This window comes from Campylobacterota bacterium (assembly GCA_040752835.1).
GTDB lineage: Bacteria > Campylobacterota > Campylobacteria > Campylobacterales > Sulfurimonadaceae > Sulfuricurvum.
Window position 1 is genome coordinate 227,548 of record JBFMGG010000007.1, and the last position, 57,671, is coordinate 285,218.

The following is a 57,671-nucleotide window of genomic DNA, read 5'->3' on the forward strand; positions in this document are numbered from 1 at the left end:
ACAAAGGGCAAAAACTTGCCGACGTCCATCTGGGTTCAAAAAAAGCGCAGGCGTCATGGGAATATTTCGGAAGCCGGGCTTTTACGAAAAATGCCAAGCACATCGAGGATTTTCTCGTCGAATACGCCGCCGACAGCGGTAACGTCCCCGCCTGTAACTAACCCCCTTTCGGGGCGGACCTTCTTTCAAACTTTCGTCTAAACCAAACTGCGCTAAAATATTCCCATTTATTACGATTCGGAGATACTATGAAAAAAATGTGGTCCGGACGCTTCGCACAGGATGCGTCAAAGCTTCTCGAACAGTTCAACGCCTCGATCATGTTCGACCGCAAGCTGTACCGCGAAGACATTGAAGGTTCCGTCGCACACGCGCAGATGCTCGCCCATCAGGGAATTCTGAGCCCGGAAGAGCTTGCCTCGATCGAAAAAGGGATGGCTCAGGTGCTCGAAGAGATCGAATCGGGCGTTTTCGAATGGAAAATCGCCGACGAAGATCTTCATATGGCGATAGAGAAGCGGTTGACCGAGATTATCGGAGAAGCGGGTAAAAAGCTTCACACCGCCCGCAGCCGTAACGACCAGGTTGCGCTTGATTTCCGCCGTTACGTCCTGAGAAAAAACGGCGAGATCGTCGAACAGATTAAAGAAGTGATGGGAGTCCTCGTCGACATCGCACGGAATCACACGTCGACCCTTCTGCCGGGGATGACCCATCTTCAGCACGCCCAGCCGATCAATTTCGCGTTCCATCTTCTGGCGTACGTTTCGATGTTCAAACGCGACTGTGAACGTTTCGAAAGTTCGGCGGAACGCAATAATATCTCTCCGATCGGATGTGCCGCACTTGCCGGAACGCCGCACAACATCAACCGCGAAATGACCGCGCAGAGCCTAGGATTTCATTCGGTCAGCATCAACTGCCTCGACACCGTCAGTGACCGCGATTTCGCCCTTGAAATCCTTTTCAACATTTCGACGCTGATGATGCACGTTTCACGTCTGGCCGAAGAGATCATTCTCTGGTCGAGTTACGAATTCCGTTTCGTTGAACTTTCCGATGAGTATTCGACCGGAAGCTCGATCATGCCGCAGAAGAAAAATCCCGACGTTCCCGAACTGCTGCGCGGCAAGACGGGGCGGGTCTATGGGAACCTGATGGGGCTTTTGACGGTCATGAAAGGGCTTCCGCTCGCCTACAACAAAGATACCCAGGAAGACAAAGAGGGGGTTTTCGACAGCGTCGAAACGATCGAAATTTCGCTTGAGATCCTTCGCGAGGCGCTCAGAACGATGACGGTCAAGCCTGAAAATATGGCTCGTGCCTGCAAACTCGGGCATCTTTCGGCGACCGATCTGGCCGACTACCTCGTCGAACACTGCGGGGTACCGTTTCGCGAAGCGCATCACATCACCGGACGGGCCGTCGCGCGCGCCGAACAACTGGGATGCGATTTGAGCGACATCCCCTACGCGGAACTCTACGCGATCGATGAGCGGATCAAAGAGGACGTCTGCGGTTACCTTTCGATCGAACATTCGATGAATGCCCGCACCTCGCAGGGAGGAACCGCCGAAGTGCGTACTCTCGAGCAAATCATGTTTTTCGACGAATACCTCAAGGCGAAGGGGTACGATTCCCTTCCAGACGTGTAAAAAGGAGATTGATTCATGAAGATTACCGTTTCCCACCAGGATGCGATGCGTTTCGAAGCGCAGACCGAAAAAGGGAGTTTTATCATCGACTGCCCGCAGATTTCCCCGATCGAATATTTTCTGAGCGGGATTATCGCCTGCAGTGCCACCGATGTCGTCATGCTCCCCCAAAAACAGGGGTATACGGTGAAAAACCTGGCCGTTAGCGGCGAAGTCGTCCGCAACGAGAGCGCACCCCGAAAGTTCAACACGCTGCATCTGGAGTACCGCTTCGATTCGGATGCGGACGATACGATGGCGGCCCGCTGGGTAATGGCGAGCCTTGAGACCTATTGCTCGACCATCAATACGATTCGCGACAGCGTGGCGATCACCTACACGATCGTCCACAACGGCAAAACGGTCCGAGAACATGAAAAAATGATCAGCGGCGGCGGAAGCACCGTCGATTTCGGTGCCCTGCAAGGGTGCAACGCCTAAGAAAAGGGCGGTCGTGGAACGGACGCAAACCGCATTGGTCACCGGTGCCGCACAGGGGATCGGGCGTGTTATCGCACGGTTGTTCGTCCAGCGCGGCTGGGAAGTGCTGGGGCTTGACTTCAACGCCGAAAGCCTTGCCTCCGCCGCTTCGGCCGAGGGATTCGTGCCGATCGTCTGCGATCTGGCCGATCCCGAAGCGGTCGAAAAAGCTGCCGAAGGAATCGTATCGCTTGATTTACTCGTAAACAACGCCGCCTACAGTGCGCAGGGCGATCCAAGGATACTTCCGTTGGCCGAATGGAACCGTGTCCTCGCGGTCAATCTGAGCGCCCCGTTTTTGCTCTCCCGTCTATTGGCCGATAAACTGACCCTGAAAAAAGGATCGATCGTCAACATCGCTTCCACGCGGGCATTGATGAGCGAACCGTTTACCGAAGCCTACAGCGCGAGCAAGGGGGGATTGCTCAGTCTCACCCATGCGCTCGCCATGAGTCTCTCCCCGGTTCGGGTGAATGCGATCAGCCCGGGCTGGATCGAACATGCCCACCCGGGTTCTCTTCGCCAGATCGATCACGATTTTCATCCCTCCGGGCGGGTCGGACGTGCGGAAGACATTGCCGAAATGGCCTGGTTTTTGGGAAATCAGCAATCGGGGTTTATTACGGGACAGAATTTCGTCGTAGATGGAGGGGTGACCAAAAAAATGGTCTACCCCGAGTGAGGGTCAGATAAAATCTTTGGGGTCGGCGTCGGCGAAATGGCCCCATTTGAGCTTGGCGCCGCCGAGGAGATGGAAATGGAGGTGTTTGACCTCCTGTCCGCCGTCCTCACCGATATTGCTGATAATACGGTAACCGCTTTCGTCGATTCCGAGGGTTTTGGCCGTTTCTTGCATAAACGTCCCCATTCTTCCCATAACGTCGCCGGGGATCTCTTTGAAACTGTCGTAATGGGCTTTGGGGATCACCAGGACATGGACGGGCGCTTTGGGATTGATATCGTGGAAGGCGTAAAATTCTTCGTTTTCGGCGACCGCGTTGGAGGGGATCTCTTTCGCGACGATTTTGCAAAAAATACACATGGCATAACCTCTTTTTTTCGTCCCATTGTAGCACAAGTTCGCGAGATGAATCCCCCCCTGAAGCTGTTTATAAAAGAGTTTAGAATAGAATATCCCAAAATATTGTCCGTTTTTGCGAAAACGGATACGATGAACCGTTTATGGAATTTAATTAGGATGGAGACACTGCTTTGCAAGAGTGGTACGACGCGATAAAATCGGCCGATACGATTGACAAAATCGAAGAGATTCGGATTGCCGTTTTCGGTAAAAAAGGGGTAATGAACGCCGAGTTCGCCCGAATGAAAGACCTTGACGATGCGGAAAAAGGCTCTTTTGCCAAAGAACTGAACGTCCATAAGGAAGCGTTGAATGCGCTGCTGCTGGACCGCAAACTCTTTTTGGCGATGGAACACCTCGAGGCGACGATGAAAGCCGAAGCGGTCGACGTCAGCCTCTATTCACCTTCCAGCGAGCGCGGTTCGCTCCATCCCGTCATGGAAACGATGGACCGGATCGTTGAATATTTTCTGGCGATGAATTTTTCGGTGCAGACCGGGCCGATGGTGGAAGACGACTTCCACAATTTCGAAGCCCTGAATCTTCCCAAATACCACCCCGCGCGCGACATGCAGGATACGTTTTACTTCAAGGATTCGATGCTGCTGCGTACCCATACCTCTCCGGTACAGATTCGGACGATGCTCTCGCAAAAACCGCCCATCCGGATGATTGCCCCGGGCGCCGTTTTCCGCCGCGACTACGATTTGACCCACACACCGATGTTCCACCAGGTCGAAGGGCTGGTCGTCGAGGAGGCGGGGAAAGTGTCGTTTGCGAACCTCAAATTCATCCTCGAAGACTTTCTCAAAACGATGTTCGGAGACGTCGAGGTCCGTTTCCGTCCGAGCTTTTTTCCGTTCACCGAGCCTTCCGCCGAAGTGGATATCAGCTGTATTTTCTGCGGCGGGGAAGGGTGCCGCGTCTGTTCGAAAACAGGATGGCTTGAAGTCCTCGGATGCGGTATCGTTGACCCGAATGTCTTTAAGGCGGTCGGTTACGAAAACGTCAGCGGATACGCCTTCGGCCTCGGGGTCGAGCGGTTCGCGATGCTGATCCACCGGATCGGCGATTTGCGGTCCCTTTTTGAAGGAGATACGAGACTATTGGAGCAGTTTAGATGATCGTTACGAAGAATTGGTTAAACGAATGGATTGATCTTGGGGGTATCAGTACCGAACACCTCCTCAAAACGTTCAATGCCATCGGGCTGGAAGTCGACCGCCACGAAACGATCCGCGTCCCTGACGGCGTCGTTATCGGATACGTCGAACAGTGCGAACGCCATCCCGATGCCGACAAACTGAGCGTTTGCCAGGTCAACATCGGCTCGGGCGTCCGGCAGATCGTCTGCGGTGCCTCGAACGTTCGTGCGGGAATCCATATCGCGCTCGCGACGGTCGGTTCCGAACTTCCCGGCGGACTGAAAATCAAAGCAGCCAAACTTCGCGGCGTCCCTTCGGACGGAATGATCTGTTCGAGTAAAGAGATCGGCCTCCCTTCGACCGGCGAGGGGATTATGATCCTTGATGGCAGTATCGGGGAACTGGTTCTGGGGAAAAATCTCAACGAGTACCCGCTTTTCAACGACGATCTGATCGAAATCGAGTTGACCGCCAACCGAGGCGACTGTCTGAGCATCCGGGGTATCGCCCGCGATCTGCGCGCCGCTTTGAACCGCCCGTTGCGCGAATGCGCCAAAAACGAGAGTCAGGAACGCCTGGGAATCGGCCGCATTTTGCAGCTCCATCACAACGAAACGTTTGATGCCGACTTGCTTTTCGGGGCCGTCGAGGTCAAAGAGTTCGATGTCCCTTTCATGATCGTGTTGCGTCTGGCACTGATCGAGGGGGAATATTCGACTCCGGTTGAAGCGGTGTTGCTCTATTCGACCCACAGCACGGGGGTAATCCTCAGAGCGTACCCGTTTGAAAAATTCGGCGACCACGATACGAAGGGAATCATCACCCTTGATACGGACGAAAACGGCTACACGGCGCTTTATGGCAAGGAAAAAGTCTCGGTGATCGGCGTTTCGCAGGAGAAAGAGGCCCGCTTCAGTGCCAAAGAGGGGCTGGCAATCATCGAAGCCAGCTATATCGCTCCCGATATCATCTCCAAAAAGATGGGGGAGAAGAAAGTCCCCAGCTGCGCGCACTATTACCGTACATCCCGGGGCAGCGAACCCAAAATCGACATGGGGATCGCGTATGCGATGCGTCTGTTCGAAAAATTTTCGTCGTCCCAGGTGTACGGCGGGAATATCGAGCTGCTCTCTTCGTACGAGCCGCGCATCGTCAGCATGAGCGAAGAAGAGATCGCCTCGTTCATCGGGATGCGCGTCGATAAAACGACGATTACCCAGATTTTCAAAAACCTGGGGATGGAGATCGGCAAGCCCAAAGGATCGACGTTTGCGATTTCGATTCCGCAGTTTCGCCACGACATCGTGAACAAGCAAGACATCGTCGAAGAGATCGTCCGCATCGTCGGCATCGACAACATCCCCTCCAAGCCGCTTTATTTCGCCGAAGCGAACCGTGCGGGCGATGACCTGAACGAATACCGCAAAACGCGGATGTATCGCCATCGCGCCGCGCAGAGCGGGTTTTACGAATCGGTCCATTTCGTTTTTAACGAACGCACACAGCTTGAAAAATACGGGTTCGTCTGCACCGACGAGTCCAAAGAACTGATCAACCCGATTACCGCCAATTTCGATACGCTTCGGCCGACCCTTCTGATGGGGCTTTTGAACTCCGCATCGGCGAACGTCAAAGTGAATCAGAAAAAAATTGCCCTGTTCGAAGCGGGGATGGTGTTCGATGCGGATCGTAAAGAATCCAAGCGTCTAGGGTTTATCGTTTCGGGTGCGGTGCAGGGTGAAAAAGTTGCCAATGCCGGCAAGCCCGCCTCCATCGATTTCGCGTCGTTCGTCCAGATGATATCGGACGTGGCGGGTTCGTTTGAACTCGTTTCGCACGTTCCCTCCCATTCCCTCGCACACCCTTACGTTTGTGCGAAAGTGATGATCGCCGGGGTCGAGGCGGGGGAACTTTTCCGCGTTCACCCCAGTGTGGAGGAAGCGTTCGACCTTCCGCAGACGTTTATGTGCGAGCTCAAAACCGATCTTCTCCCATACGGCTTGATCCAGGCGCAGCCGTACTCGAAGTACCAGGCGTCGTATCGCGATTTGAGCATCGTCGTTTCGAAAGAGACGGCGTACGAAACGATCAAAAATGTCATTGAAAAACACGTCTCCCCTCAGGTCCGTCGGTTCTATCCCGTCGACCGCTACGTCTCCGAAGCGCTGGGTGACCAGATGAGCCTGACGCTGCGGTTTGTTCTGCAGTCGGAGGAAAAGACGCTGGAAGAGGAAGATATCACCGCCGCGATGGAATGGGTGCTGGACGGTTTGAAAAACGAACTCGGGGTAAGCTTGCGATGACGAAAGCGAAAGTCCATCCGGTCCACTCCTTCGCGTTCAAGAGCAACGCGATCGCGCCCGACAAATCGATTTCGCACCGATGCGCCATGTTCGCCGTTCTGGCCGAAGGGGAGAGTAAGGTCCGCAATTTTCTCCGTGCCGAGGACACCCTCAATACCCTCAAAATCGTCGGTCATCTGGGGGCGGATATCCTGGATGAGGGAGAAACCATCACGATCCGCTCCAACGGGATAAAAGAGACGAGCGAAATCCTTGACTGCGGGAACTCCGGGACGGGGATGCGGCTGTTTTGCGGCCTCCTCTCTTCGGCGGAGGGGCATTTTGTCCTCACCGGTGACGAGTATCTCAAACGCCGCCCGATGAAACGGGTGACCCAGCCGCTGCGCTCCATCGGTGCGAAGCTCGACGGACGCAACAACGGTGACCTGGCTCCCCTTTCGATCCGGGGCGCGTCGCTCAAATCGTTCGATTATACATCTCCGGTCGCATCGGCGCAGGTCAAAAGCGCCATGATGCTCGCAGCGCTCCGTTCAGACGGTGTCTGCACATTCCGTGAGCCGGAACTGAGCCGTGACCACACCGAACGGATGTTGCGGGGGATGGGGGCACGCATCGAGGTAAACGGCCTTGAGACCAAAATATGGCCTTTGGAAAAACCGCTTTCGCCGCTGGATATCCGTGTGCCTGCCGATCCTTCCAGCGCTTTTTTCTTCGCCGTAGCGGCGGCGATCGTCCCCGGGGCATCGGCCCTGATCGAAGGGGTCACCCTCAACCCGACCCGTATCGAAGCGTTTAAAGTATTGGAAAAAATGGGGGCCAAGATCACCTATACCCTCACCGACGAGCGGTACGAGCCGATCGGCAACATTCGCGTCGAGTACGCCCCTCTTAAAACCGTTACCGTCGAGGAAAACATTGCGTGGCTCATCGACGAGCTCCCGGCTCTTTCTGTGGCCATGGCGTGCGCGGAAGGGAAAAGCGTCGTCAAAAATGCCGAAGAACTTCGGGTCAAAGAGTCCGACCGGATTAAAACGGTGGTTGATAACCTGAACCTCTGCGGCATCGAAACCGAAGAGTATCCCGACGGCTATGCGGTGATCGGCGGAGAGCTCAAATCCGCCACCGTGAACAGTTACGGCGACCATCGGATCGCCATGAGTTTCCTGATTGCGGGGCTGAGATGCGGGATGGAGGTCGAAGACGTCGAATGCATCAATACCTCCTTCCCTAACTTCTTTGAGCTCCTCGGCACTTTTGCGAAGGTAGAACGATGAAAATCGAGCTGGCCGAAAGTTACGGATTCTGTTTCGGTGTGAAACGGGCGATCAAAATTGCCGAAGAAAACCGCAACTCTTCCACCTATGGCCCGCTTATTCATAATGCCAACGAGATCGCGCGACTCAAAAACGATTTTAACGTCGCGTTGAGCGAAAATCTCGATACCTTCAAAGCCGGAGATACTGCCGTCATTCGAACCCACGGTATTCCCAAAGAAGAACTTGCCCTCCTGAACCGCCGCAACGTGAACGTCGTCGATGCGACGTGTCCTTACGTTACCAAGCCCCAGCAAATCGTCGAGGAGATGAGTACTCAGGGGTACGATATCGTCATTTTCGGAGACGAAGCCCACCCCGAGATCAAAGGGGTCAAAAGCTATGGTGTGGGCAACGTATTCGTCATCAACGCTCCCGAGGAGATCGATGCGCTTAAACTGCGCGAAAAAGTGGCCACCGTCGCACAGACGACCCGCAAGATCGAAGATTACCGACAAATCGTCGGAAAGCTGATGGAAACGCACAAGGAGGTGCGGGTATTCAACACGATCTGCAACGCGACGTTCGACAACCAGGATGCCGTACGCGCATTGGCCCAAAAAGCCGACGTGATGGTGATCATCGGCGGCAAAAACTCTTCGAACACCAAACAGCTCTACGCCATTTCCAAAGAATTCTGCCCTGACAGTTATCATATCGAGAGCAAAGACGATCTCGAGCCCGGCTGGTTCAGCGGAAAAGAGTTCTGCGGGATCAGCGCGGGAGCTTCGACACCTGATTGGATCATCGACGAAGTTGTCGAAGCGATCGAGCATCTTCGCCGATAGATTTCCGTTCCCCTCTTTTTCCTTCACGAGAAACGTATCCGTACTTTGTTGTCTGAGTGTCGATACACGTACCGCTGCAACGTCCGTACAACAAAACTGCAACACATTTGCAACTCTATCGTCGGATAATTCCACCACAGGGTAATACACCCGAATAATCATACAAGAGGATTCAATGATGAAGGGCAATCCGGATTAAAGTTCGCGTTTTCGTATTCTCAAAGGTGGAAAAATATCGCTTGTCGTGTCGGCATTGCTTGCAGGATCGAGCATCGCGTACGCCGCACCAAGCGGAGGCACCGTAACGACAGGCAGCGCAACCATCAGCCAAAACGGCAGCGTTACCACCATCAGCCAGTCTACCAACAAGGCCTCGATCAACTGGCAGGATTTCAGCATCGGCAAGAGTGAAACGGTCAACTTCGTACAGCCTTCCGCCGCCTCGGTTACGCTCAACCGTGTCATCGGGACCAACCGTTCTCTTATCGAAGGGGCAATGAACGCGAACGGACAGGTATTCCTCATCAACCCTAACGGGATTTTATTCGCCAACGGCGCACAAATCAATGTGGGGGGGATCGTAGCCTCTACGCTCAATATTACCGATGCGAACTTCCAATCAGGCAACTATGTCTTCGAAGGTAACAGCCAGAATTCGGTCCTCAACATGGGAACGATTACAGCTGGCAACGGCGGTTACGTGGCAATGATGGGTAAAACCGTAGCCAATGAAGGGACCATCGTTGCGACGATGGGGAACGTACAGATGGCGTCAGGCGAAAAGATCAGCCTCAATCTCAACGGCAACTCTCTCGTAAAGCTGACCATCGATCAGGGAACGATGGATGCCCTGGTAGAGAATAAAGGGCTTATCAAAGCCGACGGAGGTCAAGTCTACCTGACCACCCAGGCGCTCAACACCATCCTGGACGGAATGGTGAACAATACCGGGATCATCGAAGCGCAGACACTCGAAGACGTGACGGGCAAGGTCGTTCTTTTCGCTCACGGCGGGACGGCGGATATCGGCGGGACGATCAAAGCCGAAGGGGGATTCGTCGAAACGTCCGGGAAAGAGTTTACTATTGCCGACGGGACAACGGTGAAAGCCGGAGAATGGTTGATCGATCCGGTCAACATAACGATCGATTCAACACTTGCATCGGCCATTGAAACAGGCTTGGCCGGCGGTAATGTCAAAATTACGACCGATACGACAGATGGCACTCGCTTGGATACAACAAGCGGAGAAAGCGGTACGGATGGAAATATCAATGTTAATTCGGCCATTACATGGTCATCAAACAATACGTTGACCCTTTCGGCATACAACAACATCAATGTCAACGAAAATATCACCCATACGGGTACTTCGGCCGGCGGAATTATTTTTCTCTACGGGCAGGGAAGCAGTGATGGAGGCAGCAGTGCCTACAGCGTCGCGGGAGGCAAGACGGTTACCTCTCCGTCGATCCAATGGCGCAAGGGAAGTGACCTGGCCGGGACCCGTTATGCCGTTGTCAACGGAGATGTTTTTCTCGGTGGAAAATACATTGAAATCGGGATCAACCTGGCATCGGGAGGAAAATTCGGAACGACAAGCAAACCCAGCCTGTTCTTCGGGCGTCAAAGCGGTGCAGGCGTAGGGATGACGGGGGATGCTGACGGTTTCGGAACGGGGAGCGATCTTCGCATCGACTATTTTTTACCCGGTTCACCGTATGAAGCGTTTTCGGCACAGTACGAAATCGGCGGGACACCTACCACGGCAACAAATTTCGTATCGTCGGGCAATTCCGGAACGATCGTTTTGTCTCCTTTGGATTCAAGCGGTGTGATGGAAGCCGTTGTGACGACGACATTAGGCGGAAATCTCAAAACTGAACAAACGATTACTCTTGGAAAAGATAATAAGTATTTTAACAATGAGGTTAAATTGACGAACGTCGGAGCAACGGCCTTGGAAGACGTTACGTTCATCCGCAGTTTTGACCCTGACAATACTGTCGATATGGGCGGAAGTTATACCACGATCCAAAAAATAGATCAGAAAGTCTCGGCCGGCGATTCGGCTACGGTTGTCAGTGCGACAAGCCAGGCCGGCGATGCTTATGCGATTGCTTCCGGCGGCAATCAGTCCAAAATTATTTATTATACGACCGACAGTCGTGCCAACGTCGGTTACGGTTCCCCGTTTTTCGGCGGAACGGTAGCCAATATGCTGTCAACTGCGGCGACACAGTCCAAAGGGGATACCGCTACGGGCGACCGCGGTATCGGAATCATCCTTGAAGCAGGGAACCTTGCGACCGGGGGAAGCGCAACATTTAACTATCTGACGTCGCTCGATAACCGCGAAATGAGCACCATTCTCAGCGAACTGAATGTTGCCGGAGGAGCTTCGACTCCTACTCCGGCTCCGGTGCAGGAAACGACTACAAATTCTGCATCGGAAAAACAGGCTAAAAACGTTGTTACGACAATCGTAAATTCGACCGTTGCCCCTGCCGTGCCGGTCGTGCAATCTCCCGCAACGATGCCACAGCCGATTTCGGTACAGACACAGGCGCAAAACACCGCATTGCTTAAAACGATCATTCCGCAAAACGGTTCGGGTATCGGAAACTCTTTCGGTTTGGTCGGGACAAGCGAGGGGACGACTCCGGTTCAGACGGTAACGATGGAACAGCTTCAGACGGCCGCTACGGTACAGGGAACCGGCGATATCCGCGTACCGCTGGCCAACGACAGCCTGGTCGAATTGGTAAACGGGGGACTGAACCTTCCCAAAGGGGTCAGCCAGGAGTTTTACGTCGTTGCGGACAACGCTGTGAGCGGAAGCGGGAACAACGGAATGAACGTTGAGCCGAACAATGAAAATGAGAAAAGATAAGGATCTGCGATGATGAAACGAACCATTACCCTTTCCCTGCTGGCATCGGTCTCTTTGATGGCTGCCGCACCCACGACAGGAGACATCCTCCGCCAAGTGGAACAGCCGAAGCTTCCTGAGACACCCAAAGCGCTACCAAGTGTCGGAGCGGGGGAATACAAAGCGCCGCTTGAAGCCAAAGACACGGTAAAAGTCTTTGTAAAATCGTTCAAATTCAGCGGAAACACCGTTTTCGGATCGGACGTTCTGGCTGAACTGGTCAAACCCTACGAGGGGAAAGAACTGGGGATCAACGCTCTCAAAGAAGTCGCTTCGATCATCACCAAATACTACCGAGACCGGGGCTATTTCGTCGCCCGTGCCTACATCCCCGCGCAAAGCATGGAGAACGGCATCGTCGAGATTGCGATCATCGAAGGGACGTACGGATCGTTCGACATGAAAAACAGCTCTCTGGTCGATACCGCCGAAGTACAGGGATTCATGGACCATCTCAAGCAAGGTCAGATCGTCTCCACGATGAGCCTTGAGCGCCAGATGCTTCTCATCAACGATCTCTCGGGTGCGCAGGTGACCAACGCCGAAGTTTACCCGGGAGAGGCAGTCGGAACCAGCGACTTTCGCATCACCGTCTCCCCGACGCCCAAATACAACGGCTATGCCATAGTCGATAATTACGGAAGCCGCTACACCGGAGAGAACCGTCTGAGTGCGGGTGGTTACATCAACAGCCTCACCGGAATCGGCGATACCCTGAGTATAACCGGGCTCGTCTCCAACACCGCCGATCTCAAAAACATCCGCCTGGGGTACGATCGCCCGCTGGGATATTCGGGACTCAAAGGCGGGGTGAGCTTCAGCCTGACCGACTATACCCTCGATGAGATCGAGAACTACGACGCGTACGGACGGACCGACAGTTACAGCGCCTACGTCAGTTACCCGACAATCAAGACCCGCGCCCACACGCAAACCCTCGAAGCGTCGTACGATCATAAAGAGATGAAAGACAGCAGCGGAACTCCCGGAGCCCTCGACGAAGCGAAAAAACAGCTCGACGCCCTGACGCTCAAGGCAAGCGATAAACGTAATACCTCGCTCGCCGGCCTTCCCGGAAGCCTGTATGCTTCGGCGGGATACACGATCGGCCATCTGGGACTTAAAAACGGTACGGCCATCACCAACGATGCGGGGCTCAATTCGGGAGGCAACTACACCAAACTGGCCCTGAACGCATTGCACAGCCAGTACCTCAGGGACGGAATGACCCTCCAGAGCACTTGCAAAGCCCAAAAAAGCTTCGGTAACAACCTCGATTCTTCCGAAGATCTCTCGGTAGGCGGAACCAACGGCGTTCGGGCTTACGAAGACAGCGAACTCAGCGGCGACCAGGGGTATGCGATCAGCCTCGATTTGATCTACGCTCTCCCGTCGCTGCGGCAGATCAGCCATAGCACCAGCATCTTTTTGGACCATGCCAAAGTGTGGAAAAACGATACGACGTTTAACAGTGACGATAATATCCGCACGCTCAATGCCGTCGGGGTAGGGTATGCCATGAATTACGGCAATTTTGACCTTAAAGCAACCCTTGCGCACGGGTTCGGCGATGAACGCCGCCCCCAGAGCGAAGCGGAATTCCACACCAACTCCAACAAATTCCTCCTGCAGGGAATGATGCGGTTCTAATCCGGAGGGAAGAAGAAATTTTCTTCCCGTCCGCCTCTCCTTGCCTCCTCCTTTTCACCCCCTTTGATTTTTCCGTTTACGCGATATTTCATGCAAATAAAACCGAATCCAAGCATTTTTGCGCTATAATCAGCCAATTTTTAGTTACAAGGGATTAGGTATGGCTTTCGATAACGAAGCGTTCGAAGAAGAAAATTTTGCCGAGATGTTAGAGGCGTCTTTCAAAGAGCAAGAGTCTACTCGCATCACCGAAGGTGAAATCGTAGAAATCCAGGAGGGTGACAACCGCGCGTTGGTAGGCGTCGGCGAAAAACTCGAAGGGATCATTTCACTCGACGAGATCCGCGATGCGAGCGGCAAACTTCTTTTCAACGTCGGCGACAAAATTACGGTAATGATTACGGGACACTACAACGAGCGTCCGAAAATCTCGTATAAAAAAGTGCTGGAGCAGGAGAAAACGCTTGCGTTTATCAATGCGCACAAAGACGATTTCGAATCGGTCATCGTCGATGCGGTCGTGACCAAGAAAAACAAAGGGGGATACCTCCTCGAAGCGGACGACGTCCACTTCTTCCTCCCCCGTTCGCTCGCGGCGTTCAAAGAGAGCGACAACGTGATCGGCAAAACGGTTAAGGCCCAGGTCGTCAAAATCGATCCGGCCGAAGCTTCGATCGTCGTTTCGCGCCGCAAGCTCTTCAACGACGAGCGCAAGCGGAAAAAAGAGGTGATCGACGCCCTGATGGAAGAGGGGAAAATCATCCAGGGGACCGTCAAAAAGATCACCAGCTACGGTATGTTCGTAGACGTCGGCGGGATCGACGGTCTCGTTCACTACAACGAAATCAGCTACAAAGGGCCGGTCAACCCTTCCAAACTCTACAAAGAGGGGGATGAAGTAACGGTTAAAGCGATCGCGTACGATAAAGACAAACGCCATCTTTCACTCTCGATCAAAGCGGTTCAGCCCGATCCGTGGAAAGAGGTCGAAGAGGCTCTGGACGAGGGTGATACCATCACCGTTACCGTCAGCAACATCGAGCCTTACGGCGTATTCGTCGATCTTGGGAACGATATCGAAGGGTTCTTGCACATCTCCGAAATCACGTGGGACAAAAACATCAAGCACCCCAAAGATTACCTCACTGTCGGACAGGAAATCGACGTCGAAGTGATCGAAATCAATTCGAAAACGCATAAACTGCGCGTTTCGTACAAACGCCTTCAGCCCAAACCGTTCGAAGAGTTCATGAAAAAATGCAAAGAGGGCGACGTCGTCAAAGGGACGGTCACTTCTCTGACCGATTTCGGCGCATTCGTCAAAGTGGGCGGCGTCGAAGGGCTCCTGCACAACCAGGATCTCTCATGGGACAAAAACGTCAAATGCAAAGAGACGCTCAAAGTGGGTGACGAAATCGAGGTGAAAATCGCGAAAATCAACGCCGAAGACGAAAAAATCTCATTGAACCGCAAATCGCTCGAAGAGAGCCCGATCGATCAGTTCGCGGCAAACCATAAAATGAACGACGTCGTCAAAGCGACCGTACGCGACGTCAAAGATTTCGGCGTCTTCGTATCGCTCGAAGGGGGAGTCGACGCCCTGATCCGTAACGAAGACCTTTACCCCCTCGTCGCCGAAGAACTTCAGATCGGTCAGACGATCGAAGCGGCCATTCTCGTGATCGACGCCAAACGTGACCGTATCCGCCTCTCGGTCAAAAAGCTCGAGCGGATCAAAGATCAGGAAATGCTCAACGAAATCAACGACGATGAGTCGAACAGCCTGGGCGACCTGATCAAAGACCAACTGAAATAAGACCGATGCGACGGGTTGCCTACTGGCTGTTTCCTCTCATAGCAGCAGCGGTAGCCGCGTTCATCGTCATTTTCATGATCCAGATCAATCCCTCCGTTCCCCTTTCGGAACGTTTTTCGGGGGGCGGCGAAGAGACCTCCTCTTCCGCCGCTTCTGCCGAAGAAGAGAGCTGGCTGGAGCGTTTCTCCCGAAGCGAAGAAAAAGACTACCACTATCCCGTCAACGAGGTCCACATGGTTCTCGATGCGGGTGAGCATCCCGAAGTGCCGGCGTACCGGATGACGGTGCCGCTGAAAGACTCGTACGAACTTTTTTGCGTGAAACAGGAGCTTTACAACAAAGCGCTTCCGTATTTTCTGCAAAAAGAGGGTGACGCGATGACCCTCCTGGTCGATTCGAACGATGAGAAAACACTCGCATCTCTTGTAACAAAACTAAAAACCTACCAAATCACGGCGACGCTGTCGCCTTATACAGAGGAAAAGTAATGGAAAAATATAAAATTGTCGTATGTGACCATATCCATGAAGAGGGGCTGAACATTCTGCGCCGCGACGACCAGATCGAGATGGTTTTCGCCGCCGATATGGATAAAACGGCCCTTCTGGACGTCATCAAAGATGCGGATGTGGCCATTACCCGCAGTTCTACCGACGTAGACGACAAATTTATCAATGCCGTCAAAGGCAAACTCAAAGCGGTCGTACGTGCCGGTGTCGGTGTCGACAACGTCGATATCCCCGGATGTTCGAAAGAGGGGATCATCGTCATGAACGTCCCGACGGCCAACACGATCGCGGCGGTCGAGCTGACGATGACCCACATGCTCTCATGCATGCGGATGTTCCCGTATTCCCACGACCACCTCAAAAACCAGCGCGTCTGGAAACGGGAAAAATGGTACGGTTACGAGCTCAAAGGGAAAAAACTGGGGATTATCGGTTTCGGTAACATCGGAAGCCGCGTGGGTATCCGCTCCAAAGCGTTCGAGATGGACGTCATCGCGTACGACCCTTACATCCATCCTTCCAAAGCGACCGATGTCGGCGTCAAATACACGACCAATTTCGAGGATATCCTTGCCTGCGACATCATCACGATCCATACCCCCAAAAATAAAGAGACGGTCGGCATGATCGGTGCGGATGAAATCGCCAAAATGAAAGACGGCGTCGTCCTCATCAACTGCGCGCGCGGCGGGCTCTACGACGAAGACGCCCTCTATGACGGCCTCAAATCGGGCAAAATCCGTTTCGCGGGTATCGACGTGTTCAACAAAGAACCGGCAACCGACCATAAATTGCTCGACCTGGATAACGTCACCGTCTCTCCGCACCTGGGGGCTAATACATTCGAATCCCAGTACAACATTGCGGTCGAAGCGGCACAGCAGGCGATCGAAGCGGCCAAAGGGATCGCGTATCCCCACGCCCTGAACCTCCCGATTGATGAGACGAAGATCCCTCCGTTCGTCAAACCGTTCCTCGAAATGGTACAAAAAATCGGGTTCCTCAGCGCCCAGATCAACAAAGCCCCCATCGTATCGATCAAGGTGAGCGGCCGCGGCGAGATCGCCGAATACGGTTCATCACTGGCGACCTTTGCAACGGTCGGTGCGCTGGCAGATATGTCAGGGGAGACGATCAACTATGTCAACGCCGATTTCGTTGCCAAAGAGCGCGGGATCAAAGTCGAGTCCGAATCGCTTCCGGCGAGCACCGTCTATAAAAATCTCGTCACGGTGAAACTGACGACGGACAAAGACGTCATCGAGATCAGCGCGACGATGTTCGGCGACGACGTACAGCGTATCGTCGACATCAACGGCTTCGGCGTCGACGTCGAACCGACGGGGAATCTGATCCTCTTCAAAAACACCGACGTCCCCGGCGTCATTGGCCAAGTTGGGACCCTGCTGGGCGCCCACAACGTCAACATCGCCGACTTCCGCCTCGGGCGCAACAAAAGCGGCGAAGCGCTCGCCGTCATCATCGTCGATTCGGCCGTCAGCGACAAAACCCTCAAAGAGCTCGCAGCGCTCAACGCCTGCATCAGCGTCAGCTACGCACGCATCTGATCTTCCCCTCCCGGGGGAGAGCCTTTTCCTCAGCGATTTTTCGATTCTTTTTCCGCTCATAGCCTCGTTTTAGTCCCTCTGAGTTATAATAAAATACTTTTAAAATCGTGTGGAGTTTGAATGAGTACGGAAGAGATCGGGGCGATACTAAACGATAAAAAAAAGCTCCTCTCCGAAATCTATTTCGACCTTCAGGCGGCGTGTGAAGCCAAATACGGTCCCGATACCCTCGTCATTATCGAAGTGGGATCGTTTTTTGAAGTCTACGAGGTCAACAACGAGGAGATGAAGATCGGCAAGGCCAAAGAGGTCGCCGAGTTCCTCAACATCCAGCTCACCCGCAAAAACAAGACGATCCTCGAAAACAGCATCCAGAACCCGCTGCTGGCGGGGGTGCCTACGGTCTCGATCGAACGCTATCTTGCGCGGCTGGTGCAGTCGAAAAAATACACGATCGTCCTTGTGCGCCAGCAGGGCGAACCGCCGCATATCCGCCGCTATATCTCCAACATCATCTCTCCGGGTACGAACTTCGATTACATCGCCGAAGCGAGCGAAAACTACATCGCCTCGCTCCTGATCGATCAAAACCACGGCGTCTATTCGGTCGGGTACGCCGCGATCGACGTCGGGACGGGAAAAACCCTCATCAACGAGATACACGGCACCCGCGAAGACAAAACATATGCCTTGGACGAAGTGTTTACCCTCCTGCAAAGCTACCAGACCTCCGAAGTCGTCGTGACGTATTGCGACGATGCGATCGACGCCGAGGAGGTGTCACGCTATCTGGAGATCAATGCGCATCACCGCGCGAGCCTCAATGACAAACGGCTTCGGGTCGATTACCAGAACGAGCTCTTCGGACGTATCTACCAGATCCGCTCCCTGCTCAGCCCCATCGAGTATCTGGACCTGGAGCGTTTCCCGTACGCCTCCGAATCGCTGGGGGTGCTGATCAACGTGATTATCGATCACGATCACGCGATCATCGAAAAGATGAACCGTCCGACCTTTCTGGGAACGTCGCGCTACATGTATCTGGGGAACAACGCGGCCGAACAGCTGGGGATCATTTCGCGTGACGCGGACGAGATGACGCTGCTCAAACTGATCGACAAGACCTCTACGGCGATGGGAAAACGGCTGCTGCGCGAGCGGTTACTCAATCCGATCTGCGATCCGAAGCTCCTTGAAGAACGCTACGACCTGATCGAAAAAATGCAGCGCCATATCGCGCCGCTGGAGACAAAGCTCAAAGAGGTGTACGATCTTGAGCGGATACTGCGGCGGCTGAAGCTGGGAAAACTCCATCCCTACGAGCTGGCCTATTTTCATGCGTCGCTCACTGCGGCGGAGGCGTTGTTCGACGAGGCGAAAAAACTAGGCATCGCGTATGACAAATCAAGCGCTCAGGAGTGCGTACAGTGCGGCATCGAACTGCGCCGTGTCTTTGCCATCGAAACGTGTGCGAAGTTTCGGCGCGATCAGGTTGACGAGAACCTCTTCAACGAAGGGATCGATCCCGCCATCGATGCCCTCGAAGCGCTGCAGCGTGCCAACGAGGCAAAACTGCACGGCATCATCGAGCACATCGGTACTTTTTTCGAAGGAGAAGGGGGGCCGTATGCTTCCGTCGGATGGCTCGAGAGCGAGGGGTATCATCTGCTGATGACGCGCAACCGCTACGTGAGTGTGGAGGAGCAGCTCTATAACAGTTTTTTCACGCTGGAAGGGGAACACTACTTTTTCCGCGATTTTCAGGTTCGCAAGCTCAAAACGTCGGTGAAGCTCTCTTCGGCGCTGCTGGACGAACTCTCGATCGAGAACGCGGGAGCCAAATCGCGGATGCTCGCACAGGTACGCGAGCGCTACACCGAACAGCTGGAGCAGATCGAGCGGCGTTTTTCGCACGCGATAGAGCATCTGATCGGGTTTTTGGCGGTGCTGGACGTTGCTCTCAGCAGTGCGAAATGTGCCGCGCAGTACCGCTACGTCCGCCCCGAAATCGTCACCGATGGCAAAGAGGCCTTCATCGAGGCGGTGGGGCTGCGTCATCCTCTGATCGAATCGCGCGAGGAGAACGGGATATTCGTCCCCAACGACCTCTTTTTGGGCAAAGCGGGGAGCCAGTATTTCGATGAGCACACGACCATCGAGGCCAGCGGAGGCGAGGACGTCAAAGGGGTGTTGCTCTATGGGATCAACTCCAGCGGGAAGTCTTCGCTGATGAAAAGCATCGGCCTGGCCGTCGTGATGGCGCAGGCGGGGTTCTTCGTCCCGTGTGCGCAGCTGCGGTTCGCTCCCGTCGACAAGCTCCTCACCCGTATCGTCTCCAAAGACAACCTCTACAAAGGGCTCTCGACGTTTGCGGTGGAGATGCTGGAGTTGCGCAACATCTTCAACCGTGCGACCCCCAATACCCTGATCCTCGGCGATGAGATCAGCCACGGCACCGAAACCGAATCGGCGCTGGCCATCGTCGCCAGCGCGATCCTCAAACTCCGCGAGATCGGGAGCCTCTTCATCTTCGCAACGCATCTGCACCAGCTCTCAAGCTTGAACGAGATCCAGAAGGCCAAGGGGATCGTACTGCTGCACCTGGGGGTCTATTACGATGAAGCGGCCGACCGTCTCGTCTATGACCGCAAGCTCAAAAGCGGGAGCGGTTCGACGCTGTACGGTCTGGAGTTCGCCAAATCGCTTCATATGGACGAGACTTTCCTGAAAAAAGCGTACGAAATCCGCGGCCGGATCACCGACAAGACCCACGAGGCCTCGATGCTCAAACGGGAGAAAAAGAGCCGCTACAATACGAAGCTCTACCTCACCAAATGCGCATTGTGCGACGAGGCGGTTGACGAGGTACACCATATCATTCCGCAGGCGAACGCCGACGACGGCGGCGGGGTGGGGCATTTTGGCGTTAACCATCGCTACAACCTGATCCCGCTGTGTGCCAAGCATCACCGCCTCGTGCATGAGGGGAAAATCGCCGTTCACGGGTTTGTCATGAGCGAGGAGGGGCTGCGCCTGAGCTACAGCGAAAACACGTTAAAGGATGATCTATGAGCGTATTACTCGAATTCGCGATGTTTCCCACGAGCGACGAATGCCGCAAAGGTGCTTCGGTGTCCCATCAGGTGGCCAGGATTATCGATATGATCGACCGCTCCGGGCTGGCGTATCAGCTCACGCCGATGGGGACGATCGTCGAGTGCGCGAGCGTCAAAGAGGCGCTGGGAATCGTCGAAAAGGCGTACGAACGGCTCGAGGAGTGCGAGAGGGTTTATTCGACGATCAAGCTCGATATCCGCAAGGGGGAGCTCGGACGGCTGAAGGGGAAAATCGCATCGGTCGAAGAGAAGATCGGCCGCGAGGTGCGGCACTGATCAGGCCATTACGCGGCTGAGCGGACGGGAGTAGGGCTGTACGAGCTGAGCGTAGATTTTGGGAACGTCGATGATCGAGATCATCTCGTTGCCGAAATCCTCGGCGCGGTCGGGGATGATGACCGCTTTGGTCAGCGAGTTTTCGTTTTTGAGGACGTTGCTGTAATGGCTGATCGATCGCAGCGGTATTTCGGGGCTGCTGAAAATCGCATCGACGGCGAGCCCCAGATGGAGGAGCTGGCCGTCGATATCGGCTTTGACGACGATGATCGTATCGTGTTCCTTGTCGTATTTTTTCTCCATTCCCATCAATTTGGCGAGCGAAATGACGCTGACCATCCGTTTATCGAAACCGATCACGCCGAGGTTGTATTCGCTCGCGTGGAGGATCGGGGTCAGTTCCTGGTGCATGAGCGAGCAGACCACCTCTTTGGACTCGACCGCAAAGAGGGTGTTCCCGATAAAGAACGTCGAAATTTCGCACGTCTCCTCCAGCCCGCTGGGTTTGGGATAGACGTAAACGCGGCGCTGCGGCGTTTCTTCGTAGGCGAGGGCGCATTCGCCGATCGGGCGGAACAAGACGGCGATGACGTCGTTGCGGTATCCGTCGGTGTGTTTGTATTCGCGGTAACCGCTCGAACACGTCGCGCCTACCGCATAATACAACCCGTTATAGGCGATCATCTGGGCATGGCTTCGGCCGCAGGGAAGGTTGAGCAGCGATTCACCCAGTGCGATCGTGCTTCCCACCTCGATCGATGCGTCGGTGGAGGAAAGGACGCGCCCGCGCCGATCGACGAAGAGGGCGAACATTCCCTCTTTGATTTCCCCTTCTTCGTTTTTGGGAAGGATGTCGTCGAGCATGGCCTGAAATTGCGGTCTCGAATCGAAAACGATTCCGATGCCTCCGATACTCTCGCCGTTAAAATCGCGGATGCAGGCGTTGTAGACGTAAGTGTGGTCGTTGTCGTAAAACGGACTCGGTTCGAAATCCGAGACGATATACTCCTGCGTCGTCTGCAGGCGCAGGGCGTCGGATGCCCACGAGTGCCCCACTTTTCTCCCGACGTAATGTTCGTGCGCGCCGTTGGAAACGGCCTGGATCGTTCCGTCGCGGTCGTACACGAACATCGTCGCGTAGACCGTGTAGAGGGAGTTGATGTACTCTAGGATCGATCCCATTTTCGAACGCTCTTCGGACGAGAGGTCGCGTTGTGCCAAAGATTCGCGGAACGTCGTCGTCAGCGCCCACCAGCGGCAGTCGTTGGCCCGTTCGTAAAGGTTGCGGTCCATAATGTCGATTGCCAGGGAGGACTGGAACCGGAGGTCTTCGAGATAGCGCTCCAGCATCGCGGTGTTAAGGTTGGTGACGGTTTGCTCGAATACTTTTTTGGTCTCCTCGCCTGTTTTGGAGATTTCGCCCAGCAGCGCTTTGGTAAACGGGTTCTCCTTGTTCGACGCATTGGCGATCTGGACGTTGCCGTTCCACACGGTAATGTCGAGTTCGGTCTGGATCTTTTTGGCTTTGTCGAGGATCTCTTTGAGCTCCTGCGGGAAGTATTCGGTCGTATTGGCGACCTTTTCGAACATCGGGTCGTTCGAGAGGGACGAGTGCGACGACGAACGGAACGCAAGGTGCATCGGGACCATCGCGTGGCCGATCCAGCCGGGTCCCGTGTATCCCTGGTATCCGGTCGTCAAGACCGCTTTGTAAAGGTATTCGAACCCCGCGTAATAGGTCTGGTGGGTCGGCGAATTCTGCGCTTCGAGGTGTGATCCGACGGGAACGTGATAGGGTGAGGACGATGCGATGACGCTGCCGTTTTGATCGAGCAGCTCCAGGGCGATGTAGGGGTTTTCGCGCGTCAGTTTATGAAAAATGCTCCGCAGTTCGTCCTCGAACCGGAAAACGAGGCACAAGACCCCCAGCGCTTCGTCGGTGTCGGGATCGCTGACGCGGTACGAATAGATCAGCGAAGGGCGGTTATGGGTCAGGTCGCTGGGGCGGAAGGTCTCGACGTATCCCTGATGGGTCTGCAGCGATTCGTGCAGCAGGGGGTCTTTGGTCGCGCCGATGGGGTTGTCGTGATCCAGCTGCACCAGCACGCGCCCTTTGGTATCGAGCAGGATGATGTTCTCGTAGACGCTGTATTTGGCGACGTATTCGGCGAAACGCTGCGTAAGGGCCTCTTTTTTCTCCATTTTCAGCTGGCGCAGTTCATCGGAGATCGAAAGCTCGGCCATTTTCAGGAACTGCAGGTAATGGCGGATATCGTCGTCGGTACAGAGAAAACCGATATCGGCGGTTCGCTCAAACAGGTTGCGGATCAGGATGTCGATCGCCGACTGCGCTTTGGACGAGAGCTCGTCAAGGCTCTTGTTAAACGTCTCCTGGATCAATCGGACCAGCGGCTCGTCAAGCAGGTCTTCGAACGCTTTGCGCGTTTCGCTGGTGTCCATTCCGATGTTGGACATGCTTCCCAGCAGGGTCAGCAGGTCCCATTTGTCGGAAAGGGAACTCATATTTTTTTCAAAATTCTGGACATCGGACATGTAGCCGATGAGGTGGTCGCGGTGCATCAAAACTCCTCGTTATTTTGCTGCGACAGTATAAAAGGCAATCAGGATGAATAAGCCGCCGTATTGATTAATTATTAGACAGTTTTGTGATTATTACACTGCGGTTACGGTCAAAACGGTTGTGTTGGATGCGTCGCATCGGTGGGGTCGCGGGTTTTCGCGCAAAGCAAAACCCGCCTGATGAGAAAATAACCAGTCGTGAAGGACGATTACGACGAACAGCTCAGTTTGAGGTTTGTCAGGGGATGGGGGGTAGGGTGCGCGTAACGTTCGAAGCGGGGGTGTTCGCCATACGGGTCGCGCGCGAGGACCAGCAGGTCGTCGACGAGCGAAAAATCTTCTTTGCGGGCTTGGTCGATCGCTTCTTGGAGGATGTGGTTTTTCAGAACGTATTTAGGATTGGTGCGGAGCATCTCCTGATGCCGTTGCGCCGTCGTTTTGCGGTTGTCGGCGAGTCTGGCCTCGTAGACATCGAGCCACTCTTCCAGCACCTCTGGAGTGAGGCTGAGGGCAAGTAACGCCTCGCGCTCCCCGTCAAAACGGCTGAGGGTACGGAAAAACGGGGTCATGTCAACCCGACCGCTCTCGAGTACGCGAAACAGAGACCTGAAGAGCTCGGGATCGTCTTCACGGGGTTCTTCGAGCCCCAGCTTGGCACGCAGGAGCTCCGTTAACTTGGCGCTGAACCATCCGGCGTAGCGCTGCAGCTGTTCTTCGAGTTTCGCCTGCGGTATCAGGGGAGAGAGGGCGAGGGCGAGGCGCTGGAGATTCCACAAGCCGATTCCGGGCTGGCTGTCGTAGCTGTATCGCCCGTAGGTATCGGTATGATTGCAGACGTAGCCGCTTTCGAACGTATCCATAAACGCGAAGGGGCCGTAATCGATCGTGATCCCCGCCGCCGACATGTTGTCGGTATTCATGACGCCGTGGTTGAATCCGACCGATTGCCACCGTGCGATCAGTTCGGCGGTGCGTCGGACGATTTCGCCGAACATCGCAACGTAGGGCTCCGGGCCGTGTGCGAGTTCGGGGAACGATTCGTTCAGCAAAAAATCGGCAAGTTTTTCAAGCTCGGCATGGCGGTTCGAGTGAAAAAAATACTCGAAGCTCCCGAACCGTATCCACGAAGGGGCCATTCTCATCACGATGGCCCCTGTCTCCCACCGCTCCCTGGCTACCGGCTCATCAGAGGTGATTATGGCCAGGGCGCGGGACGTGGGAATCCCCAGACCCGCCATTGCTTCGCTCATGAGGTATTCCCGGATGGAAGAGCGCAAAACGGCCCTTCCGTCCCCCTGACGGGAATAGAGGGTTTGCCCCGAACCTTTGAGCTGAAGGTTCCATCCCCCGGTTTTACCCAGGTTGATCGCGCGGCCGTCGCCCAGTCGCGGAACGTAGTGGCCGAACTGGTGCCCGGCGTAACACATTGCGTAATATCGGCCGCCCTTGGGGAGTAACCGGCCGTTGAGGAGCGATACGAGTTCTGCCGCTTCCAGGGTATCGGGCGAGAGCCCCAGCAGGCGCGCCGAATCGGGATTATAGCTGAGGAGCCTCGCGTTTTTGAGCGGGGAAGGGGTTGTCTCATGGTAAAAAATCGGACCGAGATCCAGATACGGGGCGGTCAAAACGAGATCGGATAATTTCATGCAAGAGTTTTACCCCAAAAAGATAAAACTACGAGCCGCTTTTGAAACGAGATGAACCGTTTTAGGATTCAATGAAGAGTTGCTTTTCGTCCCCTTCGAGCCGCAAACGGATGTGCGTCGCTTTGCCCTGCGGGGTTAGGGCGTATTCCTCGGAAGTTTTGGAATCGATGAAACTTACCCGTGTATGGCCGTCGTAGACTCCGTGGTGGGTGATGGTCGCATGCAGGTCCGCCTCGTAGAGTTTATCGAGCTCCGCGCGCAGGGCGTTGAGCCGTTCGTTTTCGTCGTTGAGCCGTTCTTCTTCCTGCTTGAGGTTATCGGCTTCCATCCGGTACTGCTGAAGCCGGATGATATCGGCGCGCATGGGCGCGGTACCGCTTTGGACGGCGTCTTTGATCCGTTGCTGGAACACTTTGATCCGGGAACTTTTCTCTTTAAAGGCGACCTCTTTGGCGATGAACTCTTTGCTTTGCTGCTGTAGACGGGAGGTTTTCGTGCGGATCTCGAGCTCGAGGGATTCGGTTTTGTCGTGGTAGGTTTCGATCGCCTGCGGGTTGATGATCAGGTTGTTGCCGTCCCCCTCGATCGTCTCGACCGTAATCGATTCGAGAGCGGTGATTTTCGCGTTCGAATAGAGGGTCTCGACTTCGACGACGCGGCCGACGATCTCTCCCCCCACCATTTTTTTGACGCGGACGATGTCGGCTTCGACTTTTCCGATTTCGAGAATCTCGATAACCGCTTCTTTGGCCTTGAGATTTCCCCGGTGCAGATGGATGTTGGCCGTTTCGGTCGCCTGAATCTCCGATTTTTTGTGCGTCTGGGCACCGATGTGAAGTTCGCACGCCTGGATTTTCGCATTCGCCCCGACAGTACCGCTCACTTTGAGTTTCTGGACGTCGATGTTGACTCCCGTGCCGACGGAATCTTCGGTCGCCTCTTTCTTTTTGATGCTCAGTGAAATCTCTTTGTCGGTTCCCGCTTCAATCGAACCGGTTTTACGCATGGAAGCCGCTTCGATCTGAAGCTCCTGGGAGATGCTGAAAACCCCTTGTTTGCGCTGGAGGTATCCCGATACCCGGGCAAAAAAGCGGATACTCCCTTCGTCTTGTTCGGCAACGATCGTATCGTCGTCGATCAGGATGAGGCCCGCATGGCGTACGAGCGGTTCGGGCATGGCGATGTGCTGCCCGTCGCATCCTCTGCCGTCCAACCCGTTTTTGGGAAGGATGTATTCGAGCAGGAGGTCTCCGGGGTGAACCCCCTCGATCATGCTGTTGTTTTTGCGGAGATTTTTGTAGTGGAGAATCACCTTGTCATCCACCGGCGTAACGGGAGGATAAAACTCTCCGACAGGGAGACGGTAAGGGGCGCTTAGCCCCCCTTCTTTCTGGAGCTTCAGGAGGAGGCGGTTGACCTCTTTGTCCAGATTCTGTTCGTACAGTCCGATCAGGAATCCGTGGCGGAGCTGGCGGTTCCGAATCGCTTCCTTGATCCAGTCCTGGACCCCTTTTTTGAGCGGAATGACCGATTTGGGGTCGATGATGGCGACGACTTTGCTTTTGTATTTGTCGCTGGCAAGGCTGAAGCGGAGATTGAGAAACGGATGGGGTTTGACTTCGCGGATGCGTACCTGATACTCCTGCCGGAGCAAAAAGGTACTCGAACGGATCTCTACCTCGGTTGTTTCGGTCAGGAGGTCTTTGCCTTTCAGCAACTGCCACTCTTCGTCCACCGTCCCCTGATAATAGGTCGTGTAAGAGAGGAGGTCGAAGTCGAAACCGTCGGCCGATATGCCTTGTTCGTTCGCCACTTCGAGCAGCGTGTTCATGACGTTATCGGTAAGTTTGACGACCGGTGAAAAGGTAGACAATCAAGGCTCCATAATCGAAACTGCTTTGCGCTCCTTGAAATCGAAATGGCGTTCAAGATCGGAATTGTCGATCAAAACGGGTACGACGACCAAGGATGCGATGACTGCCGCTATTGTACCAAAAATAAGCGAAACGCCAAGCCCCCCGAAGACCGCATCGCTGGCGAGTAGCGTCGATGCGAGAATGATCGCCGCCGCGGTGAGGAAAATCGGCTTGGCGCGGGTCGCCGTCGCGTAGGCGATCGCCTCTTTTTTGTGCATCCCTTTGTCGACCATGAGCGATTTGGTAAAGTCGATCAGCAGGAGCGAGTTGCGTGAACTGATCCCGATCAGGGCGATGAAACCGATCAGCGACGTGGCCGTCAGGAAGAAAGTGTCGGCGGTGAAGAGATCGACGATCCCGTGCCCGACGATAACACCGATGATCGAGAGAAAACTTCCCAGCAGCACGATTCCGCTGAGGACGAAGCTTTTGTAATAGACCACCATCAGCAAAAAGATGAGTACCAGCGCCGCGATAAAGGCTCCGCCCAGATCGACGAAGGTATCGAGGGTGACCTCCATCTCTCCGTCCCAGAGCAGTTCGTAGATTTTCCCCGTTTTTTTGTCGGTCAGTTCGAGGTTGAACAGCCCGATTTTGCGGATCTCGTATTCGTCGTCAAACGTTTCGAGGATCATGTTGCGCGCATCCATCAGGGGATAGACCTGCGACACCATGTCGGTTTCGGCCAGGACGTTCGTCATCTGGTGGAGGTTTTTGGACATGATCATCGGGTTGGATTTGACCGGGACGATTTCCACCACTTCGGTGATGGGGACCATCATCCCCATCTGGTTCATCAGTTTGAGCCCCGCGAGTTTGTATTCGATCGCCGTTTTGTCGCGTGAGGCAAACTTTTTTCCCTCGGGTGTCAACGTCAGGAAAATCGGGATCTGGTCGGTCGCTTTCTGGGAATTCTTGACCGCGACCCCCATCCCTTCGAACGCGAGGTACAACACGTCGTTGACGTGTTTGACGTCAAGTCCCGAAAGGCTGATCTTGTCGGTGTTAACCCGCACTTCGAACTTGTCGTAGATCTCGTCTTGCATGATGTCGATGTCGACGAGCCCTTCGGTTTGTTTGAAGACTCCTTTGACCCGTTCGGCGAGGTGGCGGATCCCCTGCGCATCGTTTCCGTAGATTTCGGCGACAACTGCGGCCATGGTCGGAGGACCCGCGGGAGGTTCGATGAATTTGATGCTGGTCCCCGGATAGAGGTTTTCACACTGTTTGACGATCACCGGACGAAGCCGTTGCACCATCATGTAAGAGGGTTCGTCGCGGTCGTGTTTTTTGGTCAGGTTGACGACGATTTCGGAGACGTTCTCGCTGTTTTTAAAGTGCGATCCCTTGATGAGTCCCGCGAAATCGAGCGGCGAACCGGTTCCGAGGAACACTTCGGCATCCAGCGCCTCGGGCTCGTTTTGCAATACCCCCACCACGCATTCGCTTACTTGGCGGGTCTGTTCGATCGAACTGCCTCCGGGGAGGTCGACGTAGACGCTGTAGGTGTCGTTGTTTTTCCCCGGCAGCATTTTGGCCAGAACAAGTTCGGTGGGGATCAGCGCGACCGAAAAGACGAACGCCCCGAGCGTTCCCCACAGCACCTTTTTCTTTTTGGCGGGGTCGTTGAGGATGGAGAGCAGATAATTTTCAAATTTTTTATACATCAGTGAGCCTCTGCGTGGTGGTCGGGTTTTTTAAGAAGCCGCACGGCAAGGTACGGGGTGAAAATATAGGCGACAAACAGCGAAGCGATCAGCGCAACGGGGACGTTGGCGGGGATCGGTTTCATGAACTGCCCCATCATCTGCCCGACAAACGCCATCGGTACCATCGTGAGGATAATCGCCAGCGTCGCGATGTTCGTCGGTGCGCCGATCTCGTCGGTGGCCTCGATCATCAGCTCGTCGGCGTCCTGATCGGCGGCGTGCGCGGAGTGGAAATGGCGATGGATGTTTTCGATGACGATGATCGCCGCATCCACCAGCAGCCCCAGCGAGAGCAAAAACGCAAAGAGGGTGATCCGGTTGACCGTCTGCCCCGTGATGTAGGCGATGAAAAGGGTGATCGCGAGGATCGCCGGGACGGTGAAGGTGACGATCAGCGATTCGCGCCATCCCAGGACGAAGATGAGGAGGATGGCGATGATGACGATCGAGAGGATCAGGTGAAAGACCAGCTCGTTGACCGCTTCGTTGGCCCGTTCGCCGTCGTTGCGGGTGATGACGTAGCTGATCCCCTCTTTTTTCATCTGTTCTTTGTATTTTTCGAGTTCCTCTTTGACCGAATCGGCGATCACGACCGCGTTGGTCCCCTGAAGCTTCGAGACGGTGAGGGTGACCTGGTCTTTGAGCGGCGAAAATTTCCCCTCTTCGCCGCGCACGGTGACGAGTGCCGATTTAAAGTTCTGGATATCGCTTCCGGCGGTCACGGTGGCCACGTCGCGCAGGTAGATGGCCGAACCGCCGTATTGGGCGACGATGATGTTGCCAACGTCGTCGATGTTTTCGATCGCGTTGCGGACCCCGATCATCACGATTTCGTTGCTCTGGGTTTTCCCTTTGATCTCGGGGACGTTGTAGGCCAGTGACTGCGTTGCCTGGACGATCTGCCCCAGCGAGAGGTTGTAGCCGGCGAGGCGGTTCATGTCTACCAGGACGTTGAACTGGTGTTTTTTGGCCCCTTTGATGTCGGTGACCGCGACGTTGGGGAGGCCGTTGATGTGATGCTGGATCGCTTTGACGTGATCGTAAAGGACGGTCGGGTCCATTTTCGGGTCGTTCGCGTAGAAGGCGACCGAAAGGACGGGGATGTCGACGTCGATATCCAGCGGCTTGATGATCGGCTGCATCGCCCCTTTGGGGAGGATGCTCATGTTTTGCATGATCTTGTCGTAGATTTTGAGGTTCGAGTCCTCTTTTTCCTCGCCGATGTAGAAGGCCGCGTTGATCACCGCGACATTGTCCATCGCCATCCCGTGGATGTGCTCGATCCCCTTGACCTCTTTGAGCTTGCGTTCGAGCGGCTTGACGATGACGTTTTCGACTTCGCTGGCGGTGGCTCCGGGGAGGGCGATGATGACGGTAGAACCGCTGACGACCATCTGGGGATTCTCTTCGCGCGGCATAAGCATCAGGGCGATGTAGCCGATGACGAGGAGAAAAATTCCCAGAATGGGGGTCAGGGGATTGCGGATGAACCCTTTGGCGAGTTTACCGGCAATGTCTTTGGGCTGGTAGGCGTTCGGTTGCATGGCTACCCCTTACTGGATCTCGACGGTAGCGTACATACCCGGGTAGACGGTTTGTTTGGCCGAAAACGATACCTTGATGCGGAACGTGTGGGTCATCGGATTGGAGCTTGGGATGATCGCGCTGACCTTTCCGATACCGGTGTACCCGACCGAGGGGATTGATACTTTGACCCGTTTGCCCACGGGAACGAGCTTGAGGTTGTTTTCGGCGACTTCAACCTCGATTTTGAGCGAGTTCAGATCGGCCAGAACGATGGCGGGCATCCCGGGCATCGCCATTTCTCCCACTTTGATGTTTTTGGAGATGACGACCCCGCTGTTGGGAGCGGTGATGCGGAGGTAGTTGTACTGGTTGTTGACCTCTTTGAGGCGTGCTTTGGCCTGATTGACCTGGCGCTCGGCGATCGCGATCATGTTCTGGAGGTTTTTCTTGGAAAGTTCGAGGTTTTCGACCTCGTATTTACTCACCATGTCTTGCTGCAAAAGGCGTTTGTTACGTTCGAGATTCAACTCGAGGTTGGCGTATTGGTTCTGATACATTTGGAGCGAAAGTTCCGCCTGGGCGATCCCCAGCTCGACCTGTGTTTTGGCCGAATCGATCTCGCGTGAATCGATCGTATAGAGGAGCTGTCCTTTGGAAACGCGGGAGCCTTCGGAGACGTTCACGCTCGTCACGAAGCCCATGTTACGGCTCGTGATCATTTTCTGGTTGTCGCTGATGACGCTTCCCGAAAGGTTCAGTCCCGCGGCGGCGAGGGAAGAGGCGAGGGCGATGGTGGTGATGAGAAATTTCATTATTTGACTCCGTTGCTAAGTTTTTCGAGGGCGAAGATACGTTCGTTGCGCTGGTTTTTGACCATTTGAAGGTTCAATATCTTTTCAATCTGCTGGGACTGTTTGACGATGACGTCGCTCATCGACGCGAGGTGCTCGTGATAACGCCCTTCGTAATTGCGGTAAATCTGGCTGGCGAGTTCGAGCTCTTTTTCAAGGCTCTTGACCTGCGCGTTGAGGCTTTCGATTTCGGTGCGGATCTTGTCGTATTGCAGGGCGATTCCCTTACGGGCCAGTTCGACCTGCGTTTTCGTTTTCAGCCGTTCGATCCGGGCTTTTTCCAGCGAAGCGCCGTCGACGCCTCCGTTAAAGAGATTCCACGTCAGACGCGCTCCGAAGGTATAGCCTTTGTGGTCTCCAAAATCTCCGCCGAACGTGTCGTCCGCGGTGGCGGTTTCGGCAAAAGCACCGATCTGGGGCAGGAAAGGAGCATACGCCAGATCGACCATGCTTTCGCGCACTTCGAGCCCTTTGGACGCTTTCTGGAGGTCGATGTTGTTGGCGAGTACGTCGTCTTCGCCGACGGCGGAAGCGGGATAGTCGCTGCGGGGAAGTTCGATTTCATTCACGTCGCGGTTGAGGAGAAAACTGATGTAATGGTACAGCAGTTTTTTGTTTGCTTCCATTTCGCTCAAGCTCCGTTCGACGTTCGCTTTTTTCGCCTGCACTTCGAGAAGGTCCACTTTTTTGGCGTACCCTTCGGTGATCATCATCTGGGTCGTCCGCTCGAGGGTTGCGATGTTGTCGCGGATGATGCTCATGTGGTCGATGCTGTTTTGCAGCAGTGCCATGTCGTAATAGCTTTTGCGCAGCTCGTAGCTCTTTTCGGTTTTCACCTGCTCGGCGTCGAGTTTTTTGATTTTTTCCATTTTTTCGGCGATGTCGCCGTACGCGCTGAGTTTTCCTCCGGTATAGACCGGAAGCATGTAGGTGAGTTTGGTCTGGAAATAGTTATGGTAACCCGGATAGTTCAGGTGCTTGGGAGGCTTGGTGTACAGATCGGGCGCACCGGCCATCTGGTTGGCGACGAACTCGTCGGCGCTGAAATCCCCGAACGTCGCTTCGCGGGAGCTGAGTTTGAAGCCGAAAACGTTGCTGGGGTCGTTGGAACGGCTGAACGTCTGGGTCAGGTCGAGTGAACCGAAGTGGTAGCCGCGGGCGATGTCGACGTCGGTCTCGGCGGTTTTGGCATCGAGATCGGCCGTTTTGATTTCGAGGTTTTGTTTGTGCAGAATATCGAGCGCTTCGCCCAGGCTCAGCCCCGCCGCCTGCAGGTGGCAGGAGGTAAGCAGCAGCGATGCGGACAGGATACGGGATAGTACTGACATAAAGGTCATCCTTGTAACTATTTGTGTTAATAATCAAATGTATAAGTATTATTATACACGTTTGCGTATTGGATCAAACTAAAATCCGGGCGGAACAAACCGCTCAAGCGGATGAATAGTGTACCATAAGTTACACTTTGTTTGAAATTCGTCGCCGTTTCGGGTAAAATTCGCCCACAAAAGAATCGCAAGGAATCAGAAAATGGCAACAATCGGCATGGGTGATATCAAAAAGGGCGTGCGTCTGGAAATCGACGGCAACCCGTTCAAAGTCGTCGAATTTCAACACGTCAAACCGGGTAAAGGGGCGGCGTTCGTCCGTATGAAAGTCAAAAACTTCAAAAACGGCAAAGTGATCGAAAAAACGGTTCACGCCGGTGATAAATTCGAAGTGCCGAACATGGCGCACAAAACGATGCAGTTCCTCTACGACGACGGCGAAATGCTTCAGTTCATGGATAACGAAAGCTACGAACAGCTCGGTCTGACTTACGATCAGTGCGAAGAGGCGATGAAGTGGATCAAAGACGGTACGAACGTCCAGATGGTTTTCCACAACAACGAAGCGATCAGCGTCGACGCCCCTGAAATCATGGAACTCAAAATCGTCGAAACTCCGCCGAACTTCAAAGGAGATACCTCCAGCGCCTCCAAAAAACCGGCCACCCTCGAAACGGGTGCGGTCGTTCAGGTCCCTTACCACGTTTTGGAAGGCGATATCATCAAAGTCAACACCGTCGAGGGCGAATACCTCGAAAAAGTGAAATAACTTCCCTTTTTTCCTTCTTCACAGCGGGGCTTGACCCCGTAACTTTCTTTTTGTATCATTCACTACTATTATCTGAAGAGATCAGCCACTCCAGCCGACAAAGGACCTCCCATGCCCAAAGTATTAGTTCCCCTTGCCGAAGGGTTCGAAGAGATCGAAGCCATTAGCGTTGTCGACGTGATGCGGCGCGCGGGGATCGAAGTCGTTTTGGGTTCCCTGGATGAAAGGACGAACGTGAAAGGGGCCCACGGCATTCACGTTCAGGCCGATCAGAGTATCAAAGGGATTCATGCGGACGACCTCGACATGATCGTACTCCCCGGAGGATGGGGCGGTACGAAAGCCCTCGCGGCCGATGAACAGGTGCAGGCGCTGCTCAAAGCGATGGACGCGAAAGAAAAAGGGATCGGGGCGATCTGCGCCGCACCGTTCGCCCTCGAAGCGGCAGGAGTGCTCAAAGAGGGCTATACCTGTTACCCCGGCATCGAAGAAGAGATCAAAACGGGGGGATTTACCGCCCGCAGCGATGTGGTCACGAGCGGGAACGTCATGACGTCGCGCGGCCCTGGGACGGCGATTTGCTTCGGTTTGGCCATCGTCAAAAAACTGGTCGGGCGCGAGGCGTGCGAGAAATTGCGCAACGGTCTGCTGGCGGGTTACTGTGCGGATTGTTAATGTCGGCTGGGTACTCGGCATTGCCCTGTGCGCCCAGGCTGAAAACCGTTTTTCTCCGACCGAAACCCTGACGCAGGAAGAGGCGGTCAAATACTGCCGGGAACTCGGACCGGGCTGGAGAGCGATGGAGATCGGCGAACTTTTCGCACTGCCCTCGGGGGCCCCTTTGGGCGAAAACTTCAGCTACTGGTCGGCAAACCAGGGGCCCTCGGATGAGACGATCATCGGCAGCGGCAGCGAAGGGGACGGCGGGATCATCGCGACGGTGGGATACGCTTTTTATCCCAAAGAGCGCAACATCACCCTCTCTCCGCCTACGAAACGGATCGCCGCCGCCTGTACCGATGCCCCGAAAACCGTTCGAAAACGCGATTACGCTCTGACGCCCGAAGGGACGCTGGATCGTGACAACGCTTTGCTGTGGCATGCGTTCGACGCGACCGACAAGCGGGTCAAGTATACGTTCGACAAAGCCGAAGAGATGTGTTCAAACCTTTCCCTGCATAACCGTAGCTGGCGTCTTCCGACCCTTGACGAACTTTACGGAATCGTCGATTATGCCCGGTTCCGCCCAACGGTCGACATGAAATTTTTCGGTCCGATGATGCACCGTTATTACTGGACATCCGACACGCTCAACGCGCAGGAAGCGTATGTCGTCGGTTTCAAACTCGGTTCGGTCGCCACCGTCCCCAAAAGCGAAGAAGCCCACGTCCGGTGTGTGAGCGAATAGCTCACAAATCGGGTATAATACGTTTTAATAAACGGAAAATCCGTAAAGCTCTCTGATCTCTGCACTCGTTCTCCGCTTTCAAACACCTAAAGGAAACCAAACCTCAATGTCATTTACCGAACTCAATCTCTCCGCACCGATTCTCAAAGCGGTCTTGGAAGAAGGATACACTACCCCGACGCCCGTACAGGCCCAGGCGATCCCCTACATTCTGGAGGGCCGGGACATGCTCGCCGGAGCCCAGACGGGGACCGGCAAAACGGCGGGTTTTACCCTGCCGATGCTCGAACTCCTCTCTCGCAATCCGCTCAAGGGGCCGCGCCGCGTCCGGGTCCTGATCCTCACTCCGACGCGCGAACTCGCCGCACAGGTCGGCGAGAGCGTCAAAACCTACGGTAAATACCTCCCGTTCAAAAGTGCCGTTATTTTCGGCGGTGTCGGGATACAACCCCAGATCACCACGCTTCGTAACGGTGTCGATATCCTCGTCGCCACCCCCGGACGGCTGCTCGATCACGTTTCGCAGGGGACGGTCGATCTGCGTCATGTCGAGATGTTCGTTCTCGACGAAGCCGACCGGATGCTCGACATGGGATTTATCAAGGATATCCGCCGTGTCATCGCGATCCTGCCGGCCAAAAAACAGAATCTCCTCTTTTCAGCGACCTATTCCGATGAGATCAAAAAGTTGTGTGAATCGATTCTCCGCAATCCGGCGGTCGTCGAAGTGGCGCGCCGCAACACCTCGAGCGAACTGGTCCGCCAAAGCGTCATCCTCGTCGACTGCAAGCGCAAAAGCGCGCTGCTGGGGAAACTGATCGCCGACAACCGATGGGAACAGGTCCTCGTTTTCACCCGCACCAAGCACCAGGCGAACAAGCTCTCCGAGTATCTCCAAAAAATCGGGATCACCGCCGCCGCGATCCACGGCAACAAAAGCCAGGGTGCCCGTACCAAGGCGCTGGCCGATTTCAAAAGCGGCGCGGTGAAAATCCTCGTTGCGACCGATATCGCCGCACGGGGTCTGGACATCGACCAGCTCCCCCACGTCGTCAACCTCGAACTTCCCAACATCGCCGAAGACTACGTCCACCGGATCGGCCGTACCGGACGGGCGGGGAACGCCGGAGAAGCGGTATCGCTCGTGTGCGTCGATGAATACGATTACCTCAAGGGGATCGAAAAACTGATCAACCGCAAACTCGACCGCACCATCATCGAAGGGTTCGAACCCGATCCATCGATCAAAGCCGAGCCGATCCAGCAAGGACGCGGCGGCGGGGGAGGACGTGGCAACGCCCCTCGCTCCAAACCCCGTGGGGATAAGCCGCAAGGCGGACACAGAGAACCCCAGAAACGCGAATCCCGCACCCATCACGGCGAAAGCCGCCGGGGACACTAACGGATTATGAAAATCCTCGTCGACGCCGATGCGTTTCCGAACGCTCTTAAAGAGATTCTCCTGCGTGCAGTGCTGAAGCGTCAGATCACCACCGTTTTTATCGCTAACAAACGGATCGGTATCCCCGATGCACATCATGTCTCTATGGAGGTGGTCGCGCAGGGACCGGACGAGGCCGATCACCGGATCGCCGAACTGTGCGAATGCAACGATCTCGTCATCACCGCAGACATCCCTCTGGCCGACCGGATCGTGACCAAAGGGGCCGTCGCCCTCGACCCGCGCGGCACGATCTACGATGAGAACAACGTCAAACACCTGCTGGCGATGCGCAACCTGATGGAGGAACTCCGCAACGCGGGGGAGATCACCGGAGGGCCCAGTGCCATCGGGGAAAAAACGGTGAGAGCGTTTGCGGACGGACTGAACAAACTGCTTTCAAAACCGCGCTAGTTTTTTTTCTCTTCCAACACCGCATACGTCCCCGTCGCGAACGCGACGAGGTTCTCTCCGTCGTGAAGTTCGATGGTGACGAACGACGTCTTTTTTCCCTGACGGATCACCTTTGCAAGCGCGCGCAGATGGCTTCCCGCGGCGGGCTTGAGGTAGTTGATCTTGATCTCCATCGTGACCGAAGTGAAGCCCTCGGGGAGGTTGGAGACGGCGGCGTACCACCCCGTGTTGTCCATCAGCGTCGAGATGACCCCGCCGTGGATGAACCCGAGGTGCTGCAGATGGCAAGGCATGGTGGAAAGCTCGACCTCGGCGCTCCCCGGCTCGTAGCGGATCAGCTTGCCGCCGATGTGCTCCAGAAACGGGAATTTGATCTCATGCATACCGTTTTTCCTTTTGATGTTTGTATTTTTCATAGGTGTCGGCGATGATTTTTATTCCCCGACGCATCTGCTCCGGGGTAGTCCCTGAAAAATTGAACCGTGCCTCCGGACTGACGGGAGCGCCGGGATAGAACTCTCCGCCGGGGACGAACACGGCTCCTTGTTTCAGGCACTCCATCGCGAGTTCCTTCGCATCGACCCACTCGGGGAAACTGCCGTAGATGAACATCCCCCCTTTAGGCTTCGTGAAGCGAAAATCGCCGAGCTGCGTTTGCAGCTCAGAAGCCATGGTGTCGCATTTGGCTTTGTAGGTTGCGCGGACGGTGCGGAGATGTCTGCCGAAGCGCCCGCTTTCCCAGAAACGCTCCGCCAGCAGCTGTGAGAGCGTCGAGGTGTGCAGGTCGGAGCGCTCTTTGAGGGCCAGTATCGGCGCAAGGAGCGCCGCGTCGCCGCGGATCCACCCTAGACGCAATCCCGGAGCCAGCGTTTTCGAGAACGATCCGACATGGAGGGTGTGATGGGGTGCGTACAGTGCCATCGGAGCGAGGCGCTCTTCAAAAAACAGTTCCATGTACGCACCGTCTTCAACGATGATCCCATCATGGCGGATGGCAATCCGCGCCAGTTCTTCGCGCTGTGAGAGCGAATAGCTGGTCCCTGTAGGGTTCTGGAAATCGCACATGACATAGGCCCGCTTGGTGATGGCGAAGCGTCGTTCAAAAGCGTCGATGTCGAGTCCTTGTTCTTTCAACGCTACGGGGCTGAGCGAGCACCCGTTGGCGCTGAAGGCGTTGAGCGCGCCGAGGTAGGCGGGTTCTTCGACAACGGTGCCGAAGCGGAAATAGACGCGGCTGATCAGGTCGAGCGCCTGCTGCGCCCCCGTCGTGATCAAAATCTCTTCGGGTTTGGTTTCCAATCCCATGGCAGTGTAATACGAAGCCAGCTTTTCGCGAAGCGGCAGGATACCCGCGCTGAGAGAATACTGCAAGGATGCGGGGGAGGCGAACACATCGGCCGCGGCCTTTTGCATCGCATCGAGCGGAAAGAGGCTCTCATCGGGGAGCCCCCCGGCAAACGATACCGTATCGCTTCCGATAACTTCGAGAATTTCCCGGATGAACGAGCGTTTCATGGATGATCCTTTTTTTTTCCGCCATTGTAGAGGAATCGCGTTTTTTATTCTTTATCCAAAGTATCAAAAAAATTATCCAAAATAATAATTATTTTTATTTAATTGTGCTAATATTGTTGCATGAAGCGGGAAACAAAATATCTTCATTCAGAGATTGTCAACGCCGTCCTCTCCTACATCTATCTGCACATCGATACCGATCTCAACGCCGCCGAACTGGCGCGCCGAGAGAGTTTGAGCGTCCACCACCTGCAGCGGATATTCAAGGAGGAGACGGGGGAAAACCTCTACGAGACGATCAAATCGATCCGCCTCCAGAAGGCGGCCAGCCTCCTGCTGACCAACAAGTACGCGACCGTCTCCGAGATCGCCCGGATGTGCGGTTACAGTTCGCAGACCTCGTTCATCAAAGCGTTTCGGGAGCGGTTCCGCACGACGCCGAAGGTGTGGAAAAGCGGTGCGTATCTGACGTATTCCGAAAAAATCCTTGCGGCCTCTCCCTACGGCGCGCAGGAGCGCGATTTTTCCGGGACGATCCCCCGCATCGTGAAGGCCCCCCCGATCTACGCCGCCTACATACGCCACCGGGGCTACAACATCTCGATTAAGAACAGCTGGAACCGCCTGAGGGCCTGGAGCTTTGAGAGCGGCCTATCCGAGAGTGCCCGCCAGATCGGGTTTCACCACGACAATCCGACGATTACCCCTCTGGAAGAGTGCGCCTACATCGCCGCGGTTGAGGTAGAGGCGGGAAAATACCCCTCCCACGGGTCGGTCGCTTTTTTCGAAATCCCCGCGTCGCTGTGCGCCGTCTTCCGGATCCGGGGGCAATACGGGGACGTTCTGCATTTCATGCGCTACGTCTACCACGTGTGGCTCCCCGAGAGCGGATTCGAGACCAAAACGCTTCCCGCCTATGCGGTCTACCACAAAAACCATTTTCTCGATCCCTCAGGGGAGTTTGATCTGGAGTTTTATCTTCCCGTCACGCTGTTGTGAATTAGAAACGCGGCCGGAGCAAAGCACCGACCGCTACGCTGGCCGCTATGGCACATGTAGCGAAAGCGGAAAGCCTAACGAAGTGCAGGCAAACGCTTGCCTCTGTCGAGGCAGATTGATTCAACTGTTTTTTACACATAGATAACAAAATCGACCGTACAAAATAAGATTATAAATATAATAGTTATTATAATAAGTATTTAAGGCGTATCGCTCTACACTTCCGCCAATTTTTACGGAGGAGGGATACGATGAGTTTCGAATCGGACAATTCGGTCGCGTTTTTGATCGCCAAAACACGCAATATTCTCAAAAACGAACTCGAAAAAGGGCTCAAGCCCTACGGCCTCACCTATGCCCAGCGGGTCATCCTGATCCGGCTGTGCGAAAAAGACGGTCTGACTCAAAAAGAGCTGGCGCAGGACACCTATTTCGAGCAGTCGAACATGACGCTGATGCTCGACAAGCTCGAACTCAAAGGGCTGATCGTCCGTGAGCCCAAAGAGAACGACCGCCGCGCTTATCTCGTGCGGATCACCCCCAAAGGGCGCGAACTCTATGAGGACCTCGTCGCTCTGGGCGACGCGATGATCGAAAAAGCGTTCTGCGGGATTACCCCCTTCCAGAAAGAGGAGCTTTCCCGCGTTCTTCAAACCATCTACGAGAATCTTCAAAGCCCGAAATCATGAACCCCCTACCTCTTTTAGGGCTGGTAGCGGCCCTCGTGCTCCTCGGCGGGTGCGTCCCCAAAACCGATACGGCCACGCCGCTTTCGCTCGCCGAGGTCAATGCCGCTCTCGAACGCGAGCTGAGCGATTTTGACAAACAAACCCTGAACAAAGAGTGGTGGAAGGGGTTCGGCGATCCGCAGCTGAACGCGATCATGGCCGAAGCGCAAGAGCACGCCCCGAGCCTCAAAAGCATCCAGGCCCGCTACGCGCAGGCCGAAAGTATCATCCGCTCCGTAGAGTCGCGCAATCTGCCGGGCGTTTCGGCCGACGCCGGGGTTTTGAGGGAACGGTTCAGCGAAAACCATATTTTCCCCGCCCCGCTGGGGGGAAGCACGAATACCCTCTATCACCCTTCGCTGGGGCTGCGGTACGATTTTGATTTCTGGAATGCCCGGGAGTCGCGGATCAATGCGGCCAAACACGGCGCGTACGCGCAGAAAGCGTATCTCGCCGCCTCGAAGCTGGCACTTGCGGGGGCGATCTGCGAGACCTATCTGGCGTGGCACTACGACGAGGAGAAGGCCGGCGTGCTGCGTGCGCTGGAGCAGACGGCGACAGAGGAACTCTCCATAGTCCGCCGCCGGTACGCCCTGGGGCTGTGCACCGGAACGGAGGTGCGCGAAAGCGAACAAAAACTGACCCGCATCCATCAGCGCCTCGCGGCGCAGGGGGGCCTGATAGAGGGGCGGAAAAAAAGCCTCTGCGTCCTCGCCGGGTTCCTCCCCTCGCGCGTTTCGCAGCTCAAACCTCCCGCCGTTTCGGAGCATTTCCGCGCGCCGCTCCCCAAAGAGATCGTCCTGAACCTCCTCTCGCGCCGCCCCGACATCGCGATCGCCAAATACACGCTCCTCTCCAAGGGATACGGAATCGAGCACGCCAGGGCGCAGTTTTATCCCAACATCGTCCTATCTGCAAATCTGGGGTTTACGTCGTTCGAGCGCTCGAGTCTGTTCGAATATGCCTCGGCCACCCCCGGGATTGGGATTGCCCTTTCCTTGCCGCTGTTTGACGGGGGGGAGCGGGAGGCGAACCTTCAGAATGCCGCGAGCGACTACAACGCGTCGGTCTACGAGTACAACGACGCGGTGATCCGCGCCGCGAACGAGGTGGTGGGGCTGCTCAAGCAGTCGGCGTGGCTGGAGGAGCAGATTCGCTTTCATCACGAGGAGCTCGTTTCACGCGGGATGAATGAAAAAAGCGCGCGCAAACAGCATCTTCTGGGACTCAGCGACAAACTCCCCGTACTGGAGCGCAAATGCGAGGTGCTGGAGGGGGAACTGGGGGCGCTGGAACTTGCAAACGTCAAAGCATCCTTGCAGATCGCACTGGTACGCTCCCTGGGCGGCGGCTACCGCGAGGGGAAGGAGTAGGGCATGAGAGTGTTGGCCCGAACCTCGGCTTCCTACCGCCTTTTTGGGCGCGCATTCGCCGAGTGGCGCGTGCAGGACGCCCCCGTCCTGATCTACATGGTCAAGGCGGCCCTCGCGGGACTGCTGGCGCTGTCGGTCTCGATGATCCTGAACCTCCCCGATCCCCGGACGGCGATCTTCACGTCGTTTATCGTGATGCAGCCCCAGAGCGGGCCGGTGTTTTCGAAAAGCTATTACCGGATCCTGGGGACGGTGGCGGGGGTGGCCGTATCGCTCGCGCTGATGGGGATGTTCGCGCAGGAGAGGGGGTGGTTCATCGCCCTCTTTGCCCTGTGGATCGCGATCACGACCGCCGCGGGGCTCAAATACCGCAATTTCCAGTCGTACGGGTTCGTCCTCGCCGGATACACGGTGTGCATCGTCGCGCTTCCGGTCATCGAGATGCCGCTGCAGGTGTTCGAGATTGCGACGTCGCGGTTTTCGGAGGTGCTGGTGGGGATCTTGTGCGCGACGCTCATCAGCGACCTGATTTTCCCCCGCCACCTCTCCGATTCGCTCCTTGCCGCAGAGCGGGAGCGGTTCGGCGGCGTCCTTAAAAGCCTCTCAAACCCCGATGCGCTGCTGTGCGGAGAAGCCGCCACGGGGCGTTTTGCCAGCGGGGTCGTGGGGCTCAACGCGACGCAGGTCAACACCGCGTTCGAGGGGAAAAACGACCGCAGGATGCGCCAGCTCTACCAGCATCTCAATATGTCCTACATGAACCTCTCGACGACGTACCATTCGCTCCGGACCCTCCTTTCGCGCCACAGCGGCCAGGGACGGCTTTCGGAGGGGATAGGGAGGGTCTACGCGCCCGTTGCCGCCGCACTGGCGGAGTTGCCGCAAATGGCTCTGGAGAGCGAGGACCTCTTTGAAGCGATATCGGCTCTCGAAGCGCTCAGGGCTTCGCAGGAGGAGCGGATCGAAACACAGCGCAGCACGATGGACGCCGGGGAACTGGAACGGTTCGATGCGGCCTCGCACCTGCTGCGTCGGCTGCTGAACGAACTGCACCACTATTGCGTTACCTACCTCTCGCTGCTGCGTCACCGCCGGTTCGGGGATGCATCGCAGGAGCTGAGCCGGACGGTCCGTTTCAAGAGCCACACCGATCCGCTCCTCGTCGCCCTTGCCGCACTCCGCGGGGCGTCGGTGCTGCTGGCCGGAATGGCACTGTGGATTTTGAGCGGATGGGCGCTGGCACCCCAGAGCATCATGCTCTCGGTCGTCATCACGCTGCTGATCGCGACGCTCCCCAATCCCCTTGATACGGTCATCAACTTTTTCAAGGGGGGGATCGCGGCGATCGCGTTTGCGGCGCTGTACGATTTTTACCTGATCCCGCGGTTCGCTTCGGATCTGTTCAGCCTGTGCCTGATCCTTTTTCCCCTGCTGGCGCTGTTGGCATGGTGGACGACGCGCCCAAAATGGGGCGGTTTTTCGCTCGGATTTATTTTTATGTTCATGTACCAGACCGCCCTGGATCCCTATTACAAAATGACGGCGACCTTTTTTCTCGAGAACGCCCTGGCCAACCTGATCGGGATCGTTCTGGCGGGGCTGGCGTATTATCTGATCAACTTCTGGTCGCTTGCCTGGACGCAGCGGCGGATCGCCTCGGCGCTGCGCCGCCAGATCGTTTTGCTGTGCGACGGGGAGCTGAACGTCCAGCGCACGACGCTCGAGAGTACGGCCAGAGACATGGTGCAGCAGTTTTCGACCCACGGACGGCTGAATGAGCGCTCCGGTGCACGGGTGTTCGAATGGCTCCTCTCGACCCTCGAAATCGGCCGCGGGGTGATCGCCATCCGAAGACAACTCGAACGGGGGAGGGTGCCGGACGATTCGGCGCGCAGGGCGCTCGAAGCGCTCCGCGCCTATTTTTCGGCTGCGTCGGAAGCTGAATACGCGGTCCTCACGCGGCGTCTGGACGTAGCGCTGCACGAGCTGCACGAAGCGCTGCAAAGCGAAACGGCTTCCGAAAGGGTCCGGAGGCTGCGCGATGAGCTCTCCCTGATCCGGCTTTTGGTGTCGGAACAAGAAGCCCTACCCATCCTCAAGGAGCAATGATGCCGCTGGATATTACGCTGTTCGGGATTCAGATGCCCACGCTGCTCCCCGTATTTTTCGTCACGGCGCTGTTTCAGATACTCATTGACCGCGTTTTCGCCGATACGGGGGTCTACCGCCACGTCTGGCACCCCGGGCTGTTTCGGACGGCGGTGTTCGTCTGTTTGTTCGCGATCCCCTGTATCGCCATTTACCGTTAAGGAATCTGTTATGAATAAAAATACAAGGTTGAGCAAATTTTTCCGTTTCGCGATCACGTTTGCGGTCGTGTCGCTGGCCCTTTTTCTGGGGCTGATGCTGTGGGAGTCCTACATGAATTCTCCCTGGACGCGCGATGGAAGGGTGCGAGCCGACGTGACGATGGTTGCCCCCGACGTCAGCGGGCTGGTGAGCCGCGTCGCGGTGCGCGACAACCAGCACGTCAAAGCAGGGGAGGTGCTCTTCGAGATCGACTCCGAGCGGTTCCGCCATGCCCTCAGCGAAGCACAGGCGACGCTGGCGGCGAAAAAAGCGGTGATGGCGATGAAAACGCATCAGGCCTCCCGCCGCGCGGCGGCGGGGGACGAGGTGGTCTCGCGCGAAAGCGCCGAGGATGCGGCGTACGAGGCGGCCATCGCCCGTGCCGACGTCGAGGAGGCGCACGCCCGTGTCGAGTCGGCACGCCTCGATCTGGAGCGCTCCTATGTCCGCGCTCCGAGCGAGGGGTGGGTGTCGAATCTCCTGCTGCGCCGGGGGGACTACGTCAGGGCCGGGGAAAACCGCCTAAGCCTCATCAACAGCGGCACCTTTTGGGTGTACGGCTACTTCGAGGAGCACAAGCTCTCGAAAATCCGCGTCGGTGACGAGGCGGTGATGAACCCGCTGGGGACGAACGTCTTCCTTCGCGGACATGTCGAGAGCATCGCGCGGGGGATCACCGACCGTGACAACGCCACCGGAGAGCGGCTGCTGGCGAACGTCAACCCCACCTTTACGTGGGTACGGCTGGCGCAGCGGATTCCGGTGCGGATCGCCATCGATCACGTTCCCGCAGGGTTCACCCTCGCTGCGGGGATGACCTGCTCGGTCCGCGTCAATCCTGACCAAGGAGCGCGATGAACGAGGGGAACCAGAGGCGAGGGCCATCGGTATGCCTTGAAAACCGGGAAGGGTTGAGTGGTGCGGGGCAGTCCCGTTCGCATGATGAGAAAAGGAGATAAAACCATGAAACAATCATTTGTACCGTTCGTTTTGGCCGTGATGGCCGTATCGTGTTTCGCCGACGGCTTGGGAGAAGGGATAACGGCGCTGGAATACCACGATTACGTCACGGCGGCAGAGGCGTTTGAGCGCTCCTGCACGGGGGGAAACGCGCAAGGGTGTCTGCAGCTGGGAATGCTGGTTGAAAAAGGGATGGGTGTGGCCCAGAACCCCTACAGGGCTTCGAGCCTCTACGCCCGGGCGTGCCGCGGGGGAGAAGCGCAGGGGTGCAGCCGTATGGGAGTAAATGTCACCCCTTAAATAAGTTCTTAATAGCCGTTCGTCTATAATCCTTTTAGATTTGACTGGAAGGTTTTTTTGATGAGCATCCCACCCTTTACCCACCTGCACCTGCATACCGAGTACTCTTTGCTGGATGGTGCGAATAAAATTTCGGCGCTGGCGAGTCGGGTGAAGGAACTGGGGATGAACGCCGTCGCGATGACCGACCACGGCAACATGTTCGGCGCGATCGATTTTTACCACCAAATGCGCGGCGCGGGGCTAAAGCCGATCATCGGGATGGAAGCCTACATCCACAACAGCGACGACCTCTCCGACAAAAGCGTTAAACAGCGTTTCCACCTCTGCCTCTTCGCCAAAAACGAGACGGGCTACAAAAACCTGATGTACCTCTCCTCGAAAGCCTACATCGACGGATTCTACTATTTTCCCCGGATCAACAAGCAGCTTCTGCGAGAACATTCCGAAGGGCTCATCTGCACCTCGGCGTGCCTGCAGGGGGAAGTGAACTGGCATCTCAACACCAACAGCGAACGGAACGTCAAAAACGGGGCAGGGGGGTACGAGGAGGCCAAACGGGTCGCGCTGGAGTACCGTGAGATTTTCGGTGACGATTTCTACATGGAGATCATGCGCCACGGGATCAGCGACCAGCTCTTCATCGACGAGCCGGTGATCCGCCTCTCGCGGGAGACGGGGATCAAACTCGTCGCGACCAACGACACCCACTATACCTTCCCCGACGATGCCCAGTATCACGAGGCGTTCATGTGTATCGGGATGAATAAACTTTACGATGATCCAAACCGTCTGCGCCACTCGGTCCACGAGTTCTACATCAAATCCCCCGAACAGATGGCCATGCTTTTTGCCGACATCCCCGAAGCGCTGTACCACACCCAGGAGATCGTCGACAAATGCCAGCTGGAACTTAAACTCGGAAACCCGACCCCGCCGAACTTCAAATTTACCCGCGAGTACGCCGAGGCGGAGGGGCTCAACATCGACAACGAGCCCGACGATGAGAGCGTCGAGCCGAAAAAACGGCGCTCCGCCGCCGACAAGAACGACGCGGAGTACTTCATCCATTGCTGCCGTCTGGGTCTGGAACAACGGCTCAAGCACGTCCCCACCGAACGTCATCAGGAGTACCGCGACCGTCTCGAATTCGAAATGGACGTCATCAACCAGATGAAATTTCCCGGCTACATGCTCATCGTCTGGGACTTTGTCCGCGAAGCCAAAAAGATGGGGATCGCGGTCGGACCCGGACGGGGATCGGCGGCGGGGAGCCTTGTGGCGTACGCGCTGGAAATCACCGACATCGACCCGATGAAATACGACCTCCTCTTCGAGCGTTTTCTCAACCCCGAGCGGGTATCGATGCCCGATATCGATATGGACTTCATGCAGGCGCGCCGGGGGGAGATCATCGACTACGTCGTTCGCAAATACGGGCGCGAACAGGTGGCGCAGATCATCACGTTCGGTTCGCTCCTGGCCAAAGGGGTGATCCGCGACGTTGCCCGCGTCCTGGATATGCCTCTCTCGCAGGCCGACATGATGGCCAAACTGATCCCCGAGGAGCTGGGGATCACCCTGAATGGCAAGACCAAAGGGGGAGAATTCAAACCCGGAGCGTTCCAGAAAGAGCCAAAGATCAAGGAGCTCATCGAAAGCGATACTCAGGCGGCGCGCGTCTGGGAGTTTTCGAAAAAGCTCGAAGGATTGAAGCGTAACGCCGGGATGCACGCCGCGGGGGTCGTCATCTCCAACGAACCGCTCTGGAAGAAAACCCCCATCTACAAACCCTCTGGCGAGGAGACGTTTGTCACCCAGTATTCGCTCAACTTTCTCGAAGACGTCGACCTGATCAAGTTCGACTTTCTCGGACTCAAAACGCTTGACGTCATCGACAACGCGATCAAACTGATCCAAAACCGCTACGGCAGAGCGATCAACTGGCACGAGATCGACGAAAACGACCCCAAGGTCTACGAGACGATCCAGAGCGGGGAGACGATCGGGATGTTCCAGATCGAGTCCAGCGGTATGCAGGACCTTAACAAACGGCTCAAGCCAAGCTCCTTCGAGGACCTGATCGCGGTACTGGCGCTGTATCGTCCCGGACCGATGGAATCGGGGATGCTCGATGACTTCATCGAGCGGAAGCACGGGCGCCAGGCGATCACCTACACTTTCCCCGCGATGGAGCCGATCCTCAAACCCACCTACGGGGTCATCGTCTACCAGGAGCAGGTTATGCAGATCGTTCAGACGATCGGGGGCTTTTCACTCGGCGGCGCGGACATCGTGCGTCGTGCGATGGGGAAAAAGAAGATCGAGGAGATGCAAAAGTACAACAAGGAGTTTAGCGAGGGGGCGGCCAAGCAGGGACTCGACTACCAAAAGGCTTCCGAGCTCTTCGACCTGATCGAAAAATTCGCCGGGTACGGGTTCAACAAATCGCACTCCGCGGCGTATGCGATGGTCACGTTCCAGACGGCGTGGCTCAAGACCTACTATCCGCAGGAGTTCATGGCCGCACTCCTCACCTCGGAGAAAGACAACACCGACAAGGTCGTCAAATACATTGACGAAGCCAAGCGGATGAAAATCTCCCTCGGCGCCCCCGACATCAACGACTCGCAGCTGGAATTCTCGGCGATCACCAAAGACGGGGCGGATCAGATACTCTTCGGTCTGGGGGCGATCAAGGGGGTCGGCGAAGCGGCCGTCGAATCGATCCTTGAAGCGAGAGCTGAGGGGGAGTTCAAAGACATCAAGGACTTCATCAACCGGATCGAACCTCAGAAGGTCAACAAGAAGGTGATCGAGTGTATCATCAAGGCCGGGGGGCTCGATCGCTTCGGCTACTCCCGCCGCGCGCTGCTCGAGCAGGTCGAGATCCTCGTCGAGACGGCCAAAAAAGGGTCGTCGCTGAAAAAAGAGTCGCAGTTCAGCCTCTTCGGGGATGACGAGGAGGTCACCACCGTCGATCTGGAACTCAAAAACTACGATGAATACGACCTCAAAGGGATCCTCGATTTCGAAAAAGAGACGCTCGGGTTCTACGTCTCTGGGCATCCGCTCGACAACTACCGCGAGCAGATCGACGCGATCAACTACACCCTCTCCAGCGAGATCGAAAACATCGCCGACGGCTCCAGCGCGATCTTCATCGGCAAGGTCGAGGAGATCACCAAAAAGATGTCGAAAAAAGGGTCACAGTTCGGCCTGGTGAACCTGATGGATTTCCACGGCAACATCGAGATGATGCTTTTCTCCGACAAACTCGAACAGCTCGAGGCGATGGACCTGGACGAGCCGATTGCGTTCAAGGTCAAGGTGACCCATACCGAGATGTTCACCCGCATCAGCGTCACCAAGATCATGACCCTGTCCGAAGCGAAAAAAGAGGCGAAAAAGGTCGAGACCAAGATTGTCGAAAACCTCCCGCCCCCCGAGCCGCTGAACCTGCGCATCCGCCTCAGCGACGATCTGGAGAGCCTCCAGAAACTCTACACCCTCGTCCGCCGTCACCCCGGCCGCCGTCCGATTAAACTCACGATCGTCTCCAAACTTATCGACGTTGTCATCGATTCGGCGATACGGGCCGATGAGAAGGTCATGGAAGAATTGAGCGCGTTGGAAGATGTCGATATCGTATAGATGTACGTGGATTGTTCCGAATGGAAGTGCCCGATAGGAATGTATTTTGCTTGTCACGGTCATTACGCACCGGAGGTGAACCGTGAAAGTCGAAAGCAGTTCCATCGCGATGGAGTCCAAACACGAATCAAAGCGCGAAGTCCAAAGCAGTTTCGAAGCGCTGCTGGAATCGGATGCCCCTTCGGCAGAAGCGGTACAACGTGTCAAAAGCGAGCAGGAACTGATCGAACAGTTCCATTTTACGCTTCTGCTTCGTCTGCTCGACCTGTTGCAGGGCCGTACCTGCAAACGGGAACGGTTTTGCGCGGACGAAACGAGCGAAGCGTTCGATCTCGCCCCTTTCCGAAACGTTAGGGAACGGCTCACCTACACCGAAACGACGAGCCTTTCCGAAAAGCTCGAAGTATCGATGAAAGGATGCGTCAAAACCGATCGCGGCGAGATCGCGCTGGACCTGAATCTTTCGCTCTCCCATTCCTTCGTCCAGACCCGTCAGATCACCAAAGAAGACTTTATCGATCCCCTCGTCATCCACGTCGGCGGGGAATTCCCCGCGCTCTCGAGCTCAACGTTTCGTTTCGATATCGACAGCGACGGAATCGAGGATGAAATCGCGCGACTGGGAGAGGGGAGCTTTTTTCTGGCACTTGACCGTGACGGAAGCGGCCGGATCGAAGACGGCAGCGAACTTTTCGGCACGAAAAGCGGCAACGGCTTTGCCGATCTGGCACAGTATGATCTGGACAACAACTGCTGGATCGACGATGCCGATCCGATCATGAAGCAACTGCGGCTATGGATGGTCGACGAAAACGGCGAACGGTTGATGGGGATCGCCGAAACCGGTGTGGGTGCCATTTACCTCGGGCAGGTATACTCTCCGTTCGTGATGCGTGATGAAGAGGATCAGCCGCTGGGACGGATAAAATCGAGCAGCCTTGCCCTGAACGAAAACGGCAGTATCGGCACCGTGGCGCAGCTGGACCTGTGCAAACGCGCCTCGAGCGTCCAGAGCGAGAAACCCGCCGAACCCCTCGCGCAGGCGCTGATGGCGGTCTGAACCCAAAATATTTTCCAGGATACCGGATGAGAGAATTCAACGAAGAACTTTTAAGCTTTATCGACGCTTCCCCGACGCCGTTTCATGCGGTCGAATGGATGGCAAAAACACTGGAGTGTCGCGGATTTCACCGCCTTGAAGAAGATGAGGAGTGGACGCTCATCGAAGGGCAGGACTACTACGTTACCCGCAACGACTCGTCGATTATCGCCTTTACCTATCCTCCCTGTGCCGAAAAAGGGTACATGATCGTGGGAGCGCATACCGACTCTCCCCATCTGCGTCTCAAACCCAATCCCCTTACCGAGTCGGCGGGCGTCAAACAACTGGGGGTCGAACCTTACGGGGGGATTCTGCTCAACCCGTGGTTCGATCGCGACCTCGGGATTGCCGGACGGATCGTTTACCTGGAGGGGGAAGTACGCAAAGAGGCCCTGATCAACATTTCCCGCCCCGTTGCCATGATCCCCTCGCTGGCGATCCATCTCGACAAAGAGGCCAACTCGAACCGTTCGATCAACGCCCAAACCGATATCGTTCCGGTCATCGCGACCGGGGAGGTTGATTTTGAAACCTTCATCCTCTCCCAGATTGCTGAAAATACGGCACATCTGAGCCTTTTGGCCCATGAATTGAGCTTGTACGACCTCCAAAGAGGATCGTTCGTCGGCGTCAATGACGATTTTATCGCTTCCGCGAGGCTGGATAACCTGATGAGCTGTTTTGTGGGGCTTCACGCGTTACTCGATTCGACCTATCCGATGATGCTGGTGTGCATGGATCACGAAGAGGTCGGGAGCGAAACCCATGTCGGTGCGGCGGGGACGTTTGCCGAAGAGGTGTTGCGCCGGATCGGCGGAGAACAATATCCTCTCCTGATGCGTCGCAGCCTGATGATCTCGTGCGACAACGCCCATGCCCAGCACCCCAATTTCTCCGCCAAACACGAGAGCGAACACGCACCGCGCCTGAATGGCGGGGTCGTGGTCAAGATCAATTCGAACCAGCGTTATGCGACCAATTCCCGGACGCAGGGGCGCTTCGTTCAATGCGCACGGGCGCTGCACGTTCCCCTTCAGACGTTCGTCACCCGCAGCGACCTGGGGTGCGGATCGACGATCGGGCCGATCAGCTCGGCCCGTCTGGGAGTCGAGACGATCGACGTGGGAATCCCCCAGCTGGGGATGCACTCGATCCGCGAGCTGGCGGGAACGCGGGACGCTTACGGGCTTTACCGCGTTCTTATGCAGCTGGGAGATTTTTAGGAGATGGCGGAGATCATTTCGGCCGACGAACTCAAGGCGCTGATCGACCAGACCTACCGCGTCGAAGAGGAATATGTCGCGTTGCGCCGCTCGTATGAGCATCTTCAGAGTACAATCGAACAGGTGATCGAGTTTTTGCCCAACGCGATCTGGATCGTCGACCCCGACGGACGGATTTTTCTCCAAAATTCGCAGGCCAATGCACTCGAAGACCTTTTCGGCATTCTCCGTCTGGATGAAGAGGATTATGAGATCACGTTTCATGAACGCTCCTACCTGATCAAATCGGCGCTCCATAACGACAAGCGGCTGCTGAGTGCGACCGACATCACCGAACAAAAACGGAAAGAAAACCTCGCGACGATGGGACAGATGGCGGCGCATCTCTCGCACGAGATACGCAACCCTATCGGCTCGATCGCGCTGCTCACCTCGACGCTGCTCAAACGGGTCAAGGAGGAGAACCGTCCCATCGTCGAGGAGATCCAAAAATCGCTCTACCGTATCGAGCGGATCATCAAGGCGACGTTGATGTTTTCCAAAGGGGTCAGCGCGCAAAAAACCCCTTTACGGTGGCTTCAGATCCGCGAATCGCTCGAAAACGCCATCGGCTATTACAGCTACGGCAAAAAGATCACGTTTTCCTTCCCGCACGACGATTTCGAGTTACAAGGAGACCTGGATCTGCTGGTGATGCTGTTTAGCAATTTCGTCTTCAACGCGATCGACGCGATCGAGCTGAACGAGGAAGAAGAGGGGAACGTTGAAATTATCCACTCCGAAGAGGGGGCGTTTCACCTCTTCGAGATATACGACAGCGGGATTCCGATCGAAAACAAAAAATGGCTGTTCGAAGCGTTCCGCAGCACCAAGCTCAAAGGAAACGGCCTGGGGCTTGTCCTCTCGAAAAATATCGCCGAATCGCACGGCGGTGAGATCGCTTTGTGCGAGGGGGAACGCAAAGGATTCCGGATCAGCCTCTTACGCTAGGGGGTGGGGAGGGGCGATGTAATAGCCCTGGAGATAATCGACGCCCAGTTCCCGGCATTTGTCGTAGACCGTTTCGTTGTGGACGAATTCGGCGACGGTTTTGAACCCGAGATGTTTGGAAAACTCCGCAACCGCGTGGAGGATTGTCTGGGCATTGGGGTCGGTGTCGACGTTGCGGATCAGGCTGCCGTCGATTTTGAGAATGTCGACATCGAGTTTGATGATGTGGGCGAAATTCGAATACCCCGTTCCGAAATCGTCGATCGCGATTTTGCATCCGAACCGCTTGGCCTCGGTGATGAAAGCCGAAACTTCCTGGTAATTCTCGATCCCCTCGCTCTCGAGCAGTTCGAAAATCAGCCGATCCGAATGGATCGAATAGCTCAGTTTTTTCATCAGGTATTCGCGTGTATGCGGATCGATGATGTCGTCGACGGAGAGATTAATCGCATAATTGTACGACGTCGTTTCGAGCATTTTGAAGACTTCGTCGATGACGAAGCGCGAAATGAGAGGGTAAAGACGCGATTTTTTGGCGGCCGAGAGGAAATAGGCCGGCGAGATGACCGAGCCGTCGTGATCGATCATCCGGATCAGCGCTTCGTACTCGATGACGTTCCCCCCCTTATAATCGACGACGGGCTGGAAGTGGAGGGTAAAGCGGCGGTCTTCGATCGCTTCTTTGACTTTTTTGTTCCACAGGATGTTTTGCTCGTACTCTTTTTTGATCTGCATCGTCTCGTCGTAGAGGAGGTAGCTGAGGTGCCGTTTTTTGGCCGATTTGAGTGCCATGTCGGCATTGACCAGCAGCGCCACCCGGTTGGTATTGCGGGTACTTTCGGCAATATCCATGCCGACGGTGAGGGATATGTAGATCGTTGCGCCGTCGAGATCGTAGTTTTTCTCTTCGAGGCGGTCGACAATCGTACTGCGCGCCTGTTCGAGCTTCGCGCGGCTAAGCGGTTCGGTCACTACCAGTGCAAATTCGTCCGAGGGCATTTTGTAGAGTTTCATCGGAAAATGGCGGATGACGTCGACGATCGAATCGGCCAGACGCAGAAGCGTTTTGTCCCCCATCGCGTGACCGTAAAAATCGTTGATCTCCTTGAAGTTGTCGATATTGAGGAGCATCAGGGCGTAAAAACGGTGATCGTAGATGTCGCGCAGGAGGGCCTGACGGTTCGGCAGCGAGGTGAGGTGATCGACGTAGAGCTGCTGTTCGAGCTGATGGTTGAGCGCTTTGGTGATTTCAGCGTCGCGGTTGATCCGTCGGATCAGGGCTGAAAACCCGTAGTGCAGGGCAATCCCCATGCCGATCAGCAGCAATGCGCTGGCAATGAGGAGATTGCGGAACTCTTCGCGGTAATACTGGACGTCTTGGGTGATGTCGAAGGCGCACGTCATCATCGCGATGGTTTCGTTTTCGTAATTTTTCAGCGGGCGCGAAGCGATGACGTAATCGGCATCGTTGATGTGGTACTGGTCGCTTTTGGTGAAGGTAAAATGCTCGGGGAGGTGCTCGAAGAGAGGATCGTTCGACGAGACCAGCGAATAGCCGCGGTAGTCGATTGCGTCCGAATCGGGGAGGACCTGCTTGAGCCGCGCGGTATCGAAAACGATGGCGCTTTTGACACCGGAATTGACATCGAGCCGCTTCTGCACCCGGTTGATTTTTGCGACGGTCTGGACGATACCGATAAAGCGTTCGTCTTTGAATACGGGGATGATGGCCACGACGGCAACGTCGTAGATCGTGACATCCAGCGACATGATCGGTTTTTTGGATTCGATGGCACGGGCGAGGATGGGACGTTTGTGGACGATGTTGTCGCCGTATTTTTTTGGGTCCTGAACCCGTAAAAAGTGGATTCCGTCGGCGCCGATAAAACCGGTCAGATCGGCGTCCCCGTGTTTTTTCGCTTCCTGAAAATAAGGGAGACTGTAACGGTAGAGGGCTTCCCGGTCGCGTCCGGCGAAGGCGTCGACGACGTTGCGGTCGGCGGCGAGTTTGTAGGCGAGGGTATTGAGCCCGGCATACGTATCGGCCATGGCCAGATCAAACGAATTTTTGAGAAGCTGACGGTGGGCGAGGGTTTTTTCTTCGAGGACATCTTGTTTGTCCTGCACGATGGCAACGGTAAACATGGCGATGATGACGAGAACCAGACCCATCGCGATCAACATTGCCCTGGTTCTTATTCTGTCCATCCGTGACCCTTACTCGTTTTGGCGTTTGCCCTAAGCAGATGATTATAGCACAACCCTTCCCGATTGCGGGAGAGAGGATAAAAAAATGTTATCGGGGGAAGAGAATTGATCCCAATCGAACCATGTTGGAACCGCATTCTATCGCGAGTTCGAAGTCGCCGCTCATCCCCATCGAACAGACCGATGCGCCGCTGAGACGGTCAAAAAGGGAACGGGTCGTTTCAAAGCTTTTACGGACCAGGGCGGGATCGTCGACGTGCGCCCCGATCGTCATGATCCCCTGGAGTTTCAAACGGGGGCATTCCTGGGCAATCTGGGCGTACCGTTCCGGGAACTCTTCGGGAGCAAAGCCCGATTTGCTCTCTTCGCGCGCCGAATTGACCTGTACCAGCGCCCGCATCGTTTTCCCTTCCCGTTCAAGCCGTTCGTCGAGGGCACGGGCCAGTTCGAGCGAATCGATCGAATGGATCAGGTAGGGATTCAGGGAAAGGAGATGGTTGATTTTGTTTTTCTGCAACGTGCCGATGAAATGCCACTCGATCGGCAGGTCATCGAGCGCTTCGGCTTTGACAAGCAGGTCCTGCACGCGGTTTTCGCCGAATGCCCTCTGCCCGATCGCGTAAAGGTCGCGAATGGCGTTTGCGTCGACGTATTTGCTCGCGGCGACGATTTTGACGATGTGGTGATCGTTGACCCGCAGGCGGGCTTTTTCGATCCGCTCGATGATCCGGTCGAAATGAAGTTTGTATTCCAGAGAGGTCATTGCATCATCCTTGTAATGTCGTTATAGAGCCCCAGCCCCATCAGCCCCAGCAATAAGACCCATCCCCCGAGGGTGAGGCGGTAAACGGCCTCTTCGCTCGGGGCTTTACGGAGAACCATTTCGTAGAGATTGAACATGATGTGCCCCCCGTCAAGCGCCGGGATCGGGAGGAGATTGAGCACCCCCAGGTTGACCGAAATGAGTGCGGCGAAAAAGCACAGGCTCATCCATCCGTACGCCGTCGCGTCGGCCGTGATCGAAACGATGCTGACCACCCCTCCGATCTCCTGCGCGGGGACGACACCGGTGATGAGTTTTTGGACGCTCTGGAAAATCAGCAGCGATGCGGCATAGGTCTCTTGGGTGGCGTAAGCGAGCGATTCGACAGCGGAAAGCCGCAGCGTATGCACTTCGCCGGAGGGGGCTATTCCTACCATCGGCTGGCGGATCGTCTCTTTGAAAAGGTTTTTGCTCTCCGCGATACGGGGGGTGACGCTGAGGAAATAGACCGAATTTCCCCGTTCGACCTGAAGGCTCAGCGGGGCGGAAGAAGCTTTGATGATGTCGGAAAGTTCGTTCCACGTCGCGATCGGATCGCCGTTGATCGCAAGAATGCGGTCCCCCTGCCGGATGCCCGCCGTTTGGGCGGGAGAGTCGGCGACGACTTTGCCGACGACCGGGGAGAGTGCTTGCGGCCCTCCCAGAGCGATCGCATAATAAAACGCCCAGGCTAGGGCGAAATTGGCCAACGGACCGGCGAGGAGGATCACGATCCGCTGCCAGGGTTTTTTGGTATTGTAACTGTCGTCGTCGCTACTCAGTGCCGTGGGATCGGTATCGTCCTGGCCTTTCATCTTGACGTATCCGCCCAGCGGGATCGCCGAGAGTTGCCAACGGGTCCCCAGCCACGTGAACGAAGCGACTTTTTTCCCGAATCCGATGCTGAATACCTCGACGTAGACGCCGAAATAGCGCGCCGCGACGTAGTGGCCCAGTTCGTGGAAAAAAATGAGGGCCGAAAGGACGAGTAGGGCGACGATCCACGACATGGATTACATTTTCCCTTTGTAGGCTTTGGCGAAACCGACGAGGTATTCAATCCCGGAATAGACGGTGAGGGCGACCGCTATCCAGAGGAGAACGTCGGCAAAAGGCCAGTGCATCAGCAAAAAGCCGATGGCGATCATCTGCGCTACGGTTTTGACTTTCCCGGCTAAGGAGGCGCTCACGTCGATTCCCTCGGAGAGAGAAAGGGTACGCAGCCCCGTGATGAAAAGTTCGCGGACGATGATGATGTAGATTGCCCACGCCGATGCGGCACCGCTCATCATGAGTCCCAGAAAAGCGGCAAGGGTGAGCATCTTGTCGGCGAGGGGATCGAGGATCTGCCCCGTAATCGTGATCTGATCGAGTTCACGTGCGATGTAGCCGTCGAAAAAATCGGTAGCGCTGGCGATGACGAACAGCAGCGCCGCGGCGTAATAGCTCCAGCTGACATGCCAGCCCGCGTCGGTAAACACCTGTGGGTTGAGGATGATCCAGAACATCACCGGAGCGATGAGGAGGCGGATGAACGCCAGAATGTTGGGGAGATTGATCACTGGAAAGTGGTCCCGCCGTCAACGACGATGGTCTGTCCGGTTACCCACGAAGCGCCCGGTCCGCAGAGGAAGAGACACGCTCCGGTGAGGTCTTCGGGTTCGCCCATGCGCGAAAGCGGCGAACGGGCGACCACTTCGGCCTTCACCTCTTCGTAGTTGGGGAAAGCGCGCAACGCGTCGGTGTCGATCGGACCGCCGCTGACGGCGTTGACGCGTATCCCTTTTTCGCCCAGTTCGGCGGCCGCGTAGCGCACCATCGCCTCAACGGCGGCTTTATTGGTTCCGTGTCCGGCGTAGTTGGGGGTGTAGACCAGGTTTCCGGTCGAGCTCATCGAGATGATCGAGCCGCCGCCCGTTTTTTCCATCCGTTTGGCCGCTTCCTGCGCTCCGACAACGAAGGCGTTGACGGTCGCGGTATAGATGTTGTTGAGCCCTTTGGGTTTGAGACGCATGAACGGCCCGAAGCCTCCGACGACGGCGCGGCCGGAGATGATCGCGTTGGAGATGAAAAAGTCGAGACGCTCAAAATCGGCGTCGAATTGTTCAAAAACCTGTTTGTACTCATCGGGTTCGAGGATGTTGAGGGCGTAGCCGCGGCATTTGACGCCGTAGGTTTTTTCGACGTCGTCGGCGATCTCCTGGGCGATTGAGCCGTTCGAATTGTAGGTGAACGCTACGTTGCATCCTTCCTTTGCGAAAGCATAGACGATCGCTTTACCGATACCGCGGGTTCCGCCGCTGATGAGTAGGGTTTTTCCTTGGAATGACAAATTAGGCTCCTTTAATGGTGTAGTTTTTCATCACCTCTTCGAGGCGTTTGAGGTTCTCTTTACTCGGTGCGACGAGGGGGAGACGGTATTCGAGCGTATCGATCAGCCCCGCGACGTACATCGCCGCCTTGATCATGATCGGATTGGATTCCAAAAAGAGGGCTTTATTGATCGGATAAAGGGCGTCATTGAGGGTTTTGGCCCCCGCAAGATCACCCGAGAGGGCTTTGGAAACGAGTTGCGCTTTCAGGTCGGGCAGCAGGTTGGAGGTGACCGACGTGATCCCGGCTCCGCCGCACGAAAGGATGGCGTAATCGATCGCATCGTCCCCGCTGAAAACTTTCAGATCGGGGCGGCGGGAGAGGAGCTCGATGCTCCGTTCGATGCTCCCCGTCGCCTCTTTGATCCCGTAGATGTTGGGGACGTCGTCGAACAGCCGGATTACGGTGTCGGCGCTGATATCGACCACGGTGCGTCCGGGAACATTGTAGAGCATCATGGGCAGATCGCTGACCGCTTCGGCGATGGTTTTGTAGTGTTGGTAGAGCCCTTCCTGCGAAGGTTTGACGTAATAGGGGGCAACGGAGAAGAAAGCGTCTACACCGCACTCGCGTGCCATTTTTGCCGCTTCGACGGCTTCGGCGGTCGAGTTGCTCCCCGCCCCGGCGAGCACTTTCGCACCGGTTCCCCGGCACACTTCGACGGCGATCTCCATGCAGCGGCGGTCTTCGTCGTAAGAGAGCATCGCGCTCTCTCCCGTCGTTCCGACCGGGCAGACGGCGTCGATCCCGTTATCGATTTGTCTCCGGATCAGCTCGGCGTATTTCTGTTCGTCGAGTTTCCCGTTTTTGAACGGGGTGATCAGTGCGGTGGTGC

Annotated in this window: 47 protein-coding genes (2 of these 47 only partly in view); 31 read left to right on the forward strand and 16 right to left on the reverse strand. The window is 55.7% G+C overall.

Features of this window, described 5'->3' with window-relative positions; all coding sequences use genetic code 11:
• From AB1763_07215 to AB1763_07230, 4 genes are all read left to right on the forward strand, one after another.
• Positions 1-161 carry the final stretch of a cytochrome C gene (locus tag AB1763_07215; GenBank protein MEW5832606.1) on the forward strand. 175 nt of this gene lie to the left of the window's left edge, so only the last 161 of its 336 coding nucleotides appear in the window; its start codon lies off the left edge, out of view; the stop codon is at positions 159-161.
• An 87-nt stretch (positions 162-248) separates the two neighbouring features.
• Positions 249-1,655, forward strand: coding sequence for an argininosuccinate lyase (gene argH / locus AB1763_07220; GenBank protein MEW5832607.1), 1,407 nt, complete (start codon positions 249-251; stop codon positions 1,653-1,655).
• 15 nt (positions 1,656-1,670) lie between these two features.
• A complete protein-coding gene (locus AB1763_07225) occupies positions 1,671-2,135 on the forward strand; it encodes an OsmC family protein (protein MEW5832608.1) in 465 nt (154 codons plus the stop codon).
• Between the two features lie 13 nt (positions 2,136-2,148).
• Positions 2,149-2,856, forward strand: coding sequence for an SDR family oxidoreductase (locus AB1763_07230; GenBank protein MEW5832609.1), 708 nt, complete (start codon positions 2,149-2,151; stop codon positions 2,854-2,856).
• Positions 2,857-2,859: 3 nt separating this feature from the next.
• Here the strand turns inward: AB1763_07230 and AB1763_07235 are convergent, their stop codons facing one another.
• Complete coding sequence (locus tag AB1763_07235) at positions 2,860-3,216, reverse strand: histidine triad nucleotide-binding protein (GenBank protein ID MEW5832610.1); 357 nt, start codon at positions 3,214-3,216, stop codon at positions 2,860-2,862.
• A gap of 170 nt (positions 3,217-3,386) precedes the next feature.
• Here AB1763_07235 and pheS point away from each other — a divergent pair, with 170 nt between their 5' ends.
• The 11 genes from pheS to AB1763_07290 all read left to right on the forward strand — a co-directional run bounded on the left by pheS (position 3,387) and on the right by AB1763_07290 (position 20,671).
• Positions 3,387-4,379, forward strand: coding sequence for a phenylalanine--tRNA ligase subunit alpha (gene pheS, locus AB1763_07240; protein ID MEW5832611.1), 993 nt, complete (start codon positions 3,387-3,389; stop codon positions 4,377-4,379).
• Positions 4,376-6,703: a phenylalanine--tRNA ligase subunit beta gene (gene pheT / locus AB1763_07245; GenBank protein MEW5832612.1), complete on the forward strand. Its 2,328-nt coding sequence runs from the start codon at positions 4,376-4,378 to the stop codon at positions 6,701-6,703. Before pheS ends, pheT begins: the two co-directional genes overlap by 4 nt.
• Positions 6,700-7,977 carry a 3-phosphoshikimate 1-carboxyvinyltransferase gene (aroA, locus tag AB1763_07250; protein MEW5832613.1) on the forward strand — a complete coding sequence of 426 codons (1,278 nt, stop codon included), beginning with the start codon at positions 6,700-6,702 and terminating at the stop codon, positions 7,975-7,977. The genes pheT and aroA overlap by 4 nt, the downstream gene beginning before the upstream one ends.
• Positions 7,974-8,804, forward strand: a complete 831-nt coding sequence (locus AB1763_07255; protein MEW5832614.1) for a 4-hydroxy-3-methylbut-2-enyl diphosphate reductase — start codon at positions 7,974-7,976, stop codon at positions 8,802-8,804. The genes aroA and AB1763_07255 overlap by 4 nt, the downstream gene beginning before the upstream one ends.
• Positions 8,805-9,048: 244 nt before the next feature.
• Entirely contained in the window at positions 9,049-11,697 is a 2,649-nt protein-coding gene (locus tag AB1763_07260; GenBank protein MEW5832615.1) for a filamentous hemagglutinin N-terminal domain-containing protein, read from the forward strand.
• A gap of 9 nt (positions 11,698-11,706) precedes the next feature.
• Positions 11,707-13,386 carry a ShlB/FhaC/HecB family hemolysin secretion/activation protein gene (locus AB1763_07265; GenBank protein MEW5832616.1) on the forward strand — a complete coding sequence of 560 codons (1,680 nt, stop codon included), beginning with the start codon at positions 11,707-11,709 and terminating at the stop codon, positions 13,384-13,386.
• A gap of 160 nt (positions 13,387-13,546) precedes the next feature.
• A complete protein-coding gene (locus AB1763_07270) occupies positions 13,547-15,202 on the forward strand; it encodes a 30S ribosomal protein S1 (GenBank protein MEW5832617.1) in 1,656 nt (551 codons plus the stop codon).
• 5 nt (positions 15,203-15,207) lie between these two features.
• Positions 15,208-15,690 carry a hypothetical protein gene (locus AB1763_07275; GenBank protein MEW5832618.1) on the forward strand — a complete coding sequence of 161 codons (483 nt, stop codon included), beginning with the start codon at positions 15,208-15,210 and terminating at the stop codon, positions 15,688-15,690.
• On the forward strand, positions 15,690-17,279 hold the full coding sequence (gene serA, locus AB1763_07280; GenBank protein MEW5832619.1) for a phosphoglycerate dehydrogenase: 1,590 nt from the start codon (positions 15,690-15,692) through the stop codon (positions 17,277-17,279). The genes AB1763_07275 and serA overlap by 1 nt, the downstream gene beginning before the upstream one ends.
• A 120-nt stretch (positions 17,280-17,399) precedes the next feature.
• A complete protein-coding gene (locus tag AB1763_07285) occupies positions 17,400-20,351 on the forward strand; it encodes an HNH endonuclease (protein MEW5832620.1) in 2,952 nt (983 codons plus the stop codon).
• Entirely contained in the window at positions 20,348-20,671 is a 324-nt protein-coding gene (locus tag AB1763_07290) for a thiamine-binding protein (GenBank protein MEW5832621.1), read from the forward strand. Before AB1763_07285 ends, AB1763_07290 begins: the two co-directional genes overlap by 4 nt.
• Here the strand turns inward: AB1763_07290 and AB1763_07295 are convergent, their stop codons facing one another.
• From AB1763_07295 to AB1763_07325, 7 genes are all read right to left on the reverse strand, one after another.
• The gene (locus AB1763_07295) at positions 20,672-23,251 is read right to left on the reverse strand and encodes a chemotaxis protein CheW (GenBank protein ID MEW5832622.1); all 2,580 of its coding nucleotides are present in this window, start codon (positions 23,249-23,251) and stop codon (positions 20,672-20,674) included. It lies immediately after the preceding gene.
• A gap of 209 nt (positions 23,252-23,460) precedes the next feature.
• A complete protein-coding gene (locus AB1763_07300; protein MEW5832623.1) occupies positions 23,461-24,897 on the reverse strand; it encodes a protein adenylyltransferase SelO in 1,437 nt (478 codons plus the stop codon).
• A gap of 61 nt (positions 24,898-24,958) precedes the next feature.
• Positions 24,959-26,770 carry a hypothetical protein gene (locus AB1763_07305; GenBank protein ID MEW5832624.1) on the reverse strand — a complete coding sequence of 604 codons (1,812 nt, stop codon included), beginning with the start codon at positions 26,768-26,770 and terminating at the stop codon, positions 24,959-24,961.
• On the reverse strand, positions 26,771-28,480 hold the full coding sequence (locus AB1763_07310) for an efflux RND transporter permease subunit (GenBank protein ID MEW5832625.1): 1,710 nt from the start codon (positions 28,478-28,480) through the stop codon (positions 26,771-26,773).
• Complete coding sequence (locus tag AB1763_07315; protein ID MEW5832626.1) at positions 28,480-30,066, reverse strand: efflux RND transporter permease subunit; 1,587 nt, start codon at positions 30,064-30,066, stop codon at positions 28,480-28,482. The genes AB1763_07310 and AB1763_07315 overlap by 1 nt, the downstream gene beginning before the upstream one ends.
• A 9-nt stretch (positions 30,067-30,075) precedes the next feature.
• Positions 30,076-30,861 (reverse strand): efflux RND transporter periplasmic adaptor subunit, encoded by a 786-nt coding sequence (locus AB1763_07320; protein MEW5832627.1) that lies wholly within the window; start codon positions 30,859-30,861, stop codon positions 30,076-30,078.
• Positions 30,861-32,228 (reverse strand): TolC family protein, encoded by a 1,368-nt coding sequence (locus AB1763_07325; protein ID MEW5832628.1) that lies wholly within the window; start codon positions 32,226-32,228, stop codon positions 30,861-30,863. The genes AB1763_07320 and AB1763_07325 overlap by 1 nt, the downstream gene beginning before the upstream one ends.
• Before the next feature lie 202 nt (positions 32,229-32,430).
• Between AB1763_07325 and efp the strand changes: the two genes are divergently transcribed.
• The 5 genes from efp to AB1763_07350 all read left to right on the forward strand — a co-directional run bounded on the left by efp (position 32,431) and on the right by AB1763_07350 (position 36,260).
• Entirely contained in the window at positions 32,431-32,997 is a 567-nt protein-coding gene (gene efp / locus AB1763_07330) for an elongation factor P (GenBank protein ID MEW5832629.1), read from the forward strand.
• Between the two features lie 111 nt (positions 32,998-33,108).
• Positions 33,109-33,672: a DJ-1 family glyoxalase III gene (locus AB1763_07335; GenBank protein MEW5832630.1), complete on the forward strand. Its 564-nt coding sequence runs from the start codon at positions 33,109-33,111 to the stop codon at positions 33,670-33,672.
• Positions 33,659-34,405, forward strand: coding sequence for a DUF1566 domain-containing protein (locus tag AB1763_07340; GenBank protein MEW5832631.1), 747 nt, complete (start codon positions 33,659-33,661; stop codon positions 34,403-34,405). Before AB1763_07335 ends, AB1763_07340 begins: the two co-directional genes overlap by 14 nt.
• 106 nt (positions 34,406-34,511) lie before the next feature.
• Positions 34,512-35,807, forward strand: coding sequence for a DEAD/DEAH box helicase (locus AB1763_07345; protein MEW5832632.1), 1,296 nt, complete (start codon positions 34,512-34,514; stop codon positions 35,805-35,807).
• Positions 35,808-35,813: 6 nt separating this feature from the next.
• A complete protein-coding gene (locus AB1763_07350; protein MEW5832633.1) occupies positions 35,814-36,260 on the forward strand; it encodes a YaiI/YqxD family protein in 447 nt (148 codons plus the stop codon).
• Here AB1763_07350 and AB1763_07355 read toward each other — a convergent pair.
• Together AB1763_07355 and AB1763_07360 are read right to left on the reverse strand one after the other, a co-directional pair.
• The gene (locus AB1763_07355) at positions 36,257-36,643 is read right to left on the reverse strand and encodes a PaaI family thioesterase (GenBank protein ID MEW5832634.1); all 387 of its coding nucleotides are present in this window, start codon (positions 36,641-36,643) and stop codon (positions 36,257-36,259) included. The genes AB1763_07350 and AB1763_07355 overlap by 4 nt on opposite strands.
• Positions 36,636-37,775, reverse strand: coding sequence for a PLP-dependent aminotransferase family protein (locus AB1763_07360; GenBank protein ID MEW5832635.1), 1,140 nt, complete (start codon positions 37,773-37,775; stop codon positions 36,636-36,638). The genes AB1763_07355 and AB1763_07360 overlap by 8 nt, the downstream gene beginning before the upstream one ends.
• A 120-nt stretch (positions 37,776-37,895) precedes the next feature.
• Here AB1763_07360 and AB1763_07365 point away from each other — a divergent pair, with 120 nt between their 5' ends.
• The 11 genes from AB1763_07365 (at position 37,896) to AB1763_07415 (ending at position 51,453) form a co-directional block, all read left to right on the forward strand.
• Positions 37,896-38,774, forward strand: coding sequence for a GyrI-like domain-containing protein (locus AB1763_07365; GenBank protein ID MEW5832636.1), 879 nt, complete (start codon positions 37,896-37,898; stop codon positions 38,772-38,774).
• Positions 38,775-39,025: 251 nt separating this feature from the next.
• Positions 39,026-39,463 carry a MarR family transcriptional regulator gene (locus AB1763_07370; protein MEW5832637.1) on the forward strand — a complete coding sequence of 146 codons (438 nt, stop codon included), beginning with the start codon at positions 39,026-39,028 and terminating at the stop codon, positions 39,461-39,463.
• Positions 39,460-40,875, forward strand: coding sequence for an efflux transporter outer membrane subunit (locus AB1763_07375; protein MEW5832638.1), 1,416 nt, complete (start codon positions 39,460-39,462; stop codon positions 40,873-40,875). Before AB1763_07370 ends, AB1763_07375 begins: the two co-directional genes overlap by 4 nt.
• Positions 40,876-40,878: 3 nt before the next feature.
• Positions 40,879-42,984 (forward strand): FUSC family protein, encoded by a 2,106-nt coding sequence (locus AB1763_07380; GenBank protein MEW5832639.1) that lies wholly within the window; start codon positions 40,879-40,881, stop codon positions 42,982-42,984.
• Positions 42,984-43,184 carry a DUF1656 domain-containing protein gene (locus AB1763_07385; GenBank protein MEW5832640.1) on the forward strand — a complete coding sequence of 67 codons (201 nt, stop codon included), beginning with the start codon at positions 42,984-42,986 and terminating at the stop codon, positions 43,182-43,184. Before AB1763_07380 ends, AB1763_07385 begins: the two co-directional genes overlap by 1 nt.
• Positions 43,185-43,194: 10 nt before the next feature.
• Positions 43,195-44,082: an efflux RND transporter periplasmic adaptor subunit gene (locus AB1763_07390; GenBank protein MEW5832641.1), complete on the forward strand. Its 888-nt coding sequence runs from the start codon at positions 43,195-43,197 to the stop codon at positions 44,080-44,082.
• Between the two features lie 105 nt (positions 44,083-44,187).
• Positions 44,188-44,484, forward strand: a complete 297-nt coding sequence (locus AB1763_07395) for a hypothetical protein (GenBank protein MEW5832642.1) — start codon at positions 44,188-44,190, stop codon at positions 44,482-44,484.
• Positions 44,485-44,544: 60 nt separating this feature from the next.
• Positions 44,545-48,138, forward strand: a complete 3,594-nt coding sequence (gene dnaE, locus AB1763_07400) for a DNA polymerase III subunit alpha (protein MEW5832643.1) — start codon at positions 44,545-44,547, stop codon at positions 48,136-48,138.
• A gap of 82 nt (positions 48,139-48,220) precedes the next feature.
• A complete protein-coding gene (locus AB1763_07405) occupies positions 48,221-49,198 on the forward strand; it encodes a hypothetical protein (GenBank protein MEW5832644.1) in 978 nt (325 codons plus the stop codon).
• A 26-nt stretch (positions 49,199-49,224) separates the two neighbouring features.
• A complete protein-coding gene (locus tag AB1763_07410) occupies positions 49,225-50,463 on the forward strand; it encodes a M18 family aminopeptidase (protein MEW5832645.1) in 1,239 nt (412 codons plus the stop codon).
• 3 nt (positions 50,464-50,466) lie between these two features.
• Complete coding sequence (locus AB1763_07415; protein ID MEW5832646.1) at positions 50,467-51,453, forward strand: HAMP domain-containing sensor histidine kinase; 987 nt, start codon at positions 50,467-50,469, stop codon at positions 51,451-51,453.
• Here the strand turns inward: AB1763_07415 and AB1763_07420 are convergent.
• The 6 genes from AB1763_07420 to dapA all read right to left on the reverse strand — a co-directional run.
• Positions 51,445-53,661, reverse strand: coding sequence for an EAL domain-containing protein (locus tag AB1763_07420; GenBank protein ID MEW5832647.1), 2,217 nt, complete (start codon positions 53,659-53,661; stop codon positions 51,445-51,447). The genes AB1763_07415 and AB1763_07420 overlap by 9 nt on opposite strands.
• Positions 53,662-53,749: 88 nt before the next feature.
• Positions 53,750-54,424 (reverse strand): YggS family pyridoxal phosphate-dependent enzyme, encoded by a 675-nt coding sequence (locus tag AB1763_07425; GenBank protein ID MEW5832648.1) that lies wholly within the window; start codon positions 54,422-54,424, stop codon positions 53,750-53,752.
• Positions 54,421-55,473, reverse strand: coding sequence for an RIP metalloprotease RseP (gene rseP / locus AB1763_07430; protein MEW5832649.1), 1,053 nt, complete (start codon positions 55,471-55,473; stop codon positions 54,421-54,423). The genes AB1763_07425 and rseP overlap by 4 nt, the downstream gene beginning before the upstream one ends.
• A gap of 3 nt (positions 55,474-55,476) precedes the next feature.
• On the reverse strand, positions 55,477-56,025 hold the full coding sequence (gene pgsA, locus AB1763_07435; protein ID MEW5832650.1) for a CDP-diacylglycerol--glycerol-3-phosphate 3-phosphatidyltransferase: 549 nt from the start codon (positions 56,023-56,025) through the stop codon (positions 55,477-55,479).
• Positions 56,022-56,795: an enoyl-ACP reductase gene (locus AB1763_07440; GenBank protein ID MEW5832651.1), complete on the reverse strand. Its 774-nt coding sequence runs from the start codon at positions 56,793-56,795 to the stop codon at positions 56,022-56,024. Before AB1763_07440 ends, pgsA begins: the two co-directional genes overlap by 4 nt.
• 1 nt (position 56,796) lies before the next feature.
• On the reverse strand, positions 56,797-57,671 hold the 3' portion of the coding sequence (gene dapA / locus AB1763_07445; protein MEW5832652.1) for a 4-hydroxy-tetrahydrodipicolinate synthase. Its footprint extends 19 nt past the window's final position; the window shows 875 of its 894 coding nt (coding positions 20-894); its start codon lies beyond the right edge, outside the window — the gene reads right to left on this strand; the stop codon is at positions 56,797-56,799.

Bases quoted from the DNA above. Each gene is read 5' to 3' on its own strand.
- AB1763_07375 (MEW5832638.1), top strand. From the start codon at position 39,460: ATGAACCCCCTACCTCTTTTAGGGCTGGTAGCGGCCCTCGTGCTCCTC.
- AB1763_07380 (MEW5832639.1), top strand. From the start codon at position 40,879: ATGAGAGTGTTGGCCCGAACCTCGGCTTCCTACCGCCTTTTTGGGCGC.
- AB1763_07420 (MEW5832647.1), bottom strand. From the start codon at position 53,661: ATGGACAGAATAAGAACCAGGGCAATGTTGATCGCGATGGGTCTGGTT.
- AB1763_07385 (MEW5832640.1), top strand. From the start codon at position 42,984: ATGCCGCTGGATATTACGCTGTTCGGGATTCAGATGCCCACGCTGCTC.
- AB1763_07275 (MEW5832618.1), top strand. From the start codon at position 15,208: ATGCGACGGGTTGCCTACTGGCTGTTTCCTCTCATAGCAGCAGCGGTA.
- aroA (MEW5832613.1), top strand. From the start codon at position 6,700: ATGACGAAAGCGAAAGTCCATCCGGTCCACTCCTTCGCGTTCAAGAGC.
- serA (MEW5832619.1), top strand. From the start codon at position 15,690: ATGGAAAAATATAAAATTGTCGTATGTGACCATATCCATGAAGAGGGG.
- dnaE (MEW5832643.1), top strand. From the start codon at position 44,545: ATGAGCATCCCACCCTTTACCCACCTGCACCTGCATACCGAGTACTCT.
- AB1763_07350 (MEW5832633.1), top strand. From the start codon at position 35,814: ATGAAAATCCTCGTCGACGCCGATGCGTTTCCGAACGCTCTTAAAGAG.
- AB1763_07265 (MEW5832616.1), top strand. From the start codon at position 11,707: ATGATGAAACGAACCATTACCCTTTCCCTGCTGGCATCGGTCTCTTTG.
- AB1763_07300 (MEW5832623.1), bottom strand. From the start codon at position 24,897: ATGAAATTATCCGATCTCGTTTTGACCGCCCCGTATCTGGATCTCGGT.
- AB1763_07310 (MEW5832625.1), bottom strand. From the start codon at position 28,480: ATGTATAAAAAATTTGAAAATTATCTGCTCTCCATCCTCAACGACCCC.
- AB1763_07335 (MEW5832630.1), top strand. From the start codon at position 33,109: ATGCCCAAAGTATTAGTTCCCCTTGCCGAAGGGTTCGAAGAGATCGAA.
- AB1763_07235 (MEW5832610.1), bottom strand. From the start codon at position 3,216: ATGTGTATTTTTTGCAAAATCGTCGCGAAAGAGATCCCCTCCAACGCG.
- efp (MEW5832629.1), top strand. From the start codon at position 32,431: ATGGCAACAATCGGCATGGGTGATATCAAAAAGGGCGTGCGTCTGGAA.
- AB1763_07370 (MEW5832637.1), top strand. From the start codon at position 39,026: ATGAGTTTCGAATCGGACAATTCGGTCGCGTTTTTGATCGCCAAAACA.
- AB1763_07225 (MEW5832608.1), top strand. From the start codon at position 1,671: ATGAAGATTACCGTTTCCCACCAGGATGCGATGCGTTTCGAAGCGCAG.
- AB1763_07355 (MEW5832634.1), bottom strand. From the start codon at position 36,643: ATGCATGAGATCAAATTCCCGTTTCTGGAGCACATCGGCGGCAAGCTG.
- AB1763_07395 (MEW5832642.1), top strand. From the start codon at position 44,188: ATGAAACAATCATTTGTACCGTTCGTTTTGGCCGTGATGGCCGTATCG.
- AB1763_07320 (MEW5832627.1), bottom strand. From the start codon at position 30,861: ATGAAATTTCTCATCACCACCATCGCCCTCGCCTCTTCCCTCGCCGCC.
- AB1763_07295 (MEW5832622.1), bottom strand. From the start codon at position 23,251: ATGCACCGCGACCACCTCATCGGCTACATGTCCGATGTCCAGAATTTT.
- rseP (MEW5832649.1), bottom strand. From the start codon at position 55,473: ATGTCGTGGATCGTCGCCCTACTCGTCCTTTCGGCCCTCATTTTTTTC.
- AB1763_07255 (MEW5832614.1), top strand. From the start codon at position 7,974: ATGAAAATCGAGCTGGCCGAAAGTTACGGATTCTGTTTCGGTGTGAAA.
- AB1763_07410 (MEW5832645.1), top strand. From the start codon at position 49,225: ATGAGAGAATTCAACGAAGAACTTTTAAGCTTTATCGACGCTTCCCCG.
- AB1763_07315 (MEW5832626.1), bottom strand. From the start codon at position 30,066: ATGCAACCGAACGCCTACCAGCCCAAAGACATTGCCGGTAAACTCGCC.
- AB1763_07270 (MEW5832617.1), top strand. From the start codon at position 13,547: ATGGCTTTCGATAACGAAGCGTTCGAAGAAGAAAATTTTGCCGAGATG.
- AB1763_07290 (MEW5832621.1), top strand. From the start codon at position 20,348: ATGAGCGTATTACTCGAATTCGCGATGTTTCCCACGAGCGACGAATGC.
- pheT (MEW5832612.1), top strand. From the start codon at position 4,376: ATGATCGTTACGAAGAATTGGTTAAACGAATGGATTGATCTTGGGGGT.
- argH (MEW5832607.1), top strand. From the start codon at position 249: ATGAAAAAAATGTGGTCCGGACGCTTCGCACAGGATGCGTCAAAGCTT.
- AB1763_07390 (MEW5832641.1), top strand. From the start codon at position 43,195: ATGAATAAAAATACAAGGTTGAGCAAATTTTTCCGTTTCGCGATCACG.
- AB1763_07415 (MEW5832646.1), top strand. From the start codon at position 50,467: ATGGCGGAGATCATTTCGGCCGACGAACTCAAGGCGCTGATCGACCAG.
- AB1763_07360 (MEW5832635.1), bottom strand. From the start codon at position 37,775: ATGAAACGCTCGTTCATCCGGGAAATTCTCGAAGTTATCGGAAGCGAT.
- AB1763_07425 (MEW5832648.1), bottom strand. From the start codon at position 54,424: ATGACCTCTCTGGAATACAAACTTCATTTCGACCGGATCATCGAGCGG.
- AB1763_07345 (MEW5832632.1), top strand. From the start codon at position 34,512: ATGTCATTTACCGAACTCAATCTCTCCGCACCGATTCTCAAAGCGGTC.
- AB1763_07325 (MEW5832628.1), bottom strand. From the start codon at position 32,228: ATGTCAGTACTATCCCGTATCCTGTCCGCATCGCTGCTGCTTACCTCC.
- AB1763_07285 (MEW5832620.1), top strand. From the start codon at position 17,400: ATGAGTACGGAAGAGATCGGGGCGATACTAAACGATAAAAAAAAGCTC.
- AB1763_07365 (MEW5832636.1), top strand. From the start codon at position 37,896: ATGAAGCGGGAAACAAAATATCTTCATTCAGAGATTGTCAACGCCGTC.